Annotated in this window: 54 protein-coding genes and 1 pseudogene (2 of these 55 only partly in view); 24 read left to right on the plus strand and 31 right to left on the minus strand. The window is 59.9% G+C overall.

All coding sequences use genetic code 11. The annotated features are described in order from the left end of the window. From htpG to CD58_RS20965, 3 genes are all read right to left on the minus strand, one after another. Window positions 1-219, minus strand: the start of a protein-coding gene (gene htpG, locus CD58_RS20955) for a molecular chaperone HtpG (RefSeq protein ID WP_025214931.1). It extends 1686 nt beyond the left edge of the window; only the first 219 of its 1905 coding nucleotides appear in the window; its start codon is at window positions 217-219; its stop codon lies beyond the left edge, outside the window. A gap of 87 nt (window positions 220-306) precedes the next feature. Next, on the minus strand, window positions 307-768 hold the full coding sequence (locus tag CD58_RS20960; RefSeq protein ID WP_025214932.1) for a PaaI family thioesterase: 462 nt from the start codon (window positions 766-768) through the stop codon (window positions 307-309). After that, a complete protein-coding gene (locus tag CD58_RS20965; RefSeq protein ID WP_025214933.1) occupies window positions 765-1241 on the minus strand; it encodes a PaaI family thioesterase in 477 nt (158 codons plus the stop codon). Before CD58_RS20965 ends, CD58_RS20960 begins: the two co-directional genes overlap by 4 nt. 157 nt (window positions 1242-1398) lie before the next feature. Here CD58_RS20965 and CD58_RS20970 point away from each other — a divergent pair, with 157 nt between their 5' ends. Continuing rightward, window positions 1399-1650, plus strand: coding sequence for a hypothetical protein (locus tag CD58_RS20970; protein WP_025214934.1), 252 nt, complete (start codon window positions 1399-1401; stop codon window positions 1648-1650). A gap of 69 nt (window positions 1651-1719) precedes the next feature. Here CD58_RS20970 and CD58_RS20975 read toward each other — a convergent pair whose 3' ends face one another. The 11 genes from CD58_RS20975 to sdhC all read right to left on the minus strand — a co-directional run bounded on the left by CD58_RS20975 (window position 1720) and on the right by sdhC (window position 15934). Then, the gene (locus tag CD58_RS20975; protein WP_025214935.1) at window positions 1720-2457 is read right to left on the minus strand and encodes a DUF599 domain-containing protein; all 738 of its coding nucleotides are present in this window, start codon (window positions 2455-2457) and stop codon (window positions 1720-1722) included. A 273-nt stretch (window positions 2458-2730) separates the two neighbouring features. Beyond that, entirely contained in the window at window positions 2731-4044 is a 1314-nt protein-coding gene (brnQ, locus tag CD58_RS20980; protein ID WP_025214936.1) for a branched-chain amino acid transport system II carrier protein, read from the minus strand. Window positions 4045-4540: 496 nt separating this feature from the next. Then, the gene (gene sucD / locus CD58_RS20985; RefSeq protein ID WP_014339581.1) at window positions 4541-5425 is read right to left on the minus strand and encodes a succinate--CoA ligase subunit alpha; all 885 of its coding nucleotides are present in this window, start codon (window positions 5423-5425) and stop codon (window positions 4541-4543) included. After that, the gene (gene sucC / locus CD58_RS20990; RefSeq protein WP_003179235.1) at window positions 5425-6591 is read right to left on the minus strand and encodes an ADP-forming succinate--CoA ligase subunit beta; all 1167 of its coding nucleotides are present in this window, start codon (window positions 6589-6591) and stop codon (window positions 5425-5427) included. Before sucC ends, sucD begins: the two co-directional genes overlap by 1 nt. A gap of 196 nt (window positions 6592-6787) precedes the next feature. After that, a complete protein-coding gene (lpdA, locus tag CD58_RS20995) occupies window positions 6788-8233 on the minus strand; it encodes a dihydrolipoyl dehydrogenase (RefSeq protein ID WP_025214937.1) in 1446 nt (481 codons plus the stop codon). 111 nt (window positions 8234-8344) lie between these two features. Further along, complete coding sequence (gene odhB / locus CD58_RS21000; protein WP_025214938.1) at window positions 8345-9568, minus strand: 2-oxoglutarate dehydrogenase complex dihydrolipoyllysine-residue succinyltransferase; 1224 nt, start codon at window positions 9566-9568, stop codon at window positions 8345-8347. Window positions 9569-9611: 43 nt separating this feature from the next. Further along, window positions 9612-12443 (minus strand): 2-oxoglutarate dehydrogenase E1 component, encoded by a 2832-nt coding sequence (locus CD58_RS21005; protein ID WP_025214939.1) that lies wholly within the window; start codon window positions 12441-12443, stop codon window positions 9612-9614. Window positions 12444-12705: 262 nt separating this feature from the next. Next, the gene (locus tag CD58_RS21010; RefSeq protein WP_025214940.1) at window positions 12706-13410 is read right to left on the minus strand and encodes a succinate dehydrogenase iron-sulfur subunit; all 705 of its coding nucleotides are present in this window, start codon (window positions 13408-13410) and stop codon (window positions 12706-12708) included. Between the two features lie 11 nt (window positions 13411-13421). Beyond that, window positions 13422-15194: a succinate dehydrogenase flavoprotein subunit gene (gene sdhA / locus CD58_RS21015; protein ID WP_025214941.1), complete on the minus strand. Its 1773-nt coding sequence runs from the start codon at window positions 15192-15194 to the stop codon at window positions 13422-13424. A 3-nt stretch (window positions 15195-15197) separates the two neighbouring features. Next, window positions 15198-15566, minus strand: coding sequence for a succinate dehydrogenase, hydrophobic membrane anchor protein (sdhD, locus tag CD58_RS21020; RefSeq protein ID WP_007959040.1), 369 nt, complete (start codon window positions 15564-15566; stop codon window positions 15198-15200). Continuing rightward, window positions 15560-15934, minus strand: a complete 375-nt coding sequence (gene sdhC / locus CD58_RS21025) for a succinate dehydrogenase, cytochrome b556 subunit (protein WP_025214942.1) — start codon at window positions 15932-15934, stop codon at window positions 15560-15562. The genes sdhD and sdhC overlap by 7 nt, the downstream gene beginning before the upstream one ends. Before the next feature lie 364 nt (window positions 15935-16298). On the opposite strand from sdhC, the gene gltA reads away from it, so the two are divergent. Continuing rightward, window positions 16299-17588: a citrate synthase gene (gltA, locus tag CD58_RS21030; RefSeq protein WP_003172803.1), complete on the plus strand. Its 1290-nt coding sequence runs from the start codon at window positions 16299-16301 to the stop codon at window positions 17586-17588. Between the two features lie 285 nt (window positions 17589-17873). Here the strand turns inward: gltA and CD58_RS21035 are convergent, their stop codons facing one another. From CD58_RS21035 to CD58_RS21045, 3 genes are all read right to left on the minus strand, one after another. Continuing rightward, window positions 17874-19532, minus strand: a complete 1659-nt coding sequence (locus tag CD58_RS21035) for a cation acetate symporter (RefSeq protein ID WP_025214943.1) — start codon at window positions 19530-19532, stop codon at window positions 17874-17876. Then, window positions 19529-19840 (minus strand): DUF485 domain-containing protein, encoded by a 312-nt coding sequence (locus CD58_RS21040; RefSeq protein ID WP_025214944.1) that lies wholly within the window; start codon window positions 19838-19840, stop codon window positions 19529-19531. Before CD58_RS21040 ends, CD58_RS21035 begins: the two co-directional genes overlap by 4 nt. Before the next feature lie 318 nt (window positions 19841-20158). After that, the gene (locus CD58_RS21045) at window positions 20159-21013 is read right to left on the minus strand and encodes a glycine betaine ABC transporter substrate-binding protein (protein ID WP_025214945.1); all 855 of its coding nucleotides are present in this window, start codon (window positions 21011-21013) and stop codon (window positions 20159-20161) included. A gap of 427 nt (window positions 21014-21440) precedes the next feature. Between CD58_RS21045 and CD58_RS21050 the strand changes: the two genes are divergently transcribed. Further along, on the plus strand, window positions 21441-22739 hold the full coding sequence (locus tag CD58_RS21050) for a serine/threonine protein kinase (RefSeq protein WP_025214946.1): 1299 nt from the start codon (window positions 21441-21443) through the stop codon (window positions 22737-22739). Continuing rightward, window positions 22732-23520, plus strand: a complete 789-nt coding sequence (locus CD58_RS21055; protein ID WP_025214947.1) for a VacJ family lipoprotein — start codon at window positions 22732-22734, stop codon at window positions 23518-23520. The genes CD58_RS21050 and CD58_RS21055 overlap by 8 nt, the downstream gene beginning before the upstream one ends. Before the next feature lie 133 nt (window positions 23521-23653). Here CD58_RS21055 and CD58_RS21060 read toward each other — a convergent pair whose 3' ends face one another. Then, window positions 23654-24568, minus strand: coding sequence for a DUF808 domain-containing protein (locus CD58_RS21060; RefSeq protein WP_025214948.1), 915 nt, complete (start codon window positions 24566-24568; stop codon window positions 23654-23656). A 130-nt stretch (window positions 24569-24698) separates the two neighbouring features. On the opposite strand from CD58_RS21060, the gene CD58_RS21065 reads away from it, so the two are divergent. Further along, entirely contained in the window at window positions 24699-25307 is a 609-nt protein-coding gene (locus tag CD58_RS21065; protein WP_025214949.1) for a TetR/AcrR family transcriptional regulator, read from the plus strand. Between the two features lie 132 nt (window positions 25308-25439). Here the strand turns inward: CD58_RS21065 and CD58_RS21070 are convergent, their stop codons facing one another. Continuing rightward, complete coding sequence (locus CD58_RS21070; protein WP_025214950.1) at window positions 25440-25898, minus strand: REP-associated tyrosine transposase; 459 nt, start codon at window positions 25896-25898, stop codon at window positions 25440-25442. 209 nt (window positions 25899-26107) lie between these two features. Beyond that, on the minus strand, window positions 26108-26548 hold the full coding sequence (locus CD58_RS21075) for a GlcG/HbpS family heme-binding protein (RefSeq protein WP_025214951.1): 441 nt from the start codon (window positions 26546-26548) through the stop codon (window positions 26108-26110). Window positions 26549-26815: 267 nt separating this feature from the next. Here CD58_RS21075 and gcl point away from each other — a divergent pair, with 267 nt between their 5' ends. From gcl to CD58_RS21110, 7 genes and pseudogenes are all read left to right on the plus strand, one after another. Beyond that, window positions 26816-28591, plus strand: coding sequence for a glyoxylate carboligase (gcl, locus tag CD58_RS21080; protein ID WP_025214952.1), 1776 nt, complete (start codon window positions 26816-26818; stop codon window positions 28589-28591). A gap of 136 nt (window positions 28592-28727) precedes the next feature. After that, window positions 28728-29510, plus strand: coding sequence for a hydroxypyruvate isomerase (gene hyi / locus CD58_RS21085; protein ID WP_025214953.1), 783 nt, complete (start codon window positions 28728-28730; stop codon window positions 29508-29510). Window positions 29511-29666: 156 nt separating this feature from the next. Next, on the plus strand, window positions 29667-30557 hold the full coding sequence (locus tag CD58_RS21090) for a 2-hydroxy-3-oxopropionate reductase (RefSeq protein ID WP_025214954.1): 891 nt from the start codon (window positions 29667-29669) through the stop codon (window positions 30555-30557). A 180-nt stretch (window positions 30558-30737) separates the two neighbouring features. Then, window positions 30738-31641, plus strand: a pseudogene (locus CD58_RS21095) (urea transporter). A gap of 21 nt (window positions 31642-31662) precedes the next feature. Beyond that, complete coding sequence (locus tag CD58_RS21100; RefSeq protein WP_025214955.1) at window positions 31663-32487, plus strand: ion transporter; 825 nt, start codon at window positions 31663-31665, stop codon at window positions 32485-32487. Between the two features lie 94 nt (window positions 32488-32581). After that, window positions 32582-33580, plus strand: a complete 999-nt coding sequence (locus CD58_RS21105; RefSeq protein WP_025214956.1) for a sulfate ABC transporter substrate-binding protein — start codon at window positions 32582-32584, stop codon at window positions 33578-33580. 225 nt (window positions 33581-33805) lie between these two features. Then, entirely contained in the window at window positions 33806-35011 is a 1206-nt protein-coding gene (locus CD58_RS21110) for an MFS transporter (RefSeq protein ID WP_025214957.1), read from the plus strand. 59 nt (window positions 35012-35070) lie between these two features. Here CD58_RS21110 and CD58_RS21115 read toward each other — a convergent pair whose 3' ends face one another. The 4 genes from CD58_RS21115 to CD58_RS21130 form a co-directional block, all read right to left on the minus strand. Beyond that, window positions 35071-35262: a PLDc N-terminal domain-containing protein gene (locus CD58_RS21115; protein WP_003223221.1), complete on the minus strand. Its 192-nt coding sequence runs from the start codon at window positions 35260-35262 to the stop codon at window positions 35071-35073. A 71-nt stretch (window positions 35263-35333) separates the two neighbouring features. Beyond that, window positions 35334-35864 (minus strand): hypothetical protein, encoded by a 531-nt coding sequence (locus tag CD58_RS21120; RefSeq protein WP_025214958.1) that lies wholly within the window; start codon window positions 35862-35864, stop codon window positions 35334-35336. A gap of 252 nt (window positions 35865-36116) precedes the next feature. Next, window positions 36117-36635 carry an ankyrin repeat domain-containing protein gene (locus tag CD58_RS21125; RefSeq protein ID WP_025214959.1) on the minus strand — a complete coding sequence of 173 codons (519 nt, stop codon included), beginning with the start codon at window positions 36633-36635 and terminating at the stop codon, window positions 36117-36119. Between the two features lie 94 nt (window positions 36636-36729). Continuing rightward, window positions 36730-38556: a long-chain-acyl-CoA synthetase gene (locus CD58_RS21130; protein WP_025214960.1), complete on the minus strand. Its 1827-nt coding sequence runs from the start codon at window positions 38554-38556 to the stop codon at window positions 36730-36732. A 360-nt stretch (window positions 38557-38916) separates the two neighbouring features. Here CD58_RS21130 and CD58_RS21135 point away from each other — a divergent pair, with 360 nt between their 5' ends. Beyond that, complete coding sequence (locus CD58_RS21135) at window positions 38917-39195, plus strand: DUF3509 domain-containing protein (RefSeq protein WP_025214961.1); 279 nt, start codon at window positions 38917-38919, stop codon at window positions 39193-39195. 119 nt (window positions 39196-39314) lie between these two features. Here CD58_RS21135 and mtnC read toward each other — a convergent pair whose 3' ends face one another. From mtnC to aroC, 5 genes are read right to left on the minus strand one after another with little or no spacing between them, the layout of a single operon-like run. Then, complete coding sequence (gene mtnC, locus CD58_RS21140; RefSeq protein WP_025214962.1) at window positions 39315-39998, minus strand: acireductone synthase; 684 nt, start codon at window positions 39996-39998, stop codon at window positions 39315-39317. A gap of 4 nt (window positions 39999-40002) precedes the next feature. Then, window positions 40003-40548, minus strand: coding sequence for a 1,2-dihydroxy-3-keto-5-methylthiopentene dioxygenase (locus CD58_RS21145; RefSeq protein WP_025214963.1), 546 nt, complete (start codon window positions 40546-40548; stop codon window positions 40003-40005). Between the two features lie 18 nt (window positions 40549-40566). Continuing rightward, window positions 40567-41187 carry a methylthioribulose 1-phosphate dehydratase gene (locus CD58_RS21150; RefSeq protein ID WP_025214964.1) on the minus strand — a complete coding sequence of 207 codons (621 nt, stop codon included), beginning with the start codon at window positions 41185-41187 and terminating at the stop codon, window positions 40567-40569. Further along, entirely contained in the window at window positions 41184-42329 is a 1146-nt protein-coding gene (locus CD58_RS21155; RefSeq protein ID WP_025214965.1) for an MFS transporter, read from the minus strand. Before CD58_RS21155 ends, CD58_RS21150 begins: the two co-directional genes overlap by 4 nt. A 34-nt stretch (window positions 42330-42363) precedes the next feature. Then, window positions 42364-43455, minus strand: a complete 1092-nt coding sequence (gene aroC, locus CD58_RS21160; protein ID WP_025214966.1) for a chorismate synthase — start codon at window positions 43453-43455, stop codon at window positions 42364-42366. Between the two features lie 142 nt (window positions 43456-43597). On the opposite strand from aroC, the gene CD58_RS21165 reads away from it, so the two are divergent. After that, a complete protein-coding gene (locus CD58_RS21165) occupies window positions 43598-44563 on the plus strand; it encodes an alpha/beta hydrolase (RefSeq protein WP_038436704.1) in 966 nt (321 codons plus the stop codon). 108 nt (window positions 44564-44671) lie between these two features. Continuing rightward, window positions 44672-45460 carry a hypothetical protein gene (locus CD58_RS21170; RefSeq protein WP_025214967.1) on the plus strand — a complete coding sequence of 263 codons (789 nt, stop codon included), beginning with the start codon at window positions 44672-44674 and terminating at the stop codon, window positions 45458-45460. Between the two features lie 183 nt (window positions 45461-45643). Here CD58_RS21170 and prmB read toward each other — a convergent pair whose 3' ends face one another. After that, a complete protein-coding gene (gene prmB / locus CD58_RS21175; RefSeq protein WP_025214968.1) occupies window positions 45644-46552 on the minus strand; it encodes a 50S ribosomal protein L3 N(5)-glutamine methyltransferase in 909 nt (302 codons plus the stop codon). Window positions 46553-46806: 254 nt separating this feature from the next. On the opposite strand from prmB, the gene CD58_RS21180 reads away from it, so the two are divergent. The 5 genes from CD58_RS21180 to CD58_RS21200 all read left to right on the plus strand — a co-directional run bounded on the left by CD58_RS21180 (window position 46807) and on the right by CD58_RS21200 (window position 49578). After that, a complete protein-coding gene (locus CD58_RS21180) occupies window positions 46807-47397 on the plus strand; it encodes a cysteine hydrolase family protein (RefSeq protein WP_025214969.1) in 591 nt (196 codons plus the stop codon). 130 nt (window positions 47398-47527) lie between these two features. Next, the gene (locus CD58_RS21185) at window positions 47528-47848 is read left to right on the plus strand and encodes a hypothetical protein (RefSeq protein WP_025214970.1); all 321 of its coding nucleotides are present in this window, start codon (window positions 47528-47530) and stop codon (window positions 47846-47848) included. 74 nt (window positions 47849-47922) lie between these two features. Then, window positions 47923-48480, plus strand: a complete 558-nt coding sequence (locus tag CD58_RS21190) for a Smr/MutS family protein (protein ID WP_025214971.1) — start codon at window positions 47923-47925, stop codon at window positions 48478-48480. Window positions 48481-48557: 77 nt separating this feature from the next. After that, window positions 48558-49103: a GTP cyclohydrolase I FolE gene (gene folE, locus CD58_RS21195; protein ID WP_003204506.1), complete on the plus strand. Its 546-nt coding sequence runs from the start codon at window positions 48558-48560 to the stop codon at window positions 49101-49103. A 103-nt stretch (window positions 49104-49206) separates the two neighbouring features. Next, complete coding sequence (locus CD58_RS21200; protein ID WP_025214972.1) at window positions 49207-49578, plus strand: glutathione S-transferase N-terminal domain-containing protein; 372 nt, start codon at window positions 49207-49209, stop codon at window positions 49576-49578. Between the two features lie 154 nt (window positions 49579-49732). Here the strand turns inward: CD58_RS21200 and CD58_RS21205 are convergent, their stop codons facing one another. Beyond that, window positions 49733-50899 (minus strand): PLP-dependent aminotransferase family protein, encoded by a 1167-nt coding sequence (locus CD58_RS21205; protein WP_025214973.1) that lies wholly within the window; start codon window positions 50897-50899, stop codon window positions 49733-49735. Window positions 50900-50980: 81 nt separating this feature from the next. On the opposite strand from CD58_RS21205, the gene CD58_RS21210 reads away from it, so the two are divergent. The 4 genes from CD58_RS21210 to CD58_RS21225 form a co-directional block, all read left to right on the plus strand. Next, window positions 50981-51418, plus strand: coding sequence for a MarR family winged helix-turn-helix transcriptional regulator (locus CD58_RS21210; protein WP_025214974.1), 438 nt, complete (start codon window positions 50981-50983; stop codon window positions 51416-51418). Between the two features lie 333 nt (window positions 51419-51751). After that, entirely contained in the window at window positions 51752-53101 is a 1350-nt protein-coding gene (locus CD58_RS21215) for an NCS2 family permease (protein ID WP_025214975.1), read from the plus strand. Between the two features lie 62 nt (window positions 53102-53163). Further along, window positions 53164-53793 (plus strand): LysE family translocator, encoded by a 630-nt coding sequence (locus tag CD58_RS21220; protein ID WP_025214976.1) that lies wholly within the window; start codon window positions 53164-53166, stop codon window positions 53791-53793. A 121-nt stretch (window positions 53794-53914) separates the two neighbouring features. Beyond that, window positions 53915-57044 carry the 5' portion of a calcium-binding protein gene (locus CD58_RS21225; protein WP_025214977.1) on the plus strand. Its footprint extends 593 nt past the window's final position, so only the first 3130 of its 3723 coding nucleotides appear in the window; the start codon lies at window positions 53915-53917; its stop codon lies off the right edge, out of view.

The following is a 57044-nucleotide window of genomic DNA, read 5'->3' on the forward strand; positions in this document are numbered from 1 at the left end:
GTCGAAGCTCACACGGATTTTCAGCTCAGCGCCGCCTTCCAGCAGTTCAGGCTTGGAAAGGGCTTCGAAACGTAATTTGTCGACAGCGTCAGAGGCGTTCGAAATCAGCTCGCGAAGGAAAATTTCCTTATTGGAATACAGCGAGTGAATCATCAGGTGCAGCAGCTGCTTCACCTCGGTCTGGAAGCCCAGGGTTTCCTTTTGAGTTTCCACGCTCATGGTCATCAAACTCCAAGTGGATGGTGGTGTCCGCCTCGCTGAGATTGGCGGCGGGATGTCCTCAAGGTGGGGGCAACGGTCATGATTTCAAGGGCGATCGGGTTTTGAGGGCTCCTGGATCTTGAAATGCGCCCGGGCGGTGGCGATGGGCTCGGCTTCGGCCTCCTGCCAGGCGGTGATCGCCACGTTGGCCACTCGCCGCCCCTGACGCCAGACCTGGCATTTGGCATAGGTGTCGCGAAACTGCCCGGCGCGCAGGTAATCCAGGGAGAAGTCGATGATTTTTGGCACGCCCGGCGCGCCGGTGGTGATCAGCAGATAAACGGCCGCCGACAGTTCCATGAAACCGGCAATGACCCCGCCGTGGATCGCTGGCAGTAAAGGGTTACCAATGTTGTCCTTGTTGGCCGGCAGCCGGAACAGCAATTCATCGCCTTGGCCCGAGCACTCGACGCCAATCAGTTGCGCATAGGGAATCGAGGCCAGCAGCAGCGCGTAGTCGCCCCGCTCACAAGCCTGGCGCAGTTGCTCCTCGGTGACATCGCTCATGGTTGGTCTACGGCGGTCGCTGGACCGCCCCTCTTGAACCCTCTGGCGTGGTCACCCAGGCGCATGAAGGTGCCCACTACATGGGCGATGGGCTGCTCGGGGTCGTCCTGCCAGGCAAAACCCCGGCTGAAGATCACGTCCGGGGTGACCCGGTAGCATTGAGCGAAGCCGTAGATATCCTTATGGGGCTCGGCGGCGTGCATGTAGTCGATGCGCAGGTCCAGGGTCGGACAGACCTCGAACTGCGGCAACACGCATAAGGTCGACATGCCACATGCCGTGTCCATCAATGAGGTCAGGGCCCCGCCATGGATAATTCCCGTAAGGGGATTGCCGACGATCCCGGGGCTGTAAGGCAAAATTACGGTCAATCCTTCGCGACTGGCGCTGTGCAGCTTCAGGCCCAGTACCTGGCAATGTCTCAGTGCGGACAAAAAACGTGTCGCACGCTCAAAAACGGGGTCTTCGGCCATTCGATTAACACTCCAGTTAATGATGAAACCTGACAACCGGCGCTTCTCACAAAGTTCCATTGCTGTGCAACGTTATATATCTGTAACGCAGCAGGAACTTAATCTGAGGGGCGGCGTTCAAAAGGCCAGTAGTTATTTCCATAAGGAGAAACACCCCATGCGTAAGACTTTTGCTATTGCCTTGATGTTGGCCGCCTCCCTCGGTCTCGCTGCCTGCGATAAAAAATCCGAGGACAAAGCTCAAGATGCCAACCAACACGCTGAGCAAGCTCAGCAAGACATGAACAAAGCACAGGATAAAGTGAACGACGCGGCGAAAGAAAACGCCGAAGCCGCCAAAAAGCAGGCTGAATCGAACGAAGCCGCTCAGCAGGAACAAGCCCCTGCTACCGCACCTAAAACCAACTGATACGGTTTTAGCGAAAAAAGAAAACCCGCCTGGTGCGGGTTTTCTTTTGCCTGCGATTTAGCCGATCGATCAAACGGCTTCCTTGCCCACTTCAGGCGATGGCGCCTCCGTAGGGGTATAGACCATGACATCCAGCACGTCGGAATGAAACTCCCGCTGGTACAACACAAACACCACGCCGGCACTCATCAACATGAATAACCAAGGACTGACGAACCACGCCAACATGGTCATGCCGAAATAATAAGAGCGCAGGCCGAAGTTGAACTGGTTGGCGGCCATGGAGATCACTCGCGCCGCCCTTAGTGCAAAGGCCTTGCGCTCCTGCTCGGAGACATGACGCTCGCCGATCATCGGCGCCGATCCCACCAGAACCGCCGCGAAGTTGTATTGGCGCATGCACCAGCTGAATGTGAAGAACGCATATACAAACACCAACGCCAGGCACAGCAACTTGACTTCCGCCATGCCTTGGGAGGCTTGCTGCACCATCGGCAGGTCAGCCAGCAGCGACACCGCCCGATCGGACGCCCCGAGCACCGTCAGGATACCGGCCAGGATGATCAACGTACTGGAGGCGAAGAACGAGGCGTTGCGCTCCAGGTTACCAATCACGCTGGCATCGGCGATGCGGTTCTCGCGCAACAGCATGCGGCGCATCCAGTCCTCGCGGTACAGGTGCATCACGCTGGCCAGGCAGGCCGTGTCGCGGGCCTTCCAGGTGGCATAACGGGTATATCCGCCCCAGCAGATGATGAACCAGGCGGCGGCAAGCAGATGGATCAGGTTGGCTTGGATGAATGACATTCGATTTCCTGTGTGACGAAAACAAGAGCTGGAGCAATAGTCGCGGTGAACCCTGTGGGAGCGGGCTTGCTCGCGAAAGCGGTGGGTCAATCAATACATGGCTGACAGACAGATCGCATTCGCGAGCAAGCCCGCTCCCACAGAGATTTTCGCAACTTTCAAGACACTGCTTCGACGTTAGCCCACGGAAAAAGACACTGCACCCAAAAAAAATGCCCCGTATCGATTGATACGGGGCATTTCGGTTTCTATCGGTGGAGCTGTTGCAGCCGTTTAGGCCAGGGCTTCGCTGCGCTTGCCCAGCAGACGATCACACACCACGGCAACCGCCAGGGTCATCACCGAAGGCACCAGCCAGGCCAGGCCTTGCTCGCTCAGCGGCAGATGGGCCAGCTGCGTCGGCATCCAGTCCGCCAACCCGGCGCCTTTGAGCGCATCGATCAGGCCAAACAGGAACGACACCAGCATCACCGGGCCGACAATGCGCCCCTGCTCATGCCAGAAGTCCTTGCAGAAACTCAGGGCCACCAGGGCGATGCACGGCGGGTAGATCGCGGTCAGGACCGGAATCGAGAACGCGATCAGCTTGGTCAGGCCCAGGTTGGACACCAACAGCGAAAAACCCGCCAGGATCACCACCAGGGTCTTGTAGGACAGCGGCAGGACACGGCTGAAGTACTCGGCGCAGGCGCAGGTCAGGCCGACCGCGGTGACCAGGCACGCCAGGGAGATCAACACGGCGAGGAAACCGCTGCCCAGGCTGCCGAACGTGTGTTGCACGTAGGCATGCAGCACAGCGGCACCGTTGGTCGCCCCCGCAGCCACTTCATGGCTGCCGGAACCGAGGCGGAACAGGCTGACGTAGACCAGCGCCAGGCCCACCCCGGCGATCAGCCCGGCGATGATGGCGTAGCGGGTGATCAGGGCCGGCGAATCGACGCCCCGGGAACGGATCGCGTTGACGATGACAATGCCGAATACCAGTGCACCCAGGGTATCCATGGTCAGGTAACCATTGATGAAGCCCTGGGAAAACGGCGCCGCCACGTACTCGGGGGTCGCCACGCCGATATCGCCGGCGGGCAAGGCAAACGCGGCGATACCCAGCACAGCCAAGGCGATGATTTTCAGCGGCGCGAGGAAGCGGCCGACGGTGTCCAGCAGACGGCCCGGATAGAGCGAGATGAAGAACACCAGCAGGAAATACACGGCGCTGTAGAGAAACAACGCCAGCGGGCTTTCACCGGTCAACGGCGCCAGGCCGACTTCAAACGAGACGGTGGCGGTACGTGGCGTGGCGAACAACGGGCCGACGGCCAGGTAGCACACCGCCGCCAGCACACCACCGGCGACCTTGCCAATGGGGCTGCTCAAGGCGTCCATCGCGCCACCGACCTTGGCCAGGGCAACCACCGTGATGACCGGCAAGCCAACCGCCGTGATCAAAAAGCCCAGCGCCGCCATCCAGACATGAGGCCCGGACTGCAAACCAACGATAGGCGGGAAGATGATGTTGCCAGCCCCGACGAACAGGGCAAATGTCATGAAACCAAGCGCCAGGATGTCCTGGCCTTTCAACACTTTCATTAAGGAAACCACACTACTGAATCGGAATTTAGAGAGGGATTTCCCCGAGGGTAGAGGGAAATGCTGTCGATCCGTATAAGACCGACCCGTTTTAGCGCGTCGCTTCCTTGTGGGCAGCGGTCGCAAAAATGGCTGCTAGCCTAACGAATTTGCGTGAAAAACGCACTGTTACGGGGCGAACTATCCGATACACGACATTTATGTGTCGCGTTTACGTATCTATTTTTCGGCTCGCGGCGAAATTTTCAGGCGCCAGCCTGCCCCCGTGGCGAGGGAGCTTGCTCCCGCTGGGCTGCGCAGCAGCCCCCATACAGAACAGGCGACCGTATCTATACAGATGAAACGCGTTGCCTGGTTTACGACTGCTTCGCAGCCGCGGCGGGATCTCCCTCGCCACAAGAGCCGCCGCCACAGCACATGAACTCTCAAAGGCCGGAAACGACAAAGGCCACCCGAAGGTGGCCTTTGTTGCTGGAGCGAAAAGGTCAGCCGAAGCTTACTTCTTCATTTCCCAGCCAGTCAGCTCGGCCAGGGCCTTGCCGATGTCTGCCAGCGAACGCACGGTTTTCACGCCTGCGTCTTGCAGCGCAGCGAATTTCTCGTCTGCAGTGCCTTTGCCGCCAGAGATGATTGCGCCAGCATGGCCCATGCGCTTGCCCGGAGGAGCAGTCACACCTGCGATGTAGGAAACAACCGGCTTGGTCACGTTGGCCTTGATGTAGGCAGCCGCTTCTTCTTCAGCCGAACCGCCGATCTCACCGATCATCACGATCGCTTCGGTCTTCGGGTCTTCCTGGAACAGCTTCAGGATGTCGATGAAGTTCGAACCCGGGATCGGGTCACCGCCGATGCCGACGCAAGTCGACTGACCGAAACCGGCGTCAGTGGTCTGCTTCACGGCTTCGTAAGTCAGGGTGCCAGAACGGGAAACGATACCGACCTTGCCTGGCAAGTGAATGTGACCTGGCATGATGCCGATCTTGCATTCGCCTGGAGTGATCACGCCTGGGCAGTTAGGGCCGATCAGGGTGATACCCAGCTCGTCGCACTTGACCTTGGCTTCCAGCATGTCGATGGTCGGGATGCCTTCGGTGATGCAGACGATCAGCTTGATGCCGCCGAACGCTGCTTCAAGGATGGAGTCCTTGCAGAAAGGAGCCGGAACGTAGATCACGCTGGCGGTGGCGCCAGTGGCAGCTACAGCGTCTTTCACGGTGTTGAACACTGGCAGGCCCAGGTGCTCGGTGCCGCCCTTGCCTGGCGTTACGCCGCCAACCATCTTGGTGCCGTATTCGAGGGCTTGCTGGGTGTGGAAGCTACCTTGCGAACCGGTAATACCCTGGCAGATAACCTTGGTGTCTTTATTGATCAGGACGCTCATTATTTGCCCTCCGCAGCTTTGACGACTTGTTGAGCAGCGTCGGTCAGGCTGGTAGCAGCGATGATGTTCAAACCGCTTTCTGCCAGTACTTTAGCGCCCAGCTCAGCGTTGTTGCCTTCAAGGCGAACAACAACCGGGATTTTCACGCCGACTTCTTTCACGGCGCCGATGATGCCTTCGGCAATCATGTCGCAACGAACGATGCCGCCGAAGATGTTGACCAGTACTGCGGCGACGTTAGTGTCGGACAGGATGATCTTGAACGCTTCGGTCACGCGTTCCTTGGTAGCACCGCCGCCCACGTCGAGGAAGTTGGCTGGCTTGCCGCCATGCAGGTTGACGATGTCCATGGTACCCATGGCCAGGCCGGCACCGTTGACCATGCAGCCGATGTTGCCTTCCAGGGCTACGTAGTTCAGTTCGAACTTGGCAGCGTGCGCTTCGCGCGGATCGTCTTGCGACGGATCGTGGAAAGTCTTCAGCTTAGGCTGACGGTACATGGCGTTGGCGTCGATGTTGATCTTGGCATCGAGGCAGTGCAGATCGCCGTCGGCCTTGATCACCAGCGGGTTCACTTCCAGCAGTGCCAGGTCGTGGTCCTGGAACAGCTTGGCCAGACCTACGAAGATCTTGGCGAATTGAGTGACCTGCTTGCCTTCCAGGCCCAGCTGGAATGCCAGCTCGCGGCCCTGGAATGGCTGAGCGCCAACCAGTGGATCGATGGTGGCCTTGAGGATTTTCTCAGGGGTATCGTGAGCGATTTTCTCGATGTCCACGCCACCTTCGGTGGAAGCCATGAACACGATACGGCGGCTCGAACGGTCAACGACCGCGCCCAGGTACAGCTCTTTAGCGATATCAGTGCACGATTCAACCAGGATCTTGGTGACTGGCTGACCGTTGGCGTCAGTCTGGTAAGTCACCAGACGCTTGCCCAGCCACTGCTGTGCGAAGGCTTTGGCGTCTTCTTTGCTGCGAACCAGCTTGACGCCGCCCGCTTTACCGCGACCACCGGCGTGAACCTGGGCTTTGACAACCCATTCGCTGCCGCCGATTTTGTCGCAAGCTTCTGCTGCCGCTTCCGGGGTGTCTACCGCATAGCCGGTGGATACTGGCAGGCCGTACTCAGCGAACAGCTGCTTACCCTGATACTCGTGAAGATTCATGCTTATTACCGTCTTCGTTAGGTACTGCGCATTCGGTGCTGCACCGTTTTGGTGCCGCACCACCTGTGACTGCTGCTTGCGTAGCGTTCCGGTCAACCGGTGCAGCTACGCAAGGCTGCGTCCAGCGGATATTCCGCGGTGAGTCTTGCTCGCAAGGCTCGCGACGGGCCATACCGCCGTGGTTTCTTATTGTCTATTAACGCTTCTTGCGGTTGGCCACGTGGATGGCGCCGCCATTTACGGCCAGGGCCGCTTCGTGCAAGGCTTCAGACAGGGTCGGATGGGAGAAGACCATCATGCCCAGGTCTTCAGCGCTGGTGCCGAATTCCATGCCGATCGCGCCTTGCTGTACCAGCTCGGCAGCGCTTGGGCCAATCACGTGAACGCCCAATACGCGATCCGTCTTGGCATCGGCGATGACTTTCACAAAACCGCCGGTATCGTTGGCTGCCATGGCACGGCCACTGGCGGCGAACGGGAAGGTGCCGACGTTAACTTCAACGCCTTCGGCTTTCAAGGCCTGCTCGGTTTTACCGACCCATGCGATTTCCGGGTGGGTGTAGATAACCGATGGGATCAGGTCGTAGTTCATCTGGGCCTTGTGACCCTTGATGCGCTCGACAACCATGATGCCTTCCTCGGACGCCTTGTGCGCCAGCATCATGCCGCGAACCACGTCACCGATGGCGAAGACGCCCGGTACGTTGGTGGCGCAGTGGTCGTCAACATGGATGAAACCGCGCTCGTCGATTTCCACGCCGCTATCGGCCGCCAGCAGGTCGGTGGTCACTGGACGACGGCCGACCGCAACGATCAGCTTGTCGAAGGTGATGGTCTGTTCGCCGTTGGCGTCGGTGTAGGTCACCACGACTTCTTCGCCGTTGACCTTCGAACCGGTCACGCGAGCGCCCAGCTTGATGTCCAGGCCTTGCTTGGTCAGGGTTTTCAGCGCTTCCTTGGAAACCGCGGCGTCAGCGGCCATCAGGAAAGTGTCGAGGGCTTCCAGCACGGTCACTTGCGCGCCCAGGCGCGACCATACCGAACCCAGCTCGAGGCCGATCACGCCAGCGCCGATCACGCCCAGGCGTTTTGGCACGGTCTGGAATTCCAGGGCGCCGGTGGAATCGACGATCACGTTCTGGTCGACCGGAGCCGGCGGAATGTCGATTGGACGCGAGCCTGGCGCCAGGATGACGTTTTCGGCTTCGATCACTTCAACCGAGCCGTCAGGCTTGGTCACTTCGACTTTCTTGCCCATTAGCAGCTTGCCGTGACCCTGGATCGAGGTCACGCCGTTGGCCTTGAACAAGGTGGCAACACCGGAGGTCAGGCCTTTGACGATGTTGGCCTTGCGGCCAACCATGGCAGGTACGTCAATGGTGACGTTTTCGCGGTTGACACCGCCAATGCCGTGAATGGCCAAGCCGTCTTGCGCTTCGTGGAACTTCCAGGAGCTGTCCAGCAGCGCCTTAGAGGGAATGCAACCGACGTTCAGGCAAGTACCGCCAAGGGCCAGCTTGCCTTCTTTGTCGGTGTATTTCTCGATGCAGGCAGTGGTGAGGCCAAGTTGCGCAGCCTTGATGGCCGCTACGTAGCCGCCAGGGCCCGCACCAATCACTACCACGTCGAATTTCTGAGTCATGAGTCATTCCTTTTCGAATCAAACCGGACGATCACTTGTGATGACCGTCGAGGGACGAAACCGGTTGTTTCAGCAAGAGGCCGGTCGACAGACCGGCCCTCGCGGCGAAAATCAGATATCCAGCAGCAGACGAGCCGGATCTTCAAGCAGGTTCTTGATGGTAACCAGGAAAGTCACGGCTTCCTTACCGTCGATCAGGCGGTGATCGTAGGACAGCGCCAGGTACATCATCGGACGGATTACGACTTGACCGTTGATCGCCATCGGACGCTGCAGGATGTTGTGCATGCCCAGGATCGCCGCTTGCGGCGGGTTGACGATCGGGGTCGACATCATCGAACCGAATGTACCACCGTTGGTGATGGTGAACGTACCGCCGGTCATCTCTTCGATGGACAGCTTGCCGTCACGGGCCTTCTTGCCGAAGGTGGCGATGCCGCCTTCGATTTCGGCCAGGCTCATCAGTTCGGCGTTACGCAGGACCGGAACCACCAGGCCACGGTCGCTGGAGACCGCAACACCTACGTCGGCGTAGCCGTGGTAGACGATGTCGGAACCGTCGATCGACGCGTTGACGGCCGGGAAGCGTTTCAGCGCTTCGGTGGCAGCCTTGACGAAGAACGACATGAAGCCCAGGCGTACGCCGTTGTGGGACTTCTCGAACAGATCCTTGTACTTCGAACGCAGGGCCATGACTTCGGTCATGTCGACTTCGTTGAAAGTGGTCAGCATCGCCATGTTCGACTGGGCTTCGACCAGACGCTCGGCAACCTTGGCACGCAGGCGGGTCATCGGAACGCGTTTTTCAACGCGATCACCGGCAGCGAACACCGGAGCAGCAGCGGCTGGCGCGGCAGGCTTGGACGGGGCAGCGGCTGGCGCGGCCTTCTTGGCGGCAACGGCGGCCACCACGTCTTCCTTGGTCACGCGACCACCCTTGCCGGTGCCGGCAACGGAGGCGATGTTGATGCCGTTCTCTTCGGCGATCTTGCGAGCGGCCGGGGCTGCGACTGGATCGTCTTCGCCATCGGCGGCTGGAGCAGCAGCCTGGGCAGCGGCAGGAGCAGCAGCGGCGGCCGGAGCAGCGGCAGCAGCGCCGCCTTCTTCGATCGAGCCCAGTACCTGGTTGGACAGGACGGTAGCGCCCTCTTCGGCAACGATTGCGCCGAGCACGCCGTCAGCTTCGGCCAACACTTCCAGAACGACTTTGTCGGTCTCGATGTCGACGATCAGGTCGTCACGCTTTACAGCGTCGCCTGGTTTCTTGTGCCAGGTGGCAACGGTGCCATCGGCAACCGATTCCGGGAATGACGGGGCTTTGATTTCGATAGCCATTATCTGTGGGTCCTTAAAATTCGGTTTCAGTCAGCACGAAGGCTTAAACAGTGAAAGCATCTTGCAGCAGTTTTTCTTGCTGCTCGGCGTGCATCGACGCATAACCACACGCAGGTGCAGCGGACGCATCACGGCCGGCATATTCAAGGCCCAGGGCCTTGTTATGGTTGCCGATGCTGCGACGCAGGTGATGCTGGCTGCTGTACCACGCGCCCTGGTTCATCGGTTCTTCCTGACACCACACCACGTGGGTGAGGTTGGTGTAAGGCGCGATGGCCTCCATCAGGTCTTCTTCCGGGAACGGGTAAAGCTGCTCGATACGCACGATGGCGATGTCTTCGCGGCCTTCGGCACGACGTTTTTCCAGCAGGTCGTAGTAGACCTTGCCGCTGCACAGGACCAGGCGAGTCACCTTCGCCGCGTCCAGCGTGTCGATTTCCGAAATAACGGTCTGGAAGGAGCCTTCGGCCAGGTCTTCGAGCGTAGAGATCGCCAGTTTATGACGCAGCAGCGACTTCGGTGTCAGCACGATCAGCGGCTTGCGCAGCGGACGGATGACCTGACGACGCAGCAGGTGGTAGATCTGTGCCGGGGTCGTCGGTACGCAAACCTGGACGTTGTGCTCGGCACACAGTTGCAGGTAACGCTCCAGACGTGCCGAAGAGTGCTCCGGCCCCTGCCCTTCATAACCGTGTGGCAACAGCATGGTCAGACCGCAGAGACGGCCCCACTTGTGCTCGCCACTGGTGATGAACTGGTCGACAACCACCTGGGCACCGTTGGCGAAGTCGCCGAACTGGGCTTCCCAGATCACCAGTGCATTCGGCTCGGTGGTGGAGTAGCCATATTCGAACGCCAGGACGGCTTCCTCGGACAGCAGAGAATCGTACAGGTCGAAACGTGGCTGGCCTTTGTACAGGTGTTGCAGCGGGATGTGGGTGCTGGCGTCTTTCTGGTTGTGCAACGCAGCGTGGCGGTGCGAGAAAGTGCCGCGGCCTACGTCCTGGCCGGTGATGCGAATCGGATGACCTTCGAACGCCAGGGTCGCGTACGCCATGGTTTCAGCGTAACCCCAGTTGATCGGCAGGCCGCCGGCTTGCATCTTCTGCCGGTCTTCGTAGATTTTCGCGACCTGGCGCTGAACCACGAAGCCTTCCGGGATTTCCAGCAGCTTGGCGGACAGTTCCTGCAAGGTCTTGAGGTCGAAGCGGGTGTCGTGACGCGCGGTCCAGGCGTGGCCCAGATACGGACGCCAGTCTACGAACAGCTCCTTGTTTGGCTCTTTGACCAGGCTTTTTACAACATGCAGGCCGTTGTCCAGGGCATTGCGATACTCATCGACTTTTTCCTGGACGCGCGCTGCATCCAGCACGCCGCCCTGGGTCAGACGCTCGGCATACAGCTCACGGGTGGTGCGCTGCTTGGCGATCTGCTGGTACATCAGAGGCTGGGTGCCGCTTGGCTCGTCGGCCTCGTTGTGGCCGCGACGACGGTAGCAGACCAGGTCGATCACCACGTCACGCTTGTATTGCATGCGGTAGTCGATGGCCAGCTGGGTCACGAACAGCACGGCTTCCGGGTCATCGCCATTCACATGGAGAATCGGTGCCTGGATCATTTTCGCGACGTCGGTTGCGTACTCGGTGGAACGCGAGTCTTCCGGGTTGCTGATGGTGAAGCCGACCTGGTTGTTGATCACGATGTGCACGGTGCCGCCGGTCTTGAAACCGCGGGTCTGCGACATCTGGAAGGTTTCCATGACCACGCCTTGACCGGCGAATGCCGCGTCACCGTGGATGGAAATCGGCAGGACTTTTTCACCGGTCGGATCGTTGCGGCGATCCTGGCGGGCACGGACCGAACCCTCGACCACCGGGGAAACGATTTCCAGGTGGGACGGGTTGAAAGCCATGGCCAAGTGGACTTCGCCACCTGTGGTCATCACGTTGGACGAGAAGCCCTGGTGATACTTGACGTCACCGGAACCCAGCTCGACCTTCTTCTTGCCTTCGAACTCGTCGAACAGCTCGCGCGGGTTCTTGCCGAAGGTGTTGACCAGCACGTTCAGACGGCCACGGTGGGCCATGCCGATGACAACTTCCTTGGTGCCGTAGGAACCCGAACGCTGGATCAGCTCGTCGAGCATTGGAATCAGGCTTTCGCCGCCTTCCAGGCCGAAACGCTTGGTACCCGGGTATTTGGTGCCCAGGTATTTCTCCAGGCCTTCACCGGCGGTAACGCGCTCGAGCAAGTGGCTCTTGATCTCGGCGGAGTACGTCGGACGGCCACGAACGCTTTCCAGACGCTGCTGGAACCACTGGCGCTGCTCGGAATCGGTGATATGCGTGAACTCAGCGCCGATGGTGCGGCAATATGTCTGCTGCAACGCTTCGTTTATTTCGCGTAGGCTCGCTTCCTCTTTGCCGATGAACAGGTCGCCGGCACGGAAGGTCGTATCAAGATCGGCATTGGTCAAGCCGTAGTGAGTGATCGACAGGTCTGCAGGTGCAGGACGCTGCCACAGCCCCAGCGGGTCCAGCTGGGCTGCCTGGTGGCCTCGCATCCGGTAGGCCTGGATCAGTCGCAGCACTTCAACTTGCTTCTTCTCGTGCTCACTGCTCACGCTACCGGCAGACACCGGTTGAGCGCGGCGCTGGTTCTTCGCCAGCAGCACGAAATGATCGCGAATTGTCGAGTGCGAAACATCAGTGGCAGAGTTACCGTCAGCCGGCAACTTCTGAAAGTAGGTGCGCCATTCTTCTGGCACAGCGTTAGGGTCGTGCAGGTAGAGCTCGTAGAGCTCTTCCACATAGGCAGCGTTACCACCGGAGAGGTGGGCACTGTTCCACATGCGCTGCATCACGCTTTCTTGCATGCTTGGTCACCCTCGATTAGGGGAACACCACCGGCGAAAACACCGAGCAAACTTGCAGAAGTCCGAGTGCAGCGACTAAAACAAGCCACTTAGGATCACGCTGATAGTCCGGGTACCAGCCCGGATGCCCCTGCTTGTCTCATTTCTTCAAAATAAGAACTGCCGCTTTGTGAGCGGCTGTTCTGGTTATAGCTACGACGCGGGTTGAAGCCCGCGCCCTAGCCTTTACGGGTACAGCGGTCCTACGGGTACAGCTGCTGAATCACACGCCGCTTTGCAGCAGCATGTTACGCACGTGTCCGATGGCCTTAGTCGGGTTCAGGCCTTTCGGGCAGACGTTGACGCAGTTCATGATCCCGCGGCAGCGGAATACGCTGAACGGATCATCCAGTGCCGCCAGACGCTCGGACGTCTTGGTGTCACGGCTGTCTGCCAGGAAGCGATACGCTTGCAGCAGGGCGGCCGGGCCCAGGAATTTGTCCGGGTTCCACCAGAAGGATGGGCACGAGGTCGAGCAGCAGGCGCACAGGATGCACTCGTACAGACCGTCGAGCTTTTCACGCTCTTCCGGGGACTGCAGACGCTCGATGGCCGGAGCCGGCGTGTCGTTCTGCAGGTATGGCTTCACCTTCTCGTATTGCTTGTAGAAGATGCTCATATCGACGACCAGGTCACGGATAACCGGCAAACCTGGCAACGGACGTACGATCAGCTTGTTGCCCTTGACCACTGCGGACAGCGGCGTAATGCAGGCCAAGCCGTTCTTGCCGTTGATGTTCATGCCGTCGGAGCCGCAAACGCCCTCGCGGCAAGAACGACGGTAGGAGAAACCCTCGTCCTGCTCTTTGATCAGGGCCAGCACATCCAGCACCATCAGGTCTTTACCGTCGGTTTCGACCTGGAAATCCTGCATGAACGGCGCGGCGTCCTGATCAGGGTTGTAGCGATAAACACTGACTTGCAACATGGCGGCCACCCTTAGTAAGTCCGGATCTTGGGTTCGAACGTCGGAACGGTCTTCGGCGAGAAGTTCACGGCACGCTTGGTGACACGTTTATCACCCGGGAAGTACAAGGTGTGGCACAACCAGTTTTCGTCGTCACGGTCTTCGTAGTCTTCGCGGGCATGGGCACCACGGGACTCTTTACGCACTTCAGCCGCGATGGCGGTGGCTTCGGCCACTTCCAGCAGGTTCTGCAGTTCCAGCGCTTCGATACGTGCAGTGTTGAACGCCTGCGACTTATCGTTGATCTTCACGTTAGCAATTCGTTCACGCAATTGCGCCAACTGAGCGATACCCTTCTGCATGTATTCGCCAGTACGGAATACACCGAAGTAGTTCTGCATGCAGTTTTGCAGCTCGCGACGCAAGGTAGCGACGTCTTCGCCTTCGGTACGCGCGTTCAGGGCGGACAGACGCGCCAGGGCGGCTTCGATGTTGGCATCGGTGGCATCGTCGTATTCGATACCGTCGCTCAGCGCCTTCTCCAGGTGCAGGCCGGCAGCGCGGCCGAAAACCACCAGGTCGAGCAGCGAGTTGCCGCCCAGGCGGTTGGCACCGTGAACCGATACGCAAGCCACTTCACCCACTGCGAACAGGCCAGGGATGATTTCGTCCACGCCTTCGGCGTTCTGGGTGATCGCCTGACCGTGAATGTTGGTGGCAACGCCGCCCATCATATAGTGGCAGGTTGGAACCACCGGAACCGGCGCGACGACCGGGTCAACGTGGGCGAAGGTCTTCGACAGTTCGCAGATGCCTGGCAAGCGGCTGTGCAGCACTTCCTCGCCCAGGTGGTCGAGCTTGAGCATCACGTGGTCGCCATTCGGGCCACAGCCGTTACCGGCGATGATTTCCTTGACCATCGAACGAGCCACAACGTCACGACCAGCGAGGTCCTTGGCGTTCGGCGCATAACGTTCCATGAAACGCTCGCCGTGCTTGTTGATCAGGTAACCGCCTTCACCGCGGCAACCTTCGGTGACCAGTACACCGGCGCCGGCGATGCCGGTTGGGTGGAACTGCCACATTTCGATGTCTTGTACCGGCACGCCAGCACGCAGGGCCATGCCAACGCCGTCACCGGTGTTGATCAGCGCGTTGGTGGTGGAGGCGTAGATACGGCCAGCACCGCCGGTCGCCAGCACGGTGGCCTTGGCACGGATGTAGGTGGTCTCGCCGGTTTCGATGCAGATCGCGATCACGCCGACGAAGGCGCCGTCCTGGTTCTTCACCAGGTCAACGGCGTAGTACTCGTTCAGGAACGTGGTGCCAGCCTTCAGGTTGCCCTGGTACAGGGTGTGCAGCAGCGCGTGACCGGTACGGTCGGACGCCGCGCAAGTACGCGCTGCCTGGCCACCCTTGCCGTAGTCCTTGGACTGGCCACCGAACGGACGCTGGTAGATACGGCCGGTTTCGGTACGCGAGAACGGCAGGCCCATGTGGTCCAGCTCGAACACCGCGGCCGGGCCTTCCTGACACATGTATTCGATAGCGTCCTGGTCACCGATGTAGTCGGAACCCTTGACGGTATCGTACATGTGCCAGCGCCAGTCATCGTTCGGGTCGGCCGAAGCGATGGCGCAGGTGATGCCGCCCTGGGCGGACACAGTGTGCGAACGGGTCGGGAAAACCTTGGTGATCACGGCAGTCTTGTGACCGCCCTGCGCCAGTTGCAGCGCTGCGCGCATGCCGGCACCGCCACCACCAATGATGATGGCGTCGAAAGAAATCGTAGGAATGTTAGCCATGAATCAGATACCCCAAAGAATCTGCACACCCCAGACGAAGTACGCGAACATCGCGACGCCGCATACGGCCTGGAAGAGGAAACGTACGGCAGTCGCCGATTTGCCAAGCGCCATCGGCGTCAGGTAGTCGGTCGCGATGGTCCACATGCCGACCCAGGCGTGAGCGCCCAAGGCAACAAGGGCCAGTAGACTGAAGATACGCATTCCGTTGTGGGCGAACAGGCCGTGCCATTGGTCATAACCAATGCCCGGGTTCGCGACGAGGTACCCGATCAGAAAAATGAAATAAGCCGCGAGAACGACCGCAGACACACGTTGTGCCATCCAGTCATAAAGGCCTGAACGCGACAGGTTCGTAACGCTGGTTACCATATCCAAACTCCCGCCAGAACGATCAACACCGCAGACACGGCGATAATGATTTTCGAGCCCAGCTTGCCGCCTTCCAGCGTCTCACCGATGCCCATGTCCATGATCAAATGGCGCACACCGGCAACCAGGTGATACAGCAGAGCGGATAGGAGGCCCCATGCTACGAACTTGGCCAGAGGGCTGGTCAAGGCTGCCTTCACGTCGGCAAAACCTTCCTCAGAACCCAGGGATTGACCCAATGCATATAGCATGAAGCCAAGGCCCAGGAAGAGAATGATGCCGGAAACACGGTGAAGAAACGACGTAACGCCGGTGATGGGGAGTTTGATGGTCCTTAGGTCTAGGTTTACAGGTCGTTGGCTTTTCACGGCTTTTTTTCACACTGAAGAGCCCCTAACAATCAGGGCTAAGTTGTTGGGGCGCGCACTGGTCAGGTACTCACCACCCAGGGAGTGACGACCCCCAAGAAAGCAGGCCCAAAAGCCCCTGGCGGTCGGTGGCCGAGTATAGACAGTTAGGCTACTAATGACAACGCGTTCACCTTCCCCTAATAGCGCATTGCACATAGGCGGCAAAAGGCGTAAACGGCAGGTAATTTCGCGGAAAAAGTCCGGTTAAAGCCTTCTGGAGCAAGACTTTAGGCAAATTGACATTCGGATTTATCTCACTATAGTGGTGCGGGCCCTGCGTGGGGGGTCTGTCTGATGATTCCAAGCATTAATAGGAGGCCACATGGCTGACAAAAAAGCGCAGTTGATCATCGAGGGCGCAGCCCCCGTCGAGCTGCCCATTTTAACCGGCACCGTTGGTCCCGATGTAATCGACGTACGGGGCCTGACGGCCACGGGCCGTTTCACCTTTGACCCAGGTTTCATGTCGACCGCTTCGTGCGAATCGAAAATCACCTATATCGACGGCGACAACGGCATCCTGCTGCACCGCGGCTACCCGATCGAGCAACTGGCTGAAAAATCGGACTACCTGGAAACCTGCTACCTGCTGCTCAACGGCGAGCTGCCAACCGCAGAGCAAAAGGCCCAGTTCGTCAGCACCGTCAAGAACCACACCATGGTTCACGAACAGTTGAAGACCTTCTTCAACGGCTTCCGTCGCGATGCCCACCCGATGGCCGTCATGTGCGGCGTTGTCGGCGCTCTCTCGGCCTTCTACCACGACTCCCTGGACATCAATAACCCCCAGCATCGCGAAATCTCCGCGATCCGCCTGGTGGCGAAGATGCCGACCCTGGCAGCCATGGTCTACAAGTACTCCATGGGCCAGCCCATGATGTACCCGCGCAACGACCTGACCTATGCAGAGAACTTCCTGCATATGATGTTCAACACCCCGTGCGAGATCAAACCGATCAGCCCGGTGCTCGCCAAGGCCATGGACCGGATCTTCATCCTCCATGCCGACCACGAGCAGAACGCCTCCACGTCCACCGTGCGCCTGGCAGGCTCCTCGGGTGCCAACCCGTTCGCCTGTATCGCCGCCGGTATCGCTGCACTCTGGGGCCCGGCCCACGGCGGTGCCAACGAAGCGGTACTGACCATGCTCGATGAAATCGGCGATGTCTCGAACATCGACAAGTTCATCGCCAAGGCCAAGGACAAGAACGATCCGTTCAAGCTGATGGGCTTCGGTCACCGGGTCTACAAGAACCGCGACCCACGCGCCACCGTGATGAAGCAGACCTGCGACGAAGTGCTCAAGGAACTGGGGATCAAGAACGATCCGCAACTCGAACTGGCCATGCGCCTGGAAGAGATCGCCCTGACCGACCCGTACTTCATCGAGCGCTCGCTGTATCCGAACGTCGACTTCTACTCGGGGATCATCCTCAAGGCGATCGGCATTCCAACCAGCATGTTCACCGTGATCTTCGCCCTGGCGCGGACCGTCGGCTGGATCTCCCACTGGAAGGAAATGCTCTCCAGCCCGTACAAGATTGGCCGTCCACGCCAGCTGTACACCGGCTATGAGTCGCGTGACATCACCAAGCTGGAAGACCGCAAGTAAGACCTGCCTTGTAACAAGGTCTCAAGCTGCACCGAAACAGCCCCCGCTTCTTATATAAGAGCGGGGGCTGTTTTGTTTGGGCCTTCCTCCTTTATTCCCCAAGTATTTCAGTGCCAGGCCTTATGTCATCGCGAGCAAGCTCGCTCCCACAGTGGATCGATGTACACGCCCCCTTGTGGGAGCGAGCTTGCTCGCGATGACGGTAGGCCTGCCAACCTTGAAACTGGCACAAAAAAATACCCCGGCCTCTCGACCGGGGTATTTCTTCAAGCTCTTATCGCTACATCAATGGTTAACCGCCCCACTCGCCCCCAGGCCAGTCTGCGAACGCACGAACTGCGGGAAGAACAGCGCCCGTTCGTTTGCGCCTTCAGCCGACTTGTCGGTGATGGAGAAGAACCAGATGCCGACGAAGGCAATGGCCATCGAGAACAGCGCTGGGTACTCATACGGGAAGATCGCCTTCTCGTGCCCCATGATCTGCACCCAGATGGTCGGACCGAGCACCATCAGGCCCACGGCGCTGACCAGACCCAGCCAGCCGCCGATCATGGCGCCACGGGTGGTCAGTTTTTTCCAGTACATCGAAAGCAGCAGTACCGGGAAGTTGCAGCTCGCCGCGATGGAGAACGCCAGGCCCACCATGAACGCGATGTTCTGCTTCTCAAACAGGATGCCCAGGCCGATCGCCAGCACCGCCAGGGCGATGGTGGTGATTTTCGAGACGCGGATCTCGTCCTTCTCGTTGGCCTTGCCTTTCTTGATCACGCTGGCATACAGGTCATGGGACACCGCCGAGGCACCGGCCAGGGTCAGGCCCGCTACTACTGCCAGGATGGTGGCAAAGGCTACCGCCGAGATGAAGCCCAGGAAGATGCTGCCGCCCACGGCGTTGGCCAAGTGCACCGCCGCCATGTTGTTACCACCCAGCAAAGCACCTGCCGCGTCCTTGAAGGCCGGGTTGGTGCTGACCAGCAGGATCGCGCCGAAGCCGATGATGAAGGTCAGGATGTAGAAGTAACCGATGAAGCCAGTGGCATACAGCACGCTCTTGCGAGCTTCCTTAGCGTCACTCACGGTGAAGAAGCGCATCAGGATGTGTGGCAAGCCAGCGGTACCGAACATCAGCGCCAGGCCAAGGGAGAAGGCCGAGATCGGATCCTTCACCAGACCGCCAGGGCTCATGATCGCCTCGCCTTTAGGGTGAACCTTGACCGCTTCGGCAAACAGCATGTTGAAGTCGAAGTTGACGTGCTTCATCACCATCAGGGCCATGAACGAAGCACCCGACAGCAACAGCACCGCCTTGATGATCTGTACCCAAGTGGTGGCCAGCATGCCGCCGAACAGCACGTAGAGACACATCAGGATACCGACCAGAATCACCGCAACGTGGTAGTCCAGGCCAAACAGCAGCTGGATCAGCTTGCCGGCACCGACCATTTGCGCGATCAGGTAGAACGCCACCACCACCAGCGAGCCGCAGGCGGACAGACTGCGGATCTGGGTTTGCCCGAGGCGATAGGACGCCACGTCGGCAAAGGTGTATTTACCCAGGTTACGCAGGCGCTCGGCGATCAGGAACAGAATGATCGGCCAGCCCACCAGGAAGCCGATGGAGTAGATCAGACCGTCATAACCAGACGTGAACACCAGCGCGGAAATACCCAGGAAGGACGCCGCCGACATGTAGTCGCCAGCGATTGCCAGGCCGTTCTGGAAGCCGGTGATCTTACCGCCGGCCGCATAGTAGTCGGCCGCGGAGTTGTTTTTCTTGGACGCCCAGTAAGTGATGTACAGGGTCGCGCCGACGAAGGCCACGAACATCAAGATAGCCGCGACGTTGAGAGGTTGCTTCTGCACGGCACCGGTCAGGGCTTCAGCCGCCCAGGCGCCGGGGGCGAACGCTGCGATGCTCAATAGAGCCAGTAGACGCCGGATCATTGCTGAGCCTCCTTGAGAATCGCATTGTTCAGGTCGTCGAACTCGCCGTTGGCGCGCCGTACGTAGATAGCAGTCAGGACGAAGGCCGAGAGAATCAGGCCAACACCGATGGGAATGCCCCAAGTGATAGTGGACTCAGGCGTGATCTTGGCCCCGAGAATATGTGGCCCGTAGGCGATCAGAAGAATGAAGCCGGAATACAACCCAAGCATGATCGCCGAGAGAATCCAGGCGAACTTTTCCCTTTTTCTCACCAGCTCCTTGAAGCGCGGGCTGTTTTGAATCGAGAGGTAAATGCTGTCGTTCATTGTTTTTATCCTCGCAGCACAGATTTAAGTTGGAACAACTCTACTCTATGCGGCTCAAGGGCAGGTTCCAGACGACCTTAGTATTAGAACGACATGACGGTTTTGCCAGTTTCTAGCCAAATTTCAGCAATTGCCCCCCGGTGGGAGCGAGCTTGCTCGCGATGACGGCGCCACATTCAACATGGATGCAAGCAGACACACCGCTATCGCGAGCAAGCTCGCTCCCACAGGGGACCGGCGCAATCCAAAAATGACAGGCACAAAAAAACCGCATGACACAACGTCATGCGGTTTTTCGAGCCAGCTAGACCAGGCGAATTACTTGCCGGTCCACTCTTTTACGCGGTCCGGGTGCTTGGCAACCCAGTCCTTGGCAGCGGCGTCTGGCTTGGCACCTTCTTGGATCGCCAGCATGACTTCGCCGATTTCGTCTTTCGAAGCCCATTGGAACTTCTTCAGGAACTCGGCCACTTCTGGAGCCTTGGTGCCCAGTTCCTTGCTGCCGATGCTGTTCACGGTTTCAGCCGCACCGTAGACGCCTTTCGGGTCTTCCAGGAAGCGCAGTTTCCACTTGGCGAACATCCAGTGCGGCACCCAGCCGGTGACCGCGATGGATTCGTTTTTCTTCTCGGCACGGGTCAGCTCGGCAATCATGCCGGCGCCGGAACTGGCCTTGAGTTGATAGCCGGTCAGGTCGTAATCCTTGATGGCCTGTTCGGTCTTGAGCATCACGCCCGAACCGGCGTCGATGCCGACGATGCGTTTTTTGAAGGAGTCGTCGGTCTTCAGATCCTCGAGCGACTTGGCCTTGACGTACTCCGGAACGATCAGGCCGATTTTTGCATCTTTGAAGTTGGGACCGTAATCGACCACCTGATCCTTGTTCTTGGTCCAGTAGTCGCCGTGGGTCACCGGCAGCCAGGCCGAGAGCATCGCGTCGAGCTTACCGGTGGCCACGCCCTGCCACATGATCCCGGTCGCGACCGCTTGCAGCTTCACGTCGTAGCCCAGTTTCTGCTTGATCACTTCGGCCGCCACATGAGTGGTCGCGACACTGTCGGACCAACCATCAACGTAACCGATGCTCAGGGTTTTGGTTTCGGCGCTGGCCAGTGTAGAGCTGATGGCCAGTACCAGTGCGGCACCTGCGCCCAAGAGTTGTCGCATCTTCATCGTTACTTCCCCGAAAGTGCTGCGCCCGGCGGTTGCCGAGCGGCGTCAACGTATTGTTATGGTGGACAGCGCCCCCATCACGCTCGCTTGCAAACCGGCTCGAACGTCAGTGGAGTACCGACCCGTCGATCATCAACCTGCGCCGATCTGGAACCTGCTCTGGCAGCGACGCCGATGCAACGAGAAACGACATCAGAAAGCCAGTAGACCATTTCGGCTGTTTTTGCCACAAATCCCGGCTAAACCTTGGCGTGCCTGAATCAAGGAAGTCATCAGATAACTAGGCGCCTCCCATCACGACCGTGTATCGTCCCGCTACTATCGCGCCACGTCTGCGCCTGTTTTGCGTCCGTCATGGCACTTGGCTCCACTTCGGTGGTCATAGGCTGCGAACCTCATTCGGCACCTTCCTCTTAGGGATCTCGTCATGCTCCGTTCCTTGCGCTTCGCTGCCCTCATCGGCGGCCTTATCCTGAGTGCGTCCGCGCTGGCGGCAGATATTGACGCCGCCAGCTATGGCTATCCCTTGACCAACCCGTTCGAGGCGACCATTGCCACCACGCCGCCGGACCTGCGCCCGGAGCTGCCGTTGATCGAGGACATCAACCAGTCGGATCACAGCCTGACCCTGCGCCCGGAACGCGAGTTCATCCTGCCGGACAACTTCTGGCCGGTGAAGAGCCTCACTTACCGCATGGCGATCCAGGATAAACCCGCGCCGCTGATTTTCCTGATCGCCGGCACCGGTGCGCGCTTTGACAGTAGCATCAATGAATACCTCAAGCGGCTCTATTACAAGGCTGGCTACCACGTGGTACAGCTGTCGTCGCCCACCAGCTTCGACTTCATGAGTGCTGCGTCGCGCTTTGCCACCCCTGGCATCAGCAAGGAAGACGCCGAAGACATGTACCGGGTGATGCAAGCCGTGCGCGCGCAGAACCCCAAGCTGCCGGTGACCGAGTATTACCTCACCGGCTACAGCCTCGGCGCCCTGGACGCAGCCTTCGTCGCGCACCTGGACGAAACCCGGCGCAGCTTCAATTTCAAGAAAGTACTGCTACTGAATCCGCCGGTGAACCTCTACACCTCGATCACCAACCTGGACAAACTGGTCCAGACCGAGGTCAAGGGCATCAACAACACCACTACGTTCTACGAATTGGTGCTGAACAAGCTGACCCGTTACTTCCAGCAAAAGGGCTACATCGACCTCAACGATGCCCTGCTCTATGACTTCCAGCAGTCCAAGCAACACCTGAGCAACGAGCAGATGGCCATGCTGATCGGCACCTCGTTCCGTTTCTCGGCGGCCGACATTGCGTTCACTTCGGACCTGATCAACCGTCGCGGCCTGATCATCCCGCCCAAATTCCCGATCACCGAAAGCACCAGCCTGACGCCGTTTCTCAAGCGTGCGCTGCAATGCGATTTCGACTGCTACCTCACCGAGCAGGTGATCCCTATGTGGCGTGCGCGCACCGACGGCGGCAGTCTGTTGCAACTGGTCGACCAGGTCAGCCTGTATGCGCTGAAGGATTACCTGCACGACAGCCCGAAAATCTCCGTCATGCACAACGCCGACGACGTCATCCTCGGCCCGGGCGACCTGGGCTTCCTGCGCAAGACCTTCGGCGACCGCTTGACGGTTTATCCATTGGGCGGTCACTGCGGCAACATCAATTACCGCGTCAACAGCGACGCCATGCTGGAGTTCTTCCGTGGCTAAATATCTCCTGCTTATCGCTGCGTTAATGAGTGCCGGCATGGTCCATGCCGATAACAGCAAGGCCAATGCGCCTGTGGTGGTGGATTCCGATGGCTTCAAGGAGCCGTTGAGCAAGCTCAAGTTCAACCCGGGGCTGGACCAGCGCGAGTTCGAGCGCTCGACCCTCAATGCCCTGAACGTCTATGACCCGCTGGAGTCCTGGAACCGCCGCGTCTACCACTTCAACTACCGCTTCGACCAATGGGTATTCCTGCCCGTCGTCGATGGCTACCAATACATCACCCCAAGCTTCGTGCGCACCGGAGTGAGCAACTTCTTCAATAACCTTGGGGATGTGCCGAACCTGATGAACAGCCTGCTGCAATTCAAGGGCAAGCGTTCGATGGAAACCACGGCGCGGCTGTTGCTCAACACCACCGTCGGCATCGCCGGATTGTGGGACCCGGCCACCGCCATGGGCCTGCCGCGCCAGAGCGAAGACTTCGGCCAGACCCTGGGCTTCTACGGCGTGCCCGGCGGCGCGTACTTCGTACTGCCGATCTTCGGCCCCTCGAACCTGCGCGATACTTCAGGCTTGCTGGTGGACTACACGGCTGAATCGGCGATCAACTTCCTGAACGTCGCCGAAGTCAGCGCCAACCACCCGGAACTGCTGCTCCTGCGCGGCGTGGACAAGCGCTACCAGACCAGTTTCCGCTACGGCCAACTGAACACGCCGTTCGAGTATGAAAAGGTCCGCTACGTGTACACCGAGTCGCGCAAGTTGCAGATCGCCGAATAACTTTCGGCCACCCCAAAACCCACTGTGGGAGCGAGCTTGCTCGCGATGAGGGCCTGACATTCAACATTTATGTTGCCTGACAGACTGCTATCGCGAGCAAGCTCGCTCCCACAATTGTTATGCATTGCCAGTCTTAGCCTTTCAGCGCCTTCCAGACCTTGCCGACAACCATCACCCCTGCCAACACCGCCGCCCCCGCAACGATCCCCGCCACCGCATTGAGCAACATCGGCACGATAAACCCGGCACCGCCGGCACTGGCTGCCACGCCTTCGATCCAGTGATGCACCACCGGCACACCATGGGTAAGGATGCCGCCACCCACCAGGAACATCGCCGCCGTGCCGATCACCGACAGGCTTTTCATCATGTAGGGTGCGGCACGCAGGATCGCACCGCCGATGCTTTTGGCGACTTGTCCTGGCTTTTGTGTCAGCCAGAGTCCCAGGTCATCGAGCTTGACGATCCCGGCCACCAGCCCATAGACGCCAACGGTCATGACAATCGCGATGCCCGAGAGCACGATCACTTGTTGGGTCAGCGGTGCATCGGCGACGGTGCCGAGGGTGATGGCAATGATTTCGGCCGACAGAATGAAGTCGGTACGTACCGCACCTTTGATCTTGTCCTTTTCAAAGGCCACCAGATCAACCGCCGGATCGGCGACAGCCTCGACCAGTTGCGCATGTTCGGCTTGGTCTTCAGCCGGGCTGTGGAGGAACTTGTGGGCGAGTTTTTCGAAGCCTTCGAAACACAGGTAGGCGCCCCCCACCATCAACAGAGGCGTCACCAGCCAGGGCACGAAGGCGCTGATGGCCAGCGCTGACGGCACCAGGATCAACTTGTTGATAAACGACCCCTTGGCCACCGCCCAGACCACCGGCAGCTCCCGCTCGGCACGCACACCCGAGACTTGCTGCGCGTTGAGCGCCAGGTCATCGCCGAGCACGCCGGCGGTTTTCTTGGCGGCCATCTTGGTCATCAACGCTACATCGTCGAGAACGGTGGCGATGTCGTCGATCAGTACCAGCAAACTGCTTCCTGCCATGGAAGGCTCCTTGAACAATAATGCTGCGCAGCATACCGCGAGCGGCACGGCCATGGGGCATTCTTGAGCGCCGCGCGAGGCCGGTGCTACCATGCGCCACCGCCAGAACAGGCAAGGAACCCCTGGGTTTATGAGCACTATCCGCGAGCGCAACAAAGCATTGATCCTGCGTGCCGCCAGCGAAGAATTTGCCGACAAGGGCTTCGCCGCGACCAAAACCAGCGACATCGCGACCAAGGCGGGCTTGCCCAAACCCAACGTCTATTACTACTTCAAATCCAAGGAAAACCTCTATCGCGAGGTCCTGGAAAGCATCATCGAACCGATTCTCCAGGCCTCGACGCCCTTCAATGCCGACGGGGTGCCGGGTGAAGTATTGAGCCACTACATCCGTTCCAAAATCCGCATCTCCCGCGACCTGCCCTTCGCCTCGAAAGTCTTCGCCAGCGAAATCATGCACGGTGCCCCCCACCTGAGTCCCGACCTGGTGGAACAACTCAACGCCCAGGCCCGGCACAACATCGACTGCATCCAGACCTGGATCGACCGCGGCCAAATCGCCCCCATCGACCCCAACCACCTGATGTTCAGCATCTGGGCCGCCACACAAACCTACGCCGACTTCGACTGGCAAATCTCCGCCGTGACCGGCAAGGCGAAGCTGGATGAAGCCGACTATGAAGCGGCGGCACAGACGATTATTCGGTTGGTGTTGAAGGGGTGTGAGCCAGATCGCTAGGCTCAGGACCGAGTCGCCGCCTTCGCGAGCAGGCTCGCTCCCACTGGTTCCGATGACGAGCACAAGATGTGTGAACACCGCAAATCCCTGTGGGAGCGGGCTTGCTCGCGAAGGCGGCAACTCGATTTCAAGTCAAACCCAGATAGCATCCCACAGTGGATACTCGCCAAGTCGTTTCACTAAACCTGCCCGCAGTGGGTTGGCGACAACATAACGAGCGAGCTTGACCAAATTGTCTTCTCTGCGCAAAGCTCGGTCATGGTAGCCCTGCTGCCAGAGGCTACCAACCCTGTTATCCGCCTCATTGACTGCCTTGGCACTTATCGATTTCATCTGACACATCAACTGCCCCAAGGACCCCTGATGCAGTTGAATCAACCAATGAAAATGGTCAGGCATGACAACAAAAGCCAGGGAGTCTGCAAAGCCTTGCTCTTGTATCTGCCTGAACTGACGGATAACGATCCTACCCAAGCCATAGTCTTTGAAGACAGGCTCGCGCTTCAACGTGTTGGCTGTCAGTAGGTAGATGCGGTTTTGCTCCGCATAGCGACCAATACGCAGACGGTGCGAAGCTGAGTATGCTGGCATTCCATAGCCTCCTTTCTTAATGAAGTCCTGAAAGGCTAGCGGCGGGAGGCAAAAATCAGGGTCAGACTTTTAGCTGGATGTGTCTGGACGATTGCTTTCGCGAGCAAGCCCGCTCCCACACTGGGTTTGCGGTGTTTTGACATTATGTGTCCAGCATCAAATCCTGTGTGCGAGCTTGCTGCGATGGCGACAGGCCAATCACCGCCCCATCAAGCACTCACTCCCGCATCCGCCCGCAACTGCACCGCCTCGACAGCCTTGATCGCGACCTGCTCATCAATGTTCGAGGTGTCACCACTGATGCCAATCGCCCCCAACACTTTTCCATCCTGATCCCTGATCAATACCCCACCCGGCACCGGTACGACGCTGCCTTGGCCCAAGCCATTCAACGCCGCATAGAAGGCCGGGCGCTGCTGGGCATCCTGGGCGAGCAAGCGGGAGCCTTTGCCCAGAGCGATGGCGCCCCAGGCTTTGCCAATGGCGATGTGCGGACGCAGCAGGCTGGCGCCGTCCTCGCGCTGCAGTGCAATCAGGTGTCCGCCGCTGTCGAGGACCGCGACGGCCAGCGGTGCCGCGTTGAGTTCACGGCCCGTGGCAAGGGCGTGTCCCGCCAGGTTGACGGCGATATTCAAGGTTAGAGCGCTCATAAGGTGCTGTCCTTTTTTGTAGATGGGAGAGCCTTCCGGTTTGATTTTTTCAGAAACCGACCACAGCAAATAGAACACAAATACTATATTTTATGTATACAATAATTTTCACAAAACACCTTAAGCTGTACAAATCTCTAGCATCCATGGCCTCCCAACGAATAAAACAGGCGCTTGAGGAAATGGATTGACCTGCGCCCTAAGCCGTGAATAAACTCTGCAAAAAGTCACTTGTATACAATTACAAAACGTAAGAGGCACAAAACCATGAGCAAAATGAGAGCAATCGAAGCCGCCGTCCTGGTGATGCGCCGTGAAGGCGTGGACACCGCCTTCGGCATCCCGGGTGCTGCGATCAACCCGCTGTACTCGGCCTTGCAGAAGGTGGGTGGCATCGATCATGTCCTCGCTCGCCACGTTGAAGGTGCCTCGCACATGGCCGAGGGTTACACCCGCACCAAGGCTGGCAACATCGGCGTGTGTATTGGCACCTCGGGTCCGGCCGGCACCGACATGGTCACCGGGCTCTACAGTGCCTCGGCCGACTCGATCCCGATCCTGTGCATCACCGGCCAAGCGCCCCGCGCCCGTCTGCACAAGGAAGATTTCCAGGCGGTGGATATCACCAGCATCGTCAAACCGGTGACCAAATGGGCGACTACCGTCCTGGAGCCGGGACAGGTGCCCTATGCGTTCCAGAAGGCGTTCTTTGAGATGCGCTCCGGCCGTCCAGGCCCGGTGCTGATCGACCTGCCCTTTGATGTGCAGATGGCCGAGATCGAATTCGACATCGACGCCTACCAGCCATTGCCGCTGGCCAAACCCGCCGCCAACCGCGTGCAGATCGAGAAAGCCCTGGCGCTGCTCAATCAGGCTGAACGCCCCTTGCTGGTGGCCGGCGGCGGGATCATCAACGCCGATGCGAGTGAACTGCTGGTGGCGTTCGCCGAGCTGACCGGTATCCCGGTGATTCCCACATTAATGGGCTGGGGCACAATCCCGGACGATCATCCGCTGATGGTCGGCATGGTCGGCCTGCAAACCTCCCATCGCTATGGCAACGCCACACTGCTCAAGTCGGACGTGGTGCTGGGTATCGGCAACCGATGGGCCAACCGGCACACCGGTTCGGTGGAGGTCTACACCGAAGGCCGCACGTTCATTCATGTAGACATCGAACCGACCCAGATCGGCCGCGTGTTCACCCCCGACCTGGGCATCGTTTCCGACGCCGCCTCGGCCTTGACGGTGTTTATCGAAGTGGCCCGTGAGTGGCAAGCCGCCGGCAAGCTGAAGAACCGCAGCGCCTGGTTGCAAGACTGCCAGCAGCGCAAGGCCAGCCTGCAGCGCAAGACCCACTTCGACAACGTGCCGGTCAAGCCGCAACGCGTGTACGAAGAAATGAACCAGGTGTTCAGCAAGGACACCTGCTACGTCAGCACCATCGGCCTGTCGCAGATTGCCGGGGCGCAGTTCCTGCACGTCTACAAACCGCGCCACTGGATCAACTGCGGCCAGGCCGGCCCCTTGGGCTGGACCATTCCGGCCGCGCTGGGGGTGGTCAAGGCCGATCCGAGCCGCAAGGTCGTGGCGTTGTCGGGGGACTATGATTTCCAATTCATGATCGAAGAACTGGCGGTGGGTGCGCAGTTCAAGCTGCCGTACATCCATGTGGTGGTGAACAACTCTTACCTGGGGCTGATCCGCCAGGCCCAGCGCGGGTTCGACATGGATTACTGCGTGCAGTTGTCCTTCGACAACCTCAACGCGCCGGAGCTCAACGGTTACGGCGTGGACCACATCGCCGTGGCCGAGGGGCTGGGCTGCAAGGCACTGCGGGTGTTCGAACCGTCCGGTATCCAGCCGGCGCTGCGCCAGGCCCAGGCGATGATCGAGGAGTTCAAGGTGCCGGTGATCGTCGAGATCATCCTGGAGCGGGTAACCAACATCTCCATGGGCACCGAGATCAACGCCGTCAACGAATTCGAGGACCTGGCGCTGGTGGGCAACGATGCGCCGACCGCGATTTCGTTGCTCGATTGACTGCAGACGTCCTCCTGTGGGAGCGAGCTTGCTCGCGATAGCGATGGGTCAGTGCCAGTGATGTTGACTGTACTGCCGTCATCGCGAGCAAGCTCGCTCCCACAAGGGACCTTCCAAATACTGATAGGAAACCACCATGCCGCGTTTCGCCGCCAACCTGTCCATGCTGTTCACCGAGCTGGATTTCCTCGCCCGTTTCGAAGCGGCCGCCAAGGCCGGTTTCGGGGGGGTCGAATACCTGTTCCCCTACGACTACAACTCTGCCGAGCTCAAGACCTTGCTCGACGCCAACGGCCTGACCCAGGTGCTGTTCAATCTGCCGGCCGGCGACTGGGCCAACGGCGAGCGTGGCATCGCCTGCCTGCCGGACCGGGTCGAGGAGTTCCGCGCCGGTGTCGATCTGGCCATCGCCTACGCCCAAGTGCTGGGCAACACCCAGGTCAACTGCCTGTCCGGGATTCGTCCGCAGAACTGCAGTGAAACCCTGGTGGAGAAAACCTTCGTCGCCAACCTGAAATACGCCGCGGAGCGGCTGCAAGGCCAAGGCATCAAGCTGGTGATGGAAGCCATCAACACCCGCGACATTCCCGGCTTCTATCTGAACAACACCGCCCAGGCCCTGTCGATTCGCGAGCAGGTAGGCAGCGCCAACCTGTTCCTGCAATACGACATCTACCACATGCAGATCATGGAAGGTGACCTGGCCCGCACCCTGTCAGCGCATCTGGGCGAGATCAACCATGTGCAACTGGCTGACAACCCGGGGCGCAACGAGCCGGGCACGGGGGAGATCAACTATCGCTTCCTGTTCGAACACCTGGACCGCATCGGCTACCCGGGTTGGGTCGGCTGCGAATACAAGCCGCTGACCAGCACCGAAGCCGGCCTGGGCTGGCTGAAAACCCATAACGCGATCTGACCCGGATCTTTCCTTGTGGGAGCGGGCTTGCTCGCGAAAGCGGTGGGCCAGACAACACATCTGTGACTGATACACCGCTTTCGCGAGCAAGCCCGCTCCCACAGAAAAGCAGTTCTCCATTTGCCTGAAGTAGCAAAAAAACAAGAGGATTTTTCCATGGCTAAAATCGGATTCATCGGCACCGGCATCATGGGTCACCCCATGGCGCTGAACCTGCAAAAGGCCGGGCACAGCCTGTTCCTGTCCCTGCACCACGACGCTGCCCCGGCCGACCTGTTGGCCGGTGGCGCGGTGGCGTTGGCCAATCCGAAGGAAGTGGCCCAGGAAGCCGAGTTCATCATCGTCATGGTCCCGGACACCCCGCAGGTCGATGACGTGCTGTTCCGCGCCGATGGCGTGGCAACCGGCGTCGGCGCGGGCAAGGTGGTGATCGACATGAGTTCGATCTCCCCCACCGCCACCAAGGCGTTCGCGGCGAAGATCAATGAAACAGGCGCGCAGTACCTGGACGCGCCGGTCTCCGGCGGTGAAGTCGGCGCCAAGGCCGCGACCCTGAGCATTATGGTCGGTGGCGACAGCACCGCCTTCGAGCGCGCCCTGCCGCTGTTCCAGGCCATGGGCAAGAACATCACCCTGGTGGGCGGCAACGGCGACGGCCAGACCGCCAAGGTCGCCAACCAGATCATCGTCGCCCTGAACATCCAGGCGGTGGCCGAAGCCCTGTTGTTCGCCGCGAAAAACGGCGCCGATCCGGCCAAGGTCCGCGAAGCGCTGATGGGCGGTTTCGCCTCGTCGAAAATCCTCGAAGTGCATGGCGAGCGCATGATCAAGGGCACCTTCGACCCGGGCTTTCGCATCAGCCTGCATCAGAAGGACCTGAACCTGGCCCTGCAAGGCGCCAGGGAACTGAACATCAACCTGCCCAACACCGCCAACGCCCAGCAAGTGTTCAGCACCTGCGCGGCCATTGGCGGTAGCAACTGGGACCATTCGGCGCTGATCAAGGGTCTGGAACACATGGCCAATTTTTCGATTCGCGATCACTGACACTCCCAACACCCTGTGGGCGGGCTTGCTCGAAGGCGATCTAACGGTCAATGAAGGGTTGGCTGATACTGCGCTTTCGCGAGCAAGCTCGCTCCCACAAGTGATTGGAGCTGCCACACGTCCATCGTCCGAGCATAGATCCCAGCGATCCAGGCGACTCGCCCCATCAGCCCCCCAACCATGCCAAACACCCACTGCCCCGATTGGGCCACCGCCCTGCTCAATGGCTTCAGCCAGATCTTCCTCCAGCGTCATCCGCTGTGCGGCTTGCTGTGTCTGCTGGCGATCCTGTTCAGCGCTCCGGCCCTGTTCGGCGGCGCGTTGCTGGGCGGCGTGGCCGGTTTGCTCACGGCTCAGCGGCGCGGTTACGCCAAGGCGGATCGGCAGGCCGGGCTGTTCAGCTACAACGGCATCCTGCTGGGGTTGCTGTTGAGCCTGGCATTGCCCTGGTCGGTCTTATTGCCACCGCTGATCATCGCCAGCGGCGGTCTCAGTGCGATGCTGGTCCAGCAGTGGCTCAAGCGGACCCGCCGCCCTCGATGCCTGCCCGCCTACACCGCGCCCTTCGTGGGGTTGGGTTGGTTGCTGCTGAGTTTTGCCCCGCCAGCGTCGTCCCCCCAATCGGTCGACCTGACGATGCCCAACCTGCTGGCCGCCCATTTGAACGGATTGGGCCAGGTCATGTTTCTCGACCACCCGCTGGCCGGTGCGCTGATCGCCGCAGGCTTGCTGCTGGCCAACCGTCGCGCCGCCGGCTGGGCCCTGATCGGTTCGGCCATGGGCCTTGCATTCGCCTTGTTGCATCACGAACACACAGTCGCTCTTTCAGGGCTGGGTGGCTATAACCCGGCCCTGGTGGCCCTGGCCCTCAGCCAACAGCACCGCCGGCCGTGGCTACCCGGGGGCGGGCATCTTCCTGGCGCTGATGCTCGCGCCGGGGTTTATCGCCCTTGGCCTGGCGCCGTTGACCGCGCCGTTCATCCTGGCCTGCTGGCTGATCCAGGCAACCGGGCGGGCGTGGCACCAGGCCAGCCTCGACGCTGCGCCTTGCGCTCGGCGGGGCAATCACCCTAGGCTTCGTTGATTCCTGGTTCAGGCGAAGATTATGGACAGCAGCAACAACTGGCGTGAACGTCTCTACGTCTTGATTTTCCAGAGCGACACCGCGGCCGGCCGGCGCTTTGACAGCATCCTGTTGTTGATCATCCTCGCCAGCCTGGTGATCGTGATGCTCGACAGCATCGACAGCGTGCACAAAAACTACGCCACCCTGTTAGCTGCCATCGAATGGGGTTTCACCGGCATCTTCATTGTCGAATATGGCCTGCGCCTGTACTGCTCACCCAAGCCGTTGCGCTATGCCTTCAGCTTCTACGGCCTGGTGGACCTGCTGGCGATCGTGCCGGGCATCCTGGCGCTGTATTACAGCGACGCCCAGTACCTGCTGATCATTCGAATCATCCGTATGCTGCGGATTTTCCGAGTGCTCAAGCTCAGCCCTTATCTCAAGCAGGCCAACTACCTGATGGCGGCGCTGCGGGGGAGCAAGCAGAAGATCATCGTGTTTCTGGTCAGCGTATCGACCCTGGTGACTGTGTTCGGCACGTTGATGTATGTCATCGAAGGCCCGGGCAATGGTTTCACCAGCATTCCCAAGGGTATCTATTGGGCTATCGTGACACTGACCACCGTGGGCTTTGGCGATATCGTGCCCAAGACGCCACTGGGCCAGGTGGTTTCGTCGCTGGTGATGATCACGGGTTACTCGATCATCGCCGTGCCCACGGGTATTTTCACCGCTGAACTGGCCACCGCGATGCGCGGTGATCAACTCAAGCACAATTGCCCGGTGTGCAGTAAAAACAACCACGAACACGGGGCGGCTTTTTGCTCCCGTTGCGGCAATGCGTTGTTTAAGAAATTGGAATAAGCAAAGTACTTTTTAATGCTTGAAGGTCTATAAGCTTGCCATTAGTGTGCCAGCTAATTGTCCGTATCCCCGTTCAAATAAAAAGGAATTCGCCGTGAAGAACTTCTTTGGCGCCTCACTTCTCGCCGCAGGCCTGGCCTTCGGCAGCCTGGCCCAGGCCGCCCCGACCCTGCTCAACGTCTCCTACGACGTGATGCGCGACTTCTACAAAGACTACAACGCGGCCTTCCAGAAACATTGGCAGGCTGAACACAACGAAAACATCACCGTGCAGATGTCCTTCGGCGGTTCCAGCAAGCAGGCACGCTCGGTGATCGACGGGTTGCCGGCGGATGTCATCACCATGAACATGGCCACCGACATCAACGCCCTGGCAGACAACGGCAAACTGGTGCCCGAGAACTGGGTCACCCGCCTGCCGAACAACAGCGCACCGTTCACCTCGGCCACGGTGTTCATCGTGCGCAAGGGCAACCCCAAGGCGCTGAAAGACTGGCCCGACCTGCTCAAGGACGGCGTGCAAGTGATCGTGCCCAACCCGAAAACCTCCGGCAACGGCCGCTACACCTACCTGTCGGCCTGGGGTTATGTGCTGAAGAACGGCGGTGACGAAACCAAGGCCAAGGCCTTCGTCGGCAAGCTGTTCAAGCAGGCGCCCGTGCTGGACACCGGTGGCCGCGCCGCAACGACCACCTTCATGACCAACCAGATCGGCGATGTGCTGGTGACCTTTGAAAACGAAGCCGAGATGATCGCCCGCGAGTTCGGCCGGGACCAGTTCGAAGTGGTCTACCCGAGCGTCTCCGCCGAAGCCGAGCCACCGGTGAGCGTGGTCGACAAAGTGGTCGAGAAAAAAGGCTCCCGCGAAGCTGCCGAGGCGTACCTCAAATACCTGTGGTCGCCCGAAGGCCAGGAAATCGCCGCCGCCAACTACCTGCGTCCACGGGACCCCGCCGTACTGGCTAAGTACACCGACCGCTTCCCGAAAGTGGATTTCCTCTCAGTGGAAAAGACCTTTGGCGACTGGCGCACGGTGCAGAAGACTCACTTCAATGATGGTGGGATTTTCGACCAGATCTACAGCGGGCAGTAAAGAGGCTTTTGGTGGCGAGGGAGCTTGCTCCCGCTGGGCTGCGTAGCAGCCCTATCTTTTTGCGGTTGCTGCGCAACCGAGCGGGAGCAAGCTCCCTCGCCACACACACAGTGTTCGCCGCAACCATCAACGACAAGCATGTCTGATATCAGCCCCAAAGCCTGTTCCTGAGCCCCGCAACTCTTTAGCCTCACGCCATCCTTTCCAGCTACTGATGAGATTGCCATGAGTGCCCATTCCGCTGCCGTGCCCGCCGGCACAAGCCTGACCCGAGGCATGGTCCTGCTGTTCGCCTTCTGCTGCGGCGCCATCGTCGCCAATATCTATTACGCGCAGCCCATCATCGAACTGATCGCACCGGACGTCGGCCTCAGCAGCACCATGGCCAGCCTGATCGTTTCGTTGACCCAGATCGGTTATGCCCTGGGCCTGTTTTTCCTGGTACCGCTGGGTGACTTGCTGGAAAATCGTCGCCTGATGATCCTCACCACCGTGGTGGCGATTGCCAGTCTGCTGGGGGCGGCGTTCACCGATCAACCCAACGTGTTCCTGCTGGTTTCGTTGCTGGTGGGTTTCAGTTCGGTGTCGGTGCAGGTGCTGATTCCCCTGGCTGCGCACCTGGCGCCGGAGGCCTCCCGGGGTCGAGTCGTCGGCGGGATCATGGGCGGCCTGCTGTTGGGGATCCTGCTGGCGCGGCCGATCTCAAGCGTCGTGGCTGATCACTTCGGCTGGCGGGCGATGTTCATGATCGCCGCAGCATTAATGGCCGTGATCAGCATCGTCCTGGCGCTGACCGTACCCAAGCGCCAACCTGACCACAGCGCCTCCTATGGCCAACTGCTGGGCTCGCTCGGCACCCTGCTGCGTCAACAACCGCAGCTGCGTCAACGGGCGTTTTACCAGGCCTGTATGTTCGCCACGTTCAGCCTGTTCTGGACCGCCGTGCCGCTGGAGCTGTCACGCAACCATGGTTTGTCCCAGACTGAAATCGCCCTGTTCGCCCTGGTCGGTGCCATCGGAGCCATCGCCGCGCCCATCGCCGGTCGCCTGGCGGACGCCGGCCATAGCCGGGTGGCCTCGCTGCTGGCCATGGTGTTTGCCAGCCTGAGCTTCCTGCCGGCCTTCATTCACCCGCTCTACAGCGTCATCGGCCTGGCCGTGACCGGCGTGGTCCTGGATTTCTGTGTGCAAATGAACATGGTGCTGGGCCAGCGCACCATTTACGCCCTCGATGCCAAGAGTCGCAGCCGGCTGAACGCGCTGTACATGACCAGCATCTTTGTCGGTGGGGCGTTCGGCTCATCGATTGCCAGCGCGGTGTACGAACACGGCGGCTGGTTGTGGGTGGTGATCATCGGCAGCGCCTTCCCGCTGTTGGCCTTGCTGCGCTTCTTGAGTGCCTCGCGCAAGCCGTCCCTGGTCACGGCCTGAAACCCCACGCATAAAAAATGCCCGGTCGCTCAAGGCGACCGGGCATTTTCATGGAGCGGTCAAATCCGCACATTGCCTCGCGGCCCGGCAATCGCCCAGATGATCAGGCCCAACACTGGCAACAGAATGATCAGCAGCACCCACAGGATTTTCATCCCGGTTTCAGCGCCGCTCTTGAGCACATTGATGATCGCCCAGATATCGAGCGCCAGGATGATCAGGCCGATCAGGCCGTTGAAGGTAGAACCCATGGTGTCGCTCCCAAATGGTGGTAGGCACTCTTAGGATAGCGGGCCGCCAGCGAGGGTTCCGTTTTATTGCTTCAGACGTGGACGGCGACCTTGAGGGCTTCCAGGGACGGCGCGGCGGCAATACCGACTTCAGCACACAGCGCCAGGACCCGCGGCACATCGTTGCCGTACACCAACACCATTTGCAATTCATCGTCGAGCAACTGGCTGAAGTTCATCAGCACGTAGCCGCCGTTTTCCTTGTTCAGGCTGCCCATCTGGATCTGGATGCGGTTGAGCGCGGTGAGGGCTTCGGTTTTCGCCAGTTGCTTGGGCTTGAGATTGAACGCCACGCTGGGGCCGAACGAGGCGACGATCTGCTCGAACAGATCAACGTAGGTGTCCGCCTGGAACAGCACGGTATCCGGCAGGCTGCCCACCACCACCCATTCCCCCAGTGAAATCGGGAAGGTGTCGTCGTAGTTGATATCAGGGTTGGCCGCCAGGAAGCCCGCCGGATCGGCATAGGCCTGGGCCGCTTCGTCAGCGATTTTCGCAATGTCCTCATCGCCCAGGCAGCCGGAGCTGATTTTGCTGATGAGTTCGACGAGAGCGGCGTTCATGGGGTGGATCCTGTGGTGAATGGGGTTTTGAGGGCGCGCAGGATAGCGCATTCACAAGCGGATTAGGATTGGAGAAGGATCTGTGGCAATGGAGCTTTTGTCTTTTGTGGCGAGGGGATTTATCCCCGCTGGGCTGCGAAGCAACCCCTGAAGTTAATCTGACACACTGAGTTATCAGCTAGGAGGGGGCCGCTTCGCGCCCCAGCGGGGATAAATCCCCTCGCCACAAAAGCTTCTCCATTTGAGCGGAGCTCAACCCAACAACTTCTCCAACTGCGCCGTGGTATCCACCGCCCCCATGGTCTTGGCCGCATCCAGGGCCGAGACGCCATTGGCATCCTTGGCTTTCGGGTCGGCGCCTTTGCTGATCAGGTAATCGACGATTTCCACCCGGTTGAACATCGCGGCCATCATCAGCGCGGTGCGGCCATCGAAGGAAGAACCTTCCACCTGCGCACCGCCTTCCACCAACGCCGTGACCACCGCCAGGTCGCCCTTGAACGCCGCGCCGGCAATCGGGCTCTGGCCGTTGTCGTTGCGCACTTCCGGATCGGCCTTGTGTTCCAGCAGCACTTTCACGGTCTCCACATGCCCGTGGTACGCGGCCAACATCAGCAAGGTGTCGCCCTTGTGATTACGCAGGTTCGGCGGCAGGCCTTTGCTCAGCAAGGCGGCCATCATGGCGGCGTCGCCCTGGCGTGCGACGTTGAACACCTGCTCGGCAAACTCCGCAGCCTCTTCCGGGGTCATCTGGCGGCTTGTATCGGACATGGGAAACTCCACTCAAGTCTTTGCAAAGCGGCTAGTTTCCCGACGGACTCGGTGCCTGTCATCCCTTTTTTCTCTGCACCGTCCATAGCCAGAATCAATAGCGGTATTGCCCGCCCTGGATCTGCGTCGCCAGTTGCCGGTCGACCCGCACGTAGGTCTGAGTGCCCGGTAGCCAGGCGAAGACCGGCTCATCACCCATGACGCAGGGATCGAAGGCTTCGGCCTTGAGGCGGGTTTTCTGATATTTGAAGGTGCCGGTGGTGTCCATTTTCACTTTGATGCGCAGGAACAGCGGCACCGCATAGGCCGGCAGTTTGCATTGCAGGAACTGCAACAGCTCACTGAAATCCAGCATCGCCAGGGATTCCGCCGGGGTGATCGCCGCCATGCCGGCGCGGCCGTTGGTGCCATTGATTTCCACGCCATAGGCCACCGCCTCGGACACCTGCGGGTGTTGCAGCAGCACGTTCTCGACTTCCGTGGTGGAAACGTTCTCGCCCTTCCAGCGGTAAGTGTCGCCGAGGCGGTCGACGAACTGCCCATGGCCAAAACCTATATTGCGCAACAGGTCACCGGTGTTGAAATAGCGGTCGCCCAGGACGAAGGCATCCCGATAGATGGTTTTTTCGGTCTTGGCCGGATCGGTATAGCCGTCCAGCGGCGCCTTGTCGTCGATCCGCGCCAACAGCAGGCCCGGTTCCCCCCTCGGCACTTTCTGCATCCGCCCTTGCAGGTTGCGCAGCGGCGCTCCGCTGTCATGGTCGTACTGCACCAGTTCCCAGCCCATCAGGGAAAACCCGACGGTGTTGTCGAAATTCAGGACGTTGGTGAAACCGATATTGCCGTCGCTGGCTGCGTACAGCTCGCAGATGTGGTCGATGCCGAAGCGTGTCTTGAACGCCGACCAGGCCCCCGGACGCAGGCCGTTGCCGATCATCTTCTTCACGTCATGGTGGCGGTCTTCGGTGCTGGCGGGCTGGTCGACCAGATACCGGCACAACTCACCGACATAACCCAGAGTGGTCGCCCGGTATCGGCGCACGTCGCTCCAGAACTGACTGGCACTGAACTTGCGCCGGATCGCAAATCCCGATGCGCCACAGATCGCCGCGCCCCAGCACACGCACAGGCCCGTGGCGTGGTACAGCGGCAAGGTGCAATACACGATGTCATCGGGCTGCATGTCCAGGGCAATCAGGCCAAAACTGGTGGAGGTACGCATCCAGCGTCCATGGCGAAATACCCCGGCCTTGGGCAGCCCGGTGGTGCCCGAGGTGTAGAGGTACAGGCACAGATCATTGAAGAAGACCTGTTGGCTGCTGGCCGGGTTATCGCCTGGGTAATCGTTGCTGCGACTGAACAGGTCGACGAAACCGGGCGGGGCATCGGCGCTGTCCTGATCGGCTACCCACCAGGTTCGAGCGCTCGGCAGTGCGGTGCGGCCGCGCACGTCGTTAAAAGCCGCGACCCGTTCATCCCCCACCACCACGGCGACCGGCGCCACCAGCGCCAGGCTGTGCACCAGTGCATCGCCCACCTGCGAGGTGTTGAGCATGGCGCTGACCGCGCCGACCTTCGCCACCGCCAACACGGTGATCAACAACTGTGGACGGTTCTCGATGAAAATCGCGATGCAGTCGCCTTTGCCGATGCCCTGCGCCAACAAGCAGTGGGCAATGCGATTGGCCTGCTCGTTGACCTGTGCATAACTCCATACCGCATCGCCACACAGCAAGGCAGGGCCCTGTGGATTGCGGTGCGTGGCCTGCTCGAAACACCAACCCAGTCCGCAGGGCTGGGCCGGGTCCTGGACGTTGGCGAGCTTCATGCCTTTGATGATCCGGGGAACGGCTCTGGCAAGGGTGGGCAGCTTGCGCAGCATCATGCTCCAGGTAATAACGTCGCTGGGTGTACGACTCATGGTGGTCTTCCCCGTTTGACCTTGTGGGCCTGGGTTCTTGTTATCGGGTTGGAGGTGATGGTGGAGCGAAAGTACGCCAGCGATTCCGGCGCTGTACACGCGGTTTTTGCAATGTTTTGTATCCGCAGCCCAGGACGGGCGAAACGTGAGCCCCAGAAGATCAATTGGTTCCAAATAAAATCGCCAGACCACGCAAAATGCAGGATGCACGATGGCCATTCATGCAAGATGCACGAAAGCAAAAAAACAGGAAATTACTAACTGATTGTTTTTTAAGGGTTTTAATTACTAGCCAAGGCTGGCACAGACACTGCAACTACCCCTCCACGGTTTGCCATCAAAACCATGGAGCAGTCAAATATGAACATGATTCAAGAAAAATTTTCGTCCCTGTTTTCCAACTACGAAGTGACCACACAGGCTCGCCCGGATGGCGGCATCCTGCTGACATTGCGCAATAGCGAAGGCAAACAGTTGAAACGCTCGATTTCCTATGCGCAGTTGCACGCCGGGGATCAATTGTCCTGGGTCATCAGCGCCATCCGTCGCGACCTGGCTGAACAGGCCAGCGAACTGCCACAGATCACGCTGCTGCAGAGCCAACATCGTTTTGCTCTGCCGACCTATCACAGCGCCTGAACCTTCTGTGGGAGCGGGCTTGCTCGCGAATGCGGTGTATCAGCTACATCCTTGTCGACTGACACACCGCATTCGCAAGCAAGCCCGCTCCCACATTGCATTTTTGTTGCCTGCGGGCATTAAAAGCTGGAAGGATCGATCCGCGCAAAACTGTCCACAGTGACATGCCCAGCCAACTCACCGCCCTCCCGGGCCAGCCCGCAAGTTGCCATGCCCGCGTCGCGGGCCGCGTCCAACTCTTGGACGATGTCGGACAGAAACAGCATCTCCCCTGCTGCAACGCCCACCGCCTCGCTGATGCGCTGGTAGGACTGCACGTCCCGCTTGGGCCCCGACGTAGTGTCAAAGTACCCGCTGAACAATGGCGACAGGTCGCCGGCCTCGGAACAACCGAAAATCAGTTTCTGCGCCTGGATCGAGCCCGAGGAATAAACGAACAGCCGGAAACCTTCCTGGTGCCACCGCTGGAGCGCCTGCACCGCGTCCGGGTAAACGTGGCCTTTCAACGTTCCGGCCTGATACCCCTGCTCCCAGACCATTCCCTGCAACGCCTTGAGCGGCGTGGCCTTGCGGTCTTCGGCGATCCAGCCCAACAGGATCGCGATGGTCCGCTCGACGTCCGCGTCCGGCTCTCCGCTGTCCTGACGCACAGCGGCCAGTTGTTCGGCCACGTCGGCGCGTTCGGCGTTCTGCCGGACGAAATCCGGCAAATGCCTGGCGGCATAGGGAAACAGCACATCAAACACGAAACTCACCGCACTGGTGGTGCCTTCGATGTCGGTGAGGATGGCTTTGATCGGCATGGGCTCAATCCTCCAGGCGCGGGAAGCGGCTGGCGATGTCATCGCCGGTGAACTTCGCGACCCAGCCTTCCGGGTTGTTGAACAGGCGGATGGCCACGAAATGCGGATGCTCGCCCATGTCGAACCAGTGGGGCGTGCCGGCGGGCACCGAGATCAGGTCATTCTTTTCGCACAGCACGGCGTAGACGTAATCGTCGAGGTGCAGGGTAAACAGGCCGCGACCGGCGACGAAAAATCGCACTTCGTCTTCACCATGGCGGTGCTCGTCGAGGAACTTGGCGCGCAGCTCGGCTTTTTGCGGGTGATCGCTGTTGAGGCTGATGACATCGACCGTGACATAGCCGCGCTCGGTCATCAAGCGGTCGATCTGGCTCTGGTAGGCGGCGATGACCTCGTCCTGGCTGGCGCCGGGCTGGATTTTCGCCGCAGCCTCCCAACGGTCGAAATGCACGCCTTTTTCGGCCAGGGTCGAGGCGATGTCTTCGAAATGGGTCAGCACCTTGTTCGGGATGTCAGGGCTTGAGACGTGGTAGACGGACAGGCTGCTCATGGCTATGGCTCCAGCAAATTAACGGTTCAGGAGTGCGCGGGTCTTAAGTTCGCACTCGAACAGGAACTCGAACGCTTCGATCTGGCGCAGTGCATCGTTCATGCCCGGCCCCCAGGTATACAGGCCGTGACCGCGAATAAGGTAGCCGACGCAATCGGGGTGTGCCTCGAGCCAGGGCTGCACTTTGGCGGCCAAGCGGGCGATGTCCTGGTCATTGTCGAAAATCGGCACGCGGACCCGGGATTCGTGAGTCGAAATACCGCTGAAGGCCTTTTGCAGTTCATAGTCTTCGAAGTCGATGAAGGCTTCGGCGGTCAGGCGCGACAACACCGTGGCATTCACCGAATGGGTGTGCAGCACGGCACCGATCTGCGGCCGCCAGCGATACAGCTGGGTATGCAGCAGGGTTTCGGCGGACGGTTTCTTGCCCGGTTCCAGGCTGTTGCCGTCCAGGTCGGTGGCCAGCACATCGTCCAGGCCCAGTTGCCCCTTGTGCTTGCCGGACACAGTCAGCAAGGCCTGGTCAGGGGCAAGCCGGGTCGAATAGTTGCTGCTGGTGGCCGGGGACCAGCCGCGGCCATACAAAAAACGCCCGGCGTCGATGATTTCCCGGGCGAGCTGTTCACGGGTAAGGCTCATGGCCTGTCCTCTTGCATACGTGTGGCAATGATAACGGCTGCAGCGAAGGCTGCGAGGCTGGCGATGCTGAACGTCCAAGTGGCGCCCAGGGCATTCCAGCTGTAGCCGGAATACAACGCACCCAAGGCCCCGCCCGTGCCGGCCAGCGCCGCGTACAGCGCCTGGCCCTGGCCTTGCTGACGGGGACCGAAGCTACGTTGCACGAAATGAATGGCAGCGGCGTGAAAGCTGCCGAAGGTCGCCGCGTGCAACACCTGGGCAAACAGCAGCACCCAGAGAAATTCAGCCAATGATCCCAGCAGCAGCCAGCGCAACGCCGCCAGCAGGAAACTCACCAGCAGTACCCGGCGCACGGAAAACCGCGCGAGGATCCGACTCATCAGCAGGAAGATCAACACTTCGGCCACCACGCCGACGGCCCAGAGCAGCCCGATCAAACCACGGCTGTAGCCCAGGTGCTCGAGGTGCAACGTCAGGAAGGTGTAATACGGCCCATGGCTCACCTGCATCAGCCCCACGCACGTGTAGAACGCCAGCACGCCAGGGTTGCGCAGTTGCCGCAAAAAGCCGTCCCCCGCCACCCGTGGCCCCTGCACTGGCTGGGCGTTGGGCACCCAGAAACTGGCGAACACGATCCCGGCCATGATCAGCACCAACGCCAGCGGATAAATGTCCAGGCTCAGCCATTCGAACAGTCGGCCCAGCAACACCACGGTGATGATAAAGCCAATAGAGCCCCACAAGCGGATCTGGCTGTAGCGCGAGGTTTGCCCGCTCAAGTGGGCCAGGGTGATGACTTCGAACTGCGGCAGCACCGCGTGCCAGAAGAACGCGTGCAGCGCCATGACCATCGCCAGCCAGGCGTAGCTTTTATCGATGAAGATCAGCGAGAAGGTCAACAGCGTGCAGATCGCACCAAACCGCACGATCGCCAGGCGCTGGCCGGTGTAATCCCCCAGCCAGCCCCAGATGTTCGGCGCCACGCAGCGCATCAGCATGGGAATCGCCACCAGCTCGCCGATGCGCGCCGCGTTGAACCCCAGGTGATCGAAATACAGCGCCAGGAACGGCGCCGTCGAACCGAGCAGCGCGAAATAGAACAGGTAGAAACTGGAGAGCCGCCAGTACGGCAATGCCGCCATGGTCGTCAGGCCACGGCGGTCGGCTGGCCAACCATCAAAGCTGGCCCAGCACCGGGGTGCTGACCCGCACGTCGGCGTTCTGGCCGCGATGACGCAACAGGTGATCCATCAGCACGATCGCCATCATCGCCTCGGCGATGGGCGTGGCCCGGATGCCGACGCATGGATCATGACGGCCCTTGGTGATGACCTCCACCGGGTTGCCATGGACATCGATGGAACGGCCCGGCGTGGTGATGCTGGACGTTGGCTTCAAGGCCAGGTGCGCCACGATCGGCTGGCCCGAAGAAATACCGCCGAGGATGCCGCCGGCGTTATTGCTCAGGAAACCTTGCGGGGTCAGTTCGTCGCGGTGTTCGGTGCCGCGTTGGGCGACACAGGCAAAACCGGCGCCGATCTCCACGCCCTTCACGGCGTTGATGCTCATCAGCGCGTGGGCCAGCTCGGCATCGAGGCGGTCGAAGATCGGCTCGCCCAGGCCCGGCATCACGCCTTCGGCCACCACGGTGATCTTCGCGCCGACCGAATCCTGGTCACGGCGCAGTTGGTCCATGTAGGCCTCGAGCTCCGGCACCTTGTCTGGATCGGGGCAGAAAAAGGCGTTCTGCTCCACCGAATCCCAGGTCTTGAACGGGATTTCGATGGGCCCCAACTGACTCATGTAGCCACGAATCACGATGCCCTGGCTGGCCAGGTACTTCTTCGCAATCGCCCCGGCCGCCACGCGCATGGCGGTTTCCCGGGCCGAACTGCGACCGCCGCCACGGTAGTCGCGTTCACCGTATTTGTGGTGGTAGGTGTAGTCGGCGTGGGCCGGGCGGAACAGGTCCTTGATGGCCGAGTAGTCCTTGGACTTCTGGTCGGTGTTGCGGATCAGCAGGCCAATGGCGCAGCCAGTGGTGCGCCCTTCGAACACGCCGGAAAGGATTTCGACTTCATCGGCTTCCTGGCGCTGGGTGGTGTGGCGGCTGGTGCCGGGCTTGCGGCGGTCCAGGTCACGCTGCAGATCGTCCAGGGAAATCTCCAGGCCGGGCGGGCAGCCGTCGACAATGGCGACCAACGCCGGGCCATGGCTTTCGCCTGCGGTGGTAACGCTGAACAGCTTGCCGTAGGTATTGCCGGACATGCAGGGTGCTCCGTGAAATCGCTGAGAGACTCAACCTTGGATTCGTAATGGCCGCCAGTATACGCAGGCTCCCCGAGTAGTTCATCCTCGAACCTTATCGGTGCCTGCCAGTCCAACCGGCACCTTCGCAACTAATGGCGTGATGATGTTAAGAGTGCTTGCCTTGAGTCTTACCCTGTTCACTGGTCTGCTTTCCGGCGTGGTCCAGGCCACCGTCTTGCAACGCCCCATCAGCCTCGATACGGGCAGCGGTGAGCTTTTCGGCTCGCTGTTGCTGCCCAAGTCCGACACACCGGTGCCGGTTGTCCTGATCATTTCCGGGTCCGGTCCTACGGATCGCGACGGAAACAACCCCGACGGTGGGCGCAACGACAGCCTCAAGCGCCTGGCTTGGGTGCTGGCCAAGCACAACATCGCCAGCGTGCGTTATGACAAGCGCGGAGTGGCCGCCAGCCTTGCGGCGACCCCGGACGAACGCAACCTGAGCGTCGAAGCCTACGTGGCGGACGCTGTGGCCTGGAGCCACAAGCTCGCCGCCGACCCGCGGCTGGGCCCCCTGGTCATCCTGGGGCACAGCGAAGGCGCGTTGATCGCCAGCCTCGCCGCCCCGCAGGCCAACGCCGCCGCAGTGATTTCGGTGTCCGGCAGCGCCCGGCCAATCGATCAGGTCCTGCGTCAACAGTTGAGCAACCGCCTGCCACCGCCGCTGATGTTGCGCAGCAATGAGCTGCTCGACAGCCTCAAGGCCGGGCGGCTCGACGAGAATGTGCCAGCGCCACTGCAAGTCATTTTCCGTCCCAGCGTGCAGCCTTACCTGATCTCGTTGTTCCGCCAGGACCCGGCCCAGGCGTTCGCGGCGCTGAAGATGCCGGCCTTGATCATCCAGGGCAGCCATGACATCCAGGTCAGTATCGATGACGCCAGGCAATTGAAAGCCGCCAAGCCCGATGCCGAACTGGCGCTGATCGAAGGCATGAACCACGTCATGCGCATCGTGCCCAACGACGTGAAACGGCAATTGGCCTCCTACAAGGATCCCAACCTGCCCCTGGCCGCCGAACTCGGCGCGCATATCCTGAGTTTTATTGGCGCGTTAGCCGCCCATTAAGCGGTTTTAGTGGCAACTGGCTCTCCAGTCCCGGCAAAAACGGCCGATAACCCGGTGTCGGACAGCGCAATGGCTGCCGAGGGCCGGCCTGGACAGGATTTTGCCGTTATGACTGAAACTGAAACTTCACCCGTCACCGCCGACGAAACGCCCACCGCTCCAGCAGTGGAGCAGCCTTGGGCGGATGTGCAGGCCGAGCATCACAAAATGCTCCGCCTGGCACCGCTCAAGACCGACCGTGCCACGGGTGTGCGGCCGCTGCGGTTTGTCGAATTCAGCTATGCCGAGCGCCACAGCAAAGAACGCAGTTTGCTGCGCATGAGCATTCATCTGCCGGGCCAACGAGTGCGCAAGGAACAGAATCATCTGGACGTCTGGGCCGATCACGTCGAAAAGCGCCTGTTTTTTTCTCCGGAAAGCCTGCAAGTCGAGCCGATGAACCGTGGCATCGGGCGTTTCCTGGCCGCCCAGGGTATCACCTGGGCCAAGAAGCGCTGGTCCAGTTACCGGGTGGACGGCGCCGATCTGAACAATAAAGATGCGTTGAACGAAGACACCCGCCTGCGCCGCGACCATTTCATGAAGGCCCACGGCTTCGAGGTGGTCTACGCCGACGCCCAGCACCTCAAAGGCAGCGTCAAGCCCACCCACGTTGGCGATCTGCTGGGGGACTGGAACACCGAAAAACTGCAGTTCGTTGAAATCCTCGAAGCCGCGCAGATGCTCCAACAAGCCGAGCAGAACCTGGCGGAACAGGAAGTCAAACTCAAGAAGCAGGAAGAAAAGGTCACCAAGTTCAAGCGCGAAGACGCCGGCCTGCGCTTCACCATCACGTGTCTGGTGGCCTTCGCCATGTTCCAGGCGGGGTTGCTGATCTGGATTGCGACGCGGCACTGATTCTCGGCGGTTTGACACATAACCCTGTGGCGAGGGAGCTTGCTCCCGCTCGGCTGCGCAGCAGCCGTAAAACCGGCGGATGCGATTGCCCTGAAAAATCACGATGCCCGGGTTTTCGGGGCCGCTTCGCGGCCCAGCGGGAGCAAGCTCCCTCGCCACAAAAGCCGCTCACCGTCGATCTGATCAAACCCGCGAAGCAAACAACCCCTGATGCTGGCGGCATTGCTCGGCGCTGAGCATGAATACCCCATGCCCGCCGCGCTCGAAATCCAGCCAGGCGAAATCGACTTCAGGGTACAACGCCTCGACATGCACCTGGCTGTTACCCACCTCGACAATCAACAAACCCTTCTCGGTCAGATGATCGGCCGCCTCGGCCAGCATCCGACGGACCAGGTTCAAGCCATCATCGCCACAGGCCAGGCCCAGCTCTGGCTCATGCTGGTACTCCTGCGGCATGTCGGCGAAATCTTCCGCGTCGACGTAGGGCGGGTTCGACACGATCAGGTCGAAACGTTGCCCAGGCAAGCCCTCGAAACCATCACCCTGAACGGTGAACACACGCTCGTCGACACCATGACGCTCGATGTTCTGATTGGCCACTTCCAGCGCTTCGAACGACAGGTCGGCCAGCACCACTTCGGCCTCGGGGAACTCAAAAGCACAGGCGATGCCGATGCAGCCGGAACCGGTGCAGAGGTCGAGAATCCGTGCAGGCTCCTGGCCCAGCCAAGGTTCAAAACGCTTTTCGATCAGCTCACCGATGGGTGAACGCGGGATAAGCACGCGCTCGTCGACAATGAACGACATCCCGCAGAACCAGGCTTCACCCAACAGGTAGGCCGCCGGAATGCGTTCCGCGATGCGCCGGCGCAGCAAGCGCTGCACGTGGACCAGCTCCTCGTCTTCGAGACGGCAATCCAGGTAGCTATCGGCAATTTCCCACGGCAAATGCAATGCACCCAACACCAGTTGGCGGGCTTCATCCCACGCGTTGTCGGTGCCATGACCGAAAAACAGATCCTCCCCGTGGAAACGGCTGACGGCCCAACGGATATGGTCGCGCAGGGTACGAAGGCGGGAAGTGATCACGGCGGCAAACTCCAGAAAAAACGACTGGCGAGTCTACCAGCCAAACGCCGCCCCACCCAAACAGGCCTCAAAGCCGAAAGAAAAACGCCGGACCAAACGTAGGATTTATCCGTTTTTTACGCAGCCCATTGAACAAGACGAGCATCTTGACAAGGCTGTAGGCCAGCAACGGCGGCCCTTGTGATGGAAGCGATTCACAGAACCGCTCAGCCAGAGGACAATGTCGCAAAAGCCCCACCCAAAGGAGCCCCAGAATGTCCGTTCCAAAAACGATGTTTCAACTCAGCGGCCGTGGTTACGCGGCGGCCAATCTGAGCCAAGCGACGTTGATCATCATCGATGCCCAGAAAGAATACCTCGCCGGGCCCCTGGCCTTGAGTGGCATGGATGCGGCCGTTGCGAACATCAAGCAATTGCTCGGTGCGGCCCGTGCCGCCAACCGGCCGATCGTGCATGTGCGCCACCTGGGCACCCATGGCGGGCTGTTCGATCCACAGGGCGAACGCGGGGAATTCATTCCGGGCCTCGAGCCCCAGGGCGACGAAACCGTGATCGAAAAACTGCTGCCCAGTGCGTTCCATGGCACCGATTTGAAAAAACGCCTGGAAGACCTCGGCCCCCTGGACCTGATCGTCTGCGGGTTCATGAGCCACTCCAGCGTCAGTACCACCGTGCGCGCCGCCAAGAACCTGGGCTTTCGCTGCACCCTGGTGGAAGATGCCTGTGCCACCCGTGACCTGCCGCACAAGGGCGGCGTCCTCAGCGCCGAACACGTACACCAGACCGAAATGGCCATCATGGCGGACAACTTCGCCACCCTGGCCCTGACCCGCGACTTCACTTGACACCCTTGGATGAGCGGCCCGCTGCGCCGCTCATCCGCCAATCCCTCTCATTTGCCGCAATTACCCTAGCCTCAGGAACAACCCGAACATCTTCCGGTCGAAGGGCCGATACCCATTGAGGAAGGTCGGAATGAAGTTATCCGATGGTTTTGACGCACGTCGCTTACGGCCCAAGGGCCCGAGCAACTGGCGTTTTCGTTTCGGCGCGGCAATCGCTGCGCTCCTGGCAACGCTCGGTGTACTGCTGGCGATGGCCGGTGCCGCCAGCCTGCTGGGTCGCCCGCCTGCAATGGGCGACCTGAACGCCACCCCGCTCGGTTCGGCGGTCATTCTGGCGATCGGTCTTCTCGTTTTGCTACTGGGCGTCTGGCTCTGGCGCCGTTGCCGCCGTCGCGCCCGCCAATCCCTGGAGCTGGCCATGGCTCCACACCTGATGAAAAAGCACGACTGACCCGCCATCCGACGTTTTGTCGCGCCTGATCCGCCAGGAGTTGGGTAAACTGGCCGGCCTTCGCGGAGGCTGACATGCAAGACGACGACTTTTCCCTGTTCAAAAGTGCGATCCAGGGCGTAAAACCGATCAAACACGATCGCGCCGAAACCGGCAAACCCAAGGCCGATCGTGCACAGATCGCCAAGCTGCGCCAGGCCGCCACCGTGCGTACCGATGCCACGACCGTAGACGGTTTGTCCGATCAGTTCGTGATCGACGTAGGACCGGAAGACGAGTTGATGTGGGCGCGCGACGGTGTCCAGGAAAGCCAGATGCGCAAGCTGAAGGTCGGCCAGATCCCCTTCGAAGGCAGCCTGGACCTGCACGGCATGACCGTGGAAAAGGCCCGGGAAACCCTTTGGGCGTTCCTGGCCGAAGCCACCAAGTTCGAAATCCGCTGCGTGCGCGTCACCCACGGCAAAGCCGTGCGACTGGACGGCAAGCGCCCGATGATCAAGAGCCACGTCAACACCTGGCTGCGCCAGCACCCGCAAGTGCTGGGCTTCACCTCCTGCCAGGCGAAACACGGCGGAGCCGGGGCGGTGTACGTGATGCTCAAGCGCACCATGATGGAAGGCCGCGACGAGTAGCGCCCGATTGCCGAGCTTGCAGCGCCGTGTCCGCCACCGTACCCTTGCCCTTTGCGTAAAATCCCACAGGTAGTTTCATGTCTCTGGAACAGAATTACACCGCGATTCTCGGCCAATTGGGCGAGGACGTTTCCCGCGAGGGCCTGCTCGACACGCCCAAGCGCGCTGCCAAGGCCATGCAGTACCTCTGCCGCGGTTATGAACAGACGCTGGAAGAAGTCACCAACGGTGCCTTGTTCAGCTCCGACAACAGCGAGATGGTGCTGGTCAAGGACATCGAGTTGTACTCGTTGTGCGAGCACCATTTGCTGCCTTTCATCGGCAAGGCCCATGTGGCGTACATCCCGAGCGGCAAGGTGCTGGGGCTGTCGAAAGTTGCCCGCATCGTCGACATGTACGCCCGTCGCCTGCAGATCCAGGAAAACCTCAGCCGCCAGATCGCCGACGCAGTCCAGCAAGTGACCGGCGCCCTGGGCGTGGCGGTGGTGATCGAGGCCAAGCACATGTGCATGATGATGCGCGGTGTGGAAAAGCAGAACTCCTCGATGATCACCTCGGTGATGCTCGGCGAGTTCCGGGAAAACGCCGCCACCCGCAGCGAATTCCTCAGCCTCATCAAGTAACCTGTCCCTTGAAGAAAACCGGCATTGATCGCCGGTTTTTTTTCGTCCGTGAAAAATCAGGTAAGCTGCGCGCCCTCTTCTTCCCTGCCGCGAGGCTTATACCGTGATCGTCAAAGCGCTTCGAGTTGGCCTGGGCCAGCTCATCATCTTCATCGACTTCATCACTCGCCCAAGCAAGAAACAGCGCCCGGCCGAGGCCCAATCGCAAGTGGATCAAGCGGCCCGCAGCCTGATGCTCTATCAGTTCCACGCCTGCCCCTTCTGCGTGAAGACCCGCCGCACCTTGCGCCGCCTCAACGTACCGGTGGCCCTGCGCGATGCAAAAAACAACCCGCAGGATCGCCAGACGTTGCTGGAACAAGGCGGCAAGATCAAAGTGCCGTGCCTGCGTATTGAAGAAGATGGCAAGACCACCTGGATGTATGAGTCCAAGGTGATCATTGAGTATCTGGATAAGCGGTTCTCTGCAGCCTGACAATTTTCTACTGTGGCTACTGGCCTCATCGCGAGCAAGCTCGCTCCCACAGTGGATTTGTGGATGATTGCAGATTTTCAATCAACACCGGCCCCCTGTGGGAGCGAGCTTGCTCGCGATAGGGCCAGCAAGACCACTGCAAAACCTCCTGATATCAAGCCGCTTTTGCAGCCAACGCCTCCCGCACCACCCCCGCCAACCGCTTGAGCCCTTCATCCAGCCGCGCCGGGTCGATGTGGCTGAAATTCAAACGCAGGTGCCCCGGATGCTGGTCCGGTTCGGGGAAGAATGGCTCCCCCGGCATGAACGCTACGTCGGCAGCCAGTGCGGCGGCGAGTAAGGTGCGGGTGTCCAGCGGTTGCTTGAGGGTCAGCCAGAAAAACAGCCCGCCCTGGGGCACGTTCCAGTCCGCGAGGTCGGCAAAATGCTTCTCCAGGGCGGTCTGGAAGCGGTCGCGACGATCCCGGTAGAAATCCCGTAACTCACTCAAGTGGTGGCGGTACTGCTCGGTGCCGATCCATTGCAGCGCCTGCCATTGGCCGATGCGATTGGTGTGCAGGTCCGCCGACTGCTTGAGCCGCAGCAGGTGCGGGAACAGATCCGGGCTGGCGATCAGGTAACCCACCCGTAGTCCCGGCAGAAGGGTCTTCGACACGGTGCCGGTGTAGATCCAACTGGCCTTGCGCAAGCGACTGACAATCGGCGTGGCGCTGCCGCCGTCAAAGGTCAATTCACGATACGGTTCGTCCTCAACCAGGGTGACGCCAAACTCGTCCAGCAGAGCCGCCACCGCATCGCGCTTGGCCTCGCTGTAGCGCACCGCCGACGGGTTCTGGAAGGTGGGAATCAGGTAGATGAACGCCGGCCGATGCCGCTCCAGCCGAGCCCGCAACTGGTTCAGGTCCGGGCCATCGGCTTCCAGGGGCACCGTGATGCAATCGGCGCCAAACAGCTGGAAAATCTGCAACGCCGCCAGGTAAGTGGGCGCTTCCAACATCACTTCAGTCCCGACGTCGATGTGCAACTTGGCCGCCAGGTCGAGGGTTTGCTGGGAGCCGCTGACCACCAGCACCTGGCTCGCTTCACAGGCCAGGCCCAGCGAGCGCGCCTGCGCCGCCAAAGCTTCGCGCAGGGCCGGCTCCCCTTCGCTCATGCCGTATTGGCCCATGGACACCGGCATGGCCGCCCAGTCCACTTTCGGCAACATGGCTTCGGCCGGCAGGCCCCCGGCGAACGACATCACTTCCGGGCGCTGCGCCGCGGCGAGGATTTCTCGGATCAGAGAACTTTTGAGGCGCGAGACACGTTCGGAAAAAGCCATGGGGTCACCTGTAGCGGGTCGCTGGAAAAATGAGTCAAACTGGTTGACCGAAATTACTCCGACCTCCGTGGATACGTCAATATGCTTGACCTTAAAAACCCAACCGCCCAACAAATGGCCATGGAAGCGTTCTTCTTCGGCTACCAGGCGTTCACCGCCAAGGCCGATGAAATGCTCGAGCGCCGGGGTTTGAGCCGGGTGCACCAGCGCATCGTTTTTTTTATCGCCCGCTACCCGTCCCTGAGCGTGAAAGAGTTGCTGGCGGTTCTTGGCGTGAGCAAGCAAGCGCTGAACATGCCTCTGCGGCAGTTGATGGAAATGCACCTGGTGAACAGTGTTGCGTCCGAGACGGACAAGCGTAAGCGGCTGCTGGAACTGACCGCCGAGGGCGAGCGCTTCGAGCAGGCGTTGCGGCGTGAGCAGGTGAAGTTGCTGGAGCGGGTGTTTGCCGAGGCTGGGGAGGAAGCGGTGAGTGGGTGGTTGGCGGTGAATCTGGCGCTGGGCAAGTCTGGCGACTGAAGGTGTCTGGTCCGACGCTATCGCGAGCAAGCTCGCTCCCATAGAGGACGTCGCCAGACACACATCTTGCATTTCACCACAGCCCATTGTGGGAGCGAGCTTGCTCGCGATAGCGCCCGCAAGGGCGATATATCCCTATCGCCAGACATTTCGTCGACAAAACAGAAAACATTATTTGCTTTATTTGTATACAAAAGCATAATTCGCTTCGTGCGAGTTCCTGACCAACAAGTCAACAAACTTCGCCAGCCTTACCGCCTCAAAGCCTCGCCAACCTTCTCAGGGAGGGTGCGGAGCTGGAAATAACAATAAAACTCTTGAGGAGTACTCGCTGTGGAAAGCCGCAAACCCGAAGCCCAGACGCTGGACCTTTCGCCGCCACTGCGCAGTGGCTGGCTGGAACGCCTCTTCAAACTCAGCGTGCATGGCACCACGGTGAAGACCGAGCTGATTGCCGGCCTGACAACCTTCATCACCATGGCCTACATCATTTTCGTCAATCCCAACATCATGGCCGACGCCGGCATCGACCACGGCGCCGCCTTCGTTGCCACCTGCATCGCCGCTGCCCTGGGTTGCCTGTTGATGGGGCTGTACGCCAACTGGCCGGTGGGCCTGGCGCCAGGCATGGGCCTGAACGCGTTCTTCACCTACACCGTGGTCGGCACCATGGGCTACAACTGGGAAACTGCGTTGGGCGCGGTGTTCGTTTCCGGTGTCTTGTTCATGTTCCTGACCCTGTCGCGGGTCCGGGAGTGGCTGCTCAACAGCATTCCGGTGAGCCTGCGGTTCGCCATGGGCGCGGGGGTCGGTTTGTTCCTCGGGCTGATTGGCCTGAAAACCGCCGGGATCGTCGTGGACAGCCCCGCGACCCTGATCAAGCTCGGCTCGTTGCGTGAGCCCGGTCCGCTGCTGGCTGCGGTGTGCTTCCTGATGATCGCCGTGCTCAGTTATCACCGGGTATTCGGCGCGATCCTGATCAGCATCATCGCCGTGACCCTGGCCGGTTGGGGACTGGGGTTGGTGCAGTACAACGGCGTCATGTCGACACCGCCGAGCCTGGCACCGACCTGGATGGCGATGGACGTAGCCGGTGTGTTCAACGTCAGCATGATCAGCGTGGTCCTGGCCTTCCTGTTCGTGCACATGTTCGACACCGCCGGCACCCTGATGGGCGTTGCCCAGCGCGCCGGACTGGTGAAAGCCGACGGCAAGATCGAGAACCTGTCCCGCGCCTTGAAAGCCGACAGCGCCTCCAGCGTGTTCGGCGCCATGGTCGGCGTACCACCGGTGACCAGCTACGTGGAAAGCGCCGCGGGTGTGGCCGCTGGTGGCCGCACGGGGCTTACCGCCGTGACCGTCGGTGTGCTATTTATTGCCGCCATGTTCTTCGCGCCGCTGGCCGGGATGATCCCGGCCTATGCCACCGCTGGCGCGTTGATCTATGTCGCCATGCTGATGATGGGCGGCATGGCCCACATCGAATGGGACGAACCGACCGACAGTATCCCCGCCATCGTCACGGCCATCATGATGCCGCTGACGTTTTCGGTCGCGGACGGTATCGCACTGGGTTTCATCACCTATGTGGTGCTCAAGGCCGGTACCGGTAAACACAAGGAAATCTCCGTCAGCCTGTGGGTGCTCTGCGCGATCTTCATCGCCAAGTTCATCTTCTTGTAAGCGATACACCTAGCCACCCGCCTCATCCCTCGGTTGAGGCTTTTGTACCTAAGGACCAAGCAATGAATCTGGAAACCTGGCTGTTGTTCAGCGGCGCCGCCTTGGTGGTGATCCTCATCCCCGGCCCCCTGTCGCTGTTGATGATCGGCAACAGCCTGAACTACGGCCTGCGTCGCTCGTACCCGGCGTTCCTCGGCGGGGTGATCGCCTCGATCTGCCTGTTGAGCGCGTCGGCGTTGGGGCTCGGTGCGTTGTTGATAGCCTCGGAGCAACTGTTCAGCGCCCTGAAGATCGTTGGTGCGCTGTACCTGTTCTACCTCGCCTGGCAGAGCTGGCAGCAATCGCGCCAGCCCGCCCAAGGCGCCGAAGTGCCCCAGGCCGCTGCCGCCCCGCGCTTTCGCGCCCTCTTCGGCCGGGCGTTCGTGCTGGGCGCCAGCAACCCGAAGGACATCCTGTTCTTTGCCGCTTTCCTGCCTCAGTTCTTGAGCGCTGAGCAAGCGTTCCTCCCGCAACTGTTGATCATGATCGCCACCTGGACCGTGCTCGACCTGCTGTGCAAGCTGGCCTACGGCCTCGGCGCCCATGGTGCCGCGCGGTATTTGCGTACGGGGAAAGGCCAGAGTTGGTTCAACCGCATCAGTGCCGGATTATTTGGCGGCGCGGGCGCAGCCTCTTTACTGTCCAGTCATTGAGCCTTGGGTTATTTACATCGGGCTTTTGCAAAACACGGCAACAACCAATCGATATACACCCTTCAGGAAAACACCTTAGATAGAGGGCCATTCACATCATCGTTGAACAAGGACGTTCACCATGGCCAAGGTTTTTTATCCCGACTCTGTTTCTGACGACCAAGCCGTAGTCATTACGGACATGGGCTTTCATACCAATGAATACACGGTCGAAACACTCGACTTCCGGGCGACCGATAAAACGCTGCTCAGCGCGGAACACAAACATCGGCAGACCCAACTCGACGTCGTAGATAAACTTTATGGCCCGCTCTCTATCGGCGCCGTGAAGGTGACCCGTTCAGCCCTGGACGCGTTGGGTGCAACGACCGATGGACAACCGCTGACAGGGGACAATACTTTTTTCCGCATCCCCAATCGTTTTTTTGTGAACTCCCTGCAGTTCTGCGCCGTTGCCATCGAAACACGTATAACGCTCACCCCCGACGTGGACGACTATCGGTTACTCACATTACTTTTCGAAATAGCGAGTCAACGTCGGCCCACGGCGCGCCCCTTGTTGAGGGGAAGTCCTGAGACACAGGCCGAACCAACCGGTTATCGAAGCACGCTTGAAAAGCTTTTAAACGCCGCCCAGAGACTCAACCTCCATACGGTCTCGCAAACCATGAGTTGGGTGAGCCAAGCGAAAAGCACCCTCCTCATCCCAACCGGACTTGGCCTCCAGGCCTTCGGCATCTACAGCGGTCTGCGAGGCCTGCAGGATGCCATCCAGAACAAGGACGCTTACCAGACGGTCTTCAACGGGGCCGGCGTGGCGGCCGAGATGGCCTCGATCGGTGTCGAGGCAGCGGTGACCCGACAAGCCACTCAGATGATCAAGGCCGGCCAGGGCTCCCTCAGGGATTTTGCCACCACAGGCTTCGCCATAAGGCTCGCCCGTGGAAGCAGCCTGATTGCCAGCGTACTGACACTGCCTTTCGACATCATCGCCGCTGTCGACTCTTTCAAGGCCGCCGCCCGCGCCACCGGCAAAGAAGCCACCGATCACTACGTCAGCGCCGCCTTGAGCGTCACCAGCGCGGCCATGAGCGTGACCCTCGGCACAGCGGCACTGGCAGGTTTCAGTTCGACCGGTCCTGTGGGCCTTGCCGCGGGGCTTATCCTGGTGGTTGGATCACAAATCTGGGGCGCGATTCGTCAAGTCGATGAAATCGACGACTACATAGAACTCACCGTACACGAGCGCCTCCGTACCGGTTGGCTCGCCTTCTGGGCAATCAGCCCTGATAAAGACATCCAGGATCGCTACATCATCGCCAAGGCAACTGCCGAACATACCAAGCGGCGGCGGGCCGATGCCTTGTACTTACTCAAAGGCCCATTGAAAGACAGCACTGAAGCGATCGTAAACGGTGCATTCACCGTAGAACTCGAAACGGTGATGTACAGCACTTGGAATTGGTGGACGGGAGAAAAATACCAGGCGACGACAGTACGTCCCAGGATCCAGGACAGCGACGACCGGATCGACGCGCGTAATGGCGTTACTGCTCAGACGCCCGGCGCAGTCATTGAAACGTCGGCGCAAGATAAAGGCATCCATTGGTATATCGGCGGTGGCGACGACACTGTTCTAGGCGCTGAAAACCAGCCAAATGTCTTCCACTACGGGGCGGGTGTTAAAAAACTCACCGGCGGCGTGAAGGATGACGTTTTTATCTTCGAGGGCTCGGCGGAATCCCTCAGTGGAAGCCAAACCCTTTCGACGAATACCCTGGTGGGTGGCTTGGGCAATGACACGCTCGTTTTATCGGGCCGCACCCGCAATAGTCAGGAGCCACGCCTGGGTTATCAGGTCGACCTGGAGGCCGGGCAAGTCTCCATCATCACTCATGCCAGTCACGACACAGAGAGCAGACACTATCGCCATGCGGTCCTTGAAGGCATTGAACATGTAGAAATCCCTGAGGGCGGTGCTAACGTCATCAAGGGTACCGCCGGCTCAAACATCATCAAATCCCGCGGCAATGATTCAATCGAGGCCGGCGCGGGAAATGACCGGATTTTTATTCTGAATGGAAACAACCACAACGCAGACGGTGGACCTGGCGATGATGTCTACGCCATCGCTCATAAACCCGGCTGTGTCTCCATCAGCGAAGACGGCGTAGGCAACAGCGTCATCGCATTGGACTGGAGAGCGGACCTGATTGAAAGCTGGCAAATTGAAGAAAATCACTTGGTGATTACTTCATGCTTTGATGCAAGCGACAGGGAGTTTCGCAAACTCACCATCAGGAACGTCTATGCACACACTGATTATCCAAGGCGCTTACAAAACAACAGGCTGACGTTCATCACCCAGGATGGCTACCATTTGGTTCCCGACCTGCCTGACATGATCGCGGACAGCAGCCCGCTGGACATTGAAACAATGGTGGTGCAGCAAGGAACACCGCGAAACCCGACCCTCCTGAAGGGGCGAAGCGAGCAACAGATCGCCCATGACAAGGACACGAGTTTTTATGTTTCACGTACTCATGAACTCACCACACTCAAGGTCAAACAAAAAAGCAAATTCTCCACCACTCTCCACCTGGACTACACCCACTCCGAACTGACACGTATCGAGGCTCATTACAGCGCCCACGTCATTCAGGAAAAGGAAGGGGACACCATAAAATATGGCGAATGTGGCCTGACCTTAGACTTTGGCGTTCGCCGAGTCGTCTTGAAGAACCTGGCAAGCTCCGATGAACGTTATAGCGCGCAAAGCAGCAAGACAGGACGGCGTGCATTTTCCGCGCTGGGTTCACTCCATACTTTTATCTTGATCATGAAGGATGGCTCGTCCTACCGCCTGGTCCAACCCTCGCCCGACTATGATCTGTTGCTGGACGAAACATTCATCGGTAAAGATCCGGTGGAGTGGAAAACAGAAGCGTCACAGTCACTCACGCCGACGAAAAAGAACTACGCCTACCTACAACCCTTGGACAAAAAACCCCACTACATGGGCAGCAGGGCAACCTGCGCCATGCTGACATCCCCCGCGGAACAGACGGGCATCGAAGTCCTGATTGGCGAAGGCTCCACCTACCTTGTTCACCTGAGCCCGGACATGACGTTACGCCTGTCCACGCCGGGTGCACTGGCCGGCGCCAATCCCCAGTTACCCAACGCCTCTACATGGGAGCTCGACGCCAGGCACCTCGGTCAAGTTGAGATAAAACTGTCCTCCAACCTGC

It is taken from the genome of Pseudomonas brassicacearum (assembly GCF_000585995.1).
GTDB classification, from domain to species: domain Bacteria; phylum Pseudomonadota; class Gammaproteobacteria; order Pseudomonadales; family Pseudomonadaceae; genus Aquipseudomonas; species Aquipseudomonas brassicacearum_A.

What these genes read in the sequence shown, in the direction of transcription:
- brnQ (WP_025214936.1), bottom strand. Translation starts at nt 4,044, where the DNA reads ATGAAAGTGTTGAAAGGCCAGGACATCCTGGCGCTTGGTTTCATGACA.
- CD58_RS21090 (WP_025214954.1), top strand. Translation starts at nt 29,667, where the DNA reads ATGGCTAAAATCGGATTCATCGGCACCGGCATCATGGGTCACCCCATG.
- CD58_RS21135 (WP_025214961.1), top strand. Translation starts at nt 38,917, where the DNA reads ATGAACATGATTCAAGAAAAATTTTCGTCCCTGTTTTCCAACTACGAA.
- aroC (WP_025214966.1), bottom strand. Translation starts at nt 43,455, where the DNA reads ATGTCCGGCAATACCTACGGCAAGCTGTTCAGCGTTACCACCGCAGGC.
- CD58_RS21205 (WP_025214973.1), bottom strand. Translation starts at nt 50,899, where the DNA reads ATGGCTTTTTCCGAACGTGTCTCGCGCCTCAAAAGTTCTCTGATCCGA.
- CD58_RS21190 (WP_025214971.1), top strand. Translation starts at nt 47,923, where the DNA reads ATGCAAGACGACGACTTTTCCCTGTTCAAAAGTGCGATCCAGGGCGTA.
- CD58_RS21045 (WP_025214945.1), bottom strand. Translation starts at nt 21,013, where the DNA reads ATGAAGATGCGACAACTCTTGGGCGCAGGTGCCGCACTGGTACTGGCC.
- CD58_RS21165 (WP_038436704.1), top strand. Translation starts at nt 43,598, where the DNA reads ATGATGTTAAGAGTGCTTGCCTTGAGTCTTACCCTGTTCACTGGTCTG.
- CD58_RS20970 (WP_025214934.1), top strand. Translation starts at nt 1,399, where the DNA reads ATGCGTAAGACTTTTGCTATTGCCTTGATGTTGGCCGCCTCCCTCGGT.
- CD58_RS21125 (WP_025214959.1), bottom strand. Translation starts at nt 36,635, where the DNA reads ATGTCCGATACAAGCCGCCAGATGACCCCGGAAGAGGCTGCGGAGTTT.
- CD58_RS21120 (WP_025214958.1), bottom strand. Translation starts at nt 35,864, where the DNA reads ATGAACGCCGCTCTCGTCGAACTCATCAGCAAAATCAGCTCCGGCTGC.
- CD58_RS21040 (WP_025214944.1), bottom strand. Translation starts at nt 19,840, where the DNA reads ATGAACGACAGCATTTACCTCTCGATTCAAAACAGCCCGCGCTTCAAG.
- CD58_RS21060 (WP_025214948.1), bottom strand. Translation starts at nt 24,568, where the DNA reads ATGGCAGGAAGCAGTTTGCTGGTACTGATCGACGACATCGCCACCGTT.
- CD58_RS21050 (WP_025214946.1), top strand. Translation starts at nt 21,441, where the DNA reads ATGCTCCGTTCCTTGCGCTTCGCTGCCCTCATCGGCGGCCTTATCCTG.
- sucC (WP_003179235.1), bottom strand. Translation starts at nt 6,591, where the DNA reads ATGAATCTTCACGAGTATCAGGGTAAGCAGCTGTTCGCTGAGTACGGC.
- CD58_RS21070 (WP_025214950.1), bottom strand. Translation starts at nt 25,898, where the DNA reads ATGCCAGCATACTCAGCTTCGCACCGTCTGCGTATTGGTCGCTATGCG.
- CD58_RS21150 (WP_025214964.1), bottom strand. Translation starts at nt 41,187, where the DNA reads ATGAGCCTTACCCGTGAACAGCTCGCCCGGGAAATCATCGACGCCGGG.
- CD58_RS21005 (WP_025214939.1), bottom strand. Translation starts at nt 12,443, where the DNA reads ATGCAAGAAAGCGTGATGCAGCGCATGTGGAACAGTGCCCACCTCTCC.
- CD58_RS21110 (WP_025214957.1), top strand. Translation starts at nt 33,806, where the DNA reads ATGAGTGCCCATTCCGCTGCCGTGCCCGCCGGCACAAGCCTGACCCGA.
- CD58_RS20960 (WP_025214932.1), bottom strand. Translation starts at nt 768, where the DNA reads ATGAGCGATGTCACCGAGGAGCAACTGCGCCAGGCTTGTGAGCGGGGC.
- folE (WP_003204506.1), top strand. Translation starts at nt 48,558, where the DNA reads ATGTCTCTGGAACAGAATTACACCGCGATTCTCGGCCAATTGGGCGAG.
- sucD (WP_014339581.1), bottom strand. Translation starts at nt 5,425, where the DNA reads ATGAGCGTCCTGATCAATAAAGACACCAAGGTTATCTGCCAGGGTATT.
- odhB (WP_025214938.1), bottom strand. Translation starts at nt 9,568, where the DNA reads ATGGCTATCGAAATCAAAGCCCCGTCATTCCCGGAATCGGTTGCCGAT.
- CD58_RS21220 (WP_025214976.1), top strand. Translation starts at nt 53,164, where the DNA reads ATGAATCTGGAAACCTGGCTGTTGTTCAGCGGCGCCGCCTTGGTGGTG.
- mtnC (WP_025214962.1), bottom strand. Translation starts at nt 39,998, where the DNA reads ATGCCGATCAAAGCCATCCTCACCGACATCGAAGGCACCACCAGTGCG.
- CD58_RS21130 (WP_025214960.1), bottom strand. Translation starts at nt 38,556, where the DNA reads ATGAGTCGTACACCCAGCGACGTTATTACCTGGAGCATGATGCTGCGC.
- gltA (WP_003172803.1), top strand. Translation starts at nt 16,299, where the DNA reads ATGGCTGACAAAAAAGCGCAGTTGATCATCGAGGGCGCAGCCCCCGTC.
- sdhD (WP_007959040.1), bottom strand. Translation starts at nt 15,566, where the DNA reads ATGGTAACCAGCGTTACGAACCTGTCGCGTTCAGGCCTTTATGACTGG.
- CD58_RS21170 (WP_025214967.1), top strand. Translation starts at nt 44,672, where the DNA reads ATGACTGAAACTGAAACTTCACCCGTCACCGCCGACGAAACGCCCACC.
- CD58_RS20965 (WP_025214933.1), bottom strand. Translation starts at nt 1,241, where the DNA reads ATGGCCGAAGACCCCGTTTTTGAGCGTGCGACACGTTTTTTGTCCGCA.
- gcl (WP_025214952.1), top strand. Translation starts at nt 26,816, where the DNA reads ATGAGCAAAATGAGAGCAATCGAAGCCGCCGTCCTGGTGATGCGCCGT.
- CD58_RS20975 (WP_025214935.1), bottom strand. Translation starts at nt 2,457, where the DNA reads ATGTCATTCATCCAAGCCAACCTGATCCATCTGCTTGCCGCCGCCTGG.
- CD58_RS21180 (WP_025214969.1), top strand. Translation starts at nt 46,807, where the DNA reads ATGTCCGTTCCAAAAACGATGTTTCAACTCAGCGGCCGTGGTTACGCG.
- CD58_RS21210 (WP_025214974.1), top strand. Translation starts at nt 50,981, where the DNA reads ATGCTTGACCTTAAAAACCCAACCGCCCAACAAATGGCCATGGAAGCG.
- CD58_RS21185 (WP_025214970.1), top strand. Translation starts at nt 47,528, where the DNA reads ATGAAGTTATCCGATGGTTTTGACGCACGTCGCTTACGGCCCAAGGGC.
- CD58_RS21115 (WP_003223221.1), bottom strand. Translation starts at nt 35,262, where the DNA reads ATGGGTTCTACCTTCAACGGCCTGATCGGCCTGATCATCCTGGCGCTC.
- CD58_RS21075 (WP_025214951.1), bottom strand. Translation starts at nt 26,548, where the DNA reads ATGAGCGCTCTAACCTTGAATATCGCCGTCAACCTGGCGGGACACGCC.
- CD58_RS21155 (WP_025214965.1), bottom strand. Translation starts at nt 42,329, where the DNA reads ATGGCGGCATTGCCGTACTGGCGGCTCTCCAGTTTCTACCTGTTCTAT.
- CD58_RS21065 (WP_025214949.1), top strand. Translation starts at nt 24,699, where the DNA reads ATGAGCACTATCCGCGAGCGCAACAAAGCATTGATCCTGCGTGCCGCC.
- sdhA (WP_025214941.1), bottom strand. Translation starts at nt 15,194, where the DNA reads ATGGCTAACATTCCTACGATTTCTTTCGACGCCATCATCATTGGTGGT.
- hyi (WP_025214953.1), top strand. Translation starts at nt 28,728, where the DNA reads ATGCCGCGTTTCGCCGCCAACCTGTCCATGCTGTTCACCGAGCTGGAT.
- CD58_RS21035 (WP_025214943.1), bottom strand. Translation starts at nt 19,532, where the DNA reads ATGATCCGGCGTCTACTGGCTCTATTGAGCATCGCAGCGTTCGCCCCC.
- CD58_RS21100 (WP_025214955.1), top strand. Translation starts at nt 31,663, where the DNA reads ATGGACAGCAGCAACAACTGGCGTGAACGTCTCTACGTCTTGATTTTC.
- CD58_RS21145 (WP_025214963.1), bottom strand. Translation starts at nt 40,548, where the DNA reads ATGAGCAGCCTGTCCGTCTACCACGTCTCAAGCCCTGACATCCCGAAC.
- lpdA (WP_025214937.1), bottom strand. Translation starts at nt 8,233, where the DNA reads ATGACTCAGAAATTCGACGTGGTAGTGATTGGTGCGGGCCCTGGCGGC.
- CD58_RS21010 (WP_025214940.1), bottom strand. Translation starts at nt 13,410, where the DNA reads ATGTTGCAAGTCAGTGTTTATCGCTACAACCCTGATCAGGACGCCGCG.